General features: G+C 69.4%; 46 protein-coding genes and 3 pseudogenes (1 of these 49 cut by a window edge). 21 read left to right on the top strand and 28 right to left on the bottom strand.

The features are described 5' to 3' along the window. Positions 1–205: 205 nt before the first annotated feature. Both ABZ909_RS20650 and ABZ909_RS20655 read left to right on the top strand, forming a co-directional pair. Complete coding sequence (locus tag ABZ909_RS20650) at positions 206–688, top strand: TetR family transcriptional regulator (RefSeq protein ID WP_357001937.1); 483 nt, start codon at positions 206–208, stop codon at positions 686–688. Between the two features lie 64 nt (positions 689–752). Continuing rightward, positions 753–1,931 (top strand): amino acid deaminase/aldolase, encoded by a 1,179-nt coding sequence (locus tag ABZ909_RS20655; protein WP_357001940.1) that lies wholly within the window; start codon positions 753–755, stop codon positions 1,929–1,931. Between the two features lie 21 nt (positions 1,932–1,952). Here ABZ909_RS20655 and ABZ909_RS20660 read toward each other — a convergent pair whose 3' ends face one another. Further along, entirely contained in the window at positions 1,953–5,531 is a 3,579-nt protein-coding gene (locus ABZ909_RS20660; protein ID WP_357001942.1) for an AAA domain-containing protein, read from the bottom strand. A 390-nt stretch (positions 5,532–5,921) separates the two neighbouring features. Between ABZ909_RS20660 and ABZ909_RS20665 the strand changes: the two genes are divergently transcribed. Together ABZ909_RS20665 and ABZ909_RS20670 are read left to right on the top strand one after the other, a co-directional pair. After that, positions 5,922–6,644, top strand: coding sequence for an alpha/beta fold hydrolase (locus tag ABZ909_RS20665; protein ID WP_357001945.1), 723 nt, complete (start codon positions 5,922–5,924; stop codon positions 6,642–6,644). A gap of 36 nt (positions 6,645–6,680) precedes the next feature. Beyond that, on the top strand, positions 6,681–7,208 hold the full coding sequence (locus tag ABZ909_RS20670) for a gamma carbonic anhydrase family protein (protein ID WP_357001947.1): 528 nt from the start codon (positions 6,681–6,683) through the stop codon (positions 7,206–7,208). On the opposite strand, the gene ABZ909_RS20675 is transcribed toward ABZ909_RS20670, so the two are convergent. Both ABZ909_RS20675 and ABZ909_RS20680 read right to left on the bottom strand, forming a co-directional pair. Continuing rightward, entirely contained in the window at positions 7,202–7,849 is a 648-nt protein-coding gene (locus ABZ909_RS20675) for a phosphoribosyltransferase family protein (RefSeq protein ID WP_357001949.1), read from the bottom strand. The two genes, ABZ909_RS20670 and ABZ909_RS20675, sit on opposite strands and share 7 nt — an antisense overlap. A 158-nt stretch (positions 7,850–8,007) precedes the next feature. After that, entirely contained in the window at positions 8,008–8,880 is an 873-nt protein-coding gene (locus ABZ909_RS20680; protein WP_357002287.1) for a carbon-nitrogen hydrolase family protein, read from the bottom strand. A gap of 203 nt (positions 8,881–9,083) precedes the next feature. Between ABZ909_RS20680 and ABZ909_RS20685 the strand changes: the two genes are divergently transcribed. Next, the gene (locus ABZ909_RS20685) at positions 9,084–10,877 is read left to right on the top strand and encodes a DEAD/DEAH box helicase (RefSeq protein ID WP_357001951.1); all 1,794 of its coding nucleotides are present in this window, start codon (positions 9,084–9,086) and stop codon (positions 10,875–10,877) included. Between the two features lie 73 nt (positions 10,878–10,950). Here ABZ909_RS20685 and ABZ909_RS20690 read toward each other — a convergent pair whose 3' ends face one another. Further along, a complete protein-coding gene (locus ABZ909_RS20690) occupies positions 10,951–11,685 on the bottom strand; it encodes a hypothetical protein (RefSeq protein ID WP_357001954.1) in 735 nt (244 codons plus the stop codon). 228 nt (positions 11,686–11,913) lie between these two features. Between ABZ909_RS20690 and ABZ909_RS20695 the strand changes: the two genes are divergently transcribed. The 3 genes from ABZ909_RS20695 (at position 11,914) to ABZ909_RS20705 (ending at position 15,804) form a co-directional block, all read left to right on the top strand. Further along, positions 11,914–13,083 (top strand): acyl-CoA dehydrogenase family protein, encoded by a 1,170-nt coding sequence (locus tag ABZ909_RS20695; protein WP_357001956.1) that lies wholly within the window; start codon positions 11,914–11,916, stop codon positions 13,081–13,083. Between the two features lie 9 nt (positions 13,084–13,092). Then, positions 13,093–14,217 carry an acyl-CoA dehydrogenase family protein gene (locus ABZ909_RS20700; RefSeq protein ID WP_357001960.1) on the top strand — a complete coding sequence of 375 codons (1,125 nt, stop codon included), beginning with the start codon at positions 13,093–13,095 and terminating at the stop codon, positions 14,215–14,217. Between the two features lie 486 nt (positions 14,218–14,703). Then, the gene (locus ABZ909_RS20705) at positions 14,704–15,804 is read left to right on the top strand and encodes a hypothetical protein (RefSeq protein ID WP_357001963.1); all 1,101 of its coding nucleotides are present in this window, start codon (positions 14,704–14,706) and stop codon (positions 15,802–15,804) included. Between the two features lie 22 nt (positions 15,805–15,826). On the opposite strand, the gene ABZ909_RS20710 is transcribed toward ABZ909_RS20705, so the two are convergent. Then, positions 15,827–16,324, bottom strand: coding sequence for a hypothetical protein (locus tag ABZ909_RS20710; RefSeq protein WP_357001965.1), 498 nt, complete (start codon positions 16,322–16,324; stop codon positions 15,827–15,829). 228 nt (positions 16,325–16,552) lie between these two features. On the opposite strand from ABZ909_RS20710, the gene ABZ909_RS20715 reads away from it, so the two are divergent. Next, positions 16,553–16,873 carry a hypothetical protein gene (locus tag ABZ909_RS20715; protein ID WP_357001967.1) on the top strand — a complete coding sequence of 107 codons (321 nt, stop codon included), beginning with the start codon at positions 16,553–16,555 and terminating at the stop codon, positions 16,871–16,873. 11 nt (positions 16,874–16,884) lie between these two features. Here the strand turns inward: ABZ909_RS20715 and ABZ909_RS20720 are convergent, their stop codons facing one another. The 4 genes from ABZ909_RS20720 to ABZ909_RS20735 form a co-directional block, all read right to left on the bottom strand. Further along, positions 16,885–17,811: a hydroxymethylglutaryl-CoA lyase gene (locus ABZ909_RS20720; protein WP_357001969.1), complete on the bottom strand. Its 927-nt coding sequence runs from the start codon at positions 17,809–17,811 to the stop codon at positions 16,885–16,887. After that, positions 17,808–19,019 (bottom strand): CaiB/BaiF CoA-transferase family protein, encoded by a 1,212-nt coding sequence (locus ABZ909_RS20725; RefSeq protein WP_357001972.1) that lies wholly within the window; start codon positions 19,017–19,019, stop codon positions 17,808–17,810. The genes ABZ909_RS20720 and ABZ909_RS20725 overlap by 4 nt, the downstream gene beginning before the upstream one ends. A 264-nt stretch (positions 19,020–19,283) precedes the next feature. Then, on the bottom strand, positions 19,284–20,234 hold the full coding sequence (locus ABZ909_RS20730; protein WP_357001974.1) for a TauD/TfdA family dioxygenase: 951 nt from the start codon (positions 20,232–20,234) through the stop codon (positions 19,284–19,286). 147 nt (positions 20,235–20,381) lie between these two features. Continuing rightward, positions 20,382–21,152 (bottom strand): deoxyribonuclease IV, encoded by a 771-nt coding sequence (locus tag ABZ909_RS20735; protein ID WP_357001977.1) that lies wholly within the window; start codon positions 21,150–21,152, stop codon positions 20,382–20,384. Between the two features lie 224 nt (positions 21,153–21,376). Here ABZ909_RS20735 and ABZ909_RS20740 point away from each other — a divergent pair, with 224 nt between their 5' ends. From ABZ909_RS20740 to ABZ909_RS20755, 4 genes are all read left to right on the top strand, one after another. Further along, a complete protein-coding gene (locus ABZ909_RS20740) occupies positions 21,377–23,272 on the top strand; it encodes a protein kinase (RefSeq protein ID WP_357001980.1) in 1,896 nt (631 codons plus the stop codon). 227 nt (positions 23,273–23,499) lie between these two features. After that, positions 23,500–25,209 (top strand): serine/threonine-protein kinase, encoded by a 1,710-nt coding sequence (locus ABZ909_RS20745; protein WP_357001982.1) that lies wholly within the window; start codon positions 23,500–23,502, stop codon positions 25,207–25,209. Positions 25,210–25,309: 100 nt separating this feature from the next. Continuing rightward, positions 25,310–26,101 carry an ABC transporter ATP-binding protein gene (locus ABZ909_RS20750; RefSeq protein ID WP_357001984.1) on the top strand — a complete coding sequence of 264 codons (792 nt, stop codon included), beginning with the start codon at positions 25,310–25,312 and terminating at the stop codon, positions 26,099–26,101. Next, entirely contained in the window at positions 26,101–28,629 is a 2,529-nt protein-coding gene (locus ABZ909_RS20755) for an FtsX-like permease family protein (RefSeq protein WP_357001986.1), read from the top strand. The genes ABZ909_RS20750 and ABZ909_RS20755 overlap by 1 nt, the downstream gene beginning before the upstream one ends. Positions 28,630–28,768: 139 nt before the next feature. Here the strand turns inward: ABZ909_RS20755 and ABZ909_RS20760 are convergent, their stop codons facing one another. The 8 genes and pseudogenes from ABZ909_RS20760 to ABZ909_RS20795 all read right to left on the bottom strand — a co-directional run bounded on the left by ABZ909_RS20760 (position 28,769) and on the right by ABZ909_RS20795 (position 40,016). Next, positions 28,769–29,641 carry an NAD(P)H-binding protein gene (locus ABZ909_RS20760; RefSeq protein WP_357001988.1) on the bottom strand — a complete coding sequence of 291 codons (873 nt, stop codon included), beginning with the start codon at positions 29,639–29,641 and terminating at the stop codon, positions 28,769–28,771. Between the two features lie 61 nt (positions 29,642–29,702). After that, the gene (locus tag ABZ909_RS20765) at positions 29,703–30,002 is read right to left on the bottom strand and encodes a DMT family transporter (RefSeq protein WP_357001991.1); all 300 of its coding nucleotides are present in this window, start codon (positions 30,000–30,002) and stop codon (positions 29,703–29,705) included. 239 nt (positions 30,003–30,241) lie between these two features. Continuing rightward, positions 30,242–30,688: pseudogene (locus ABZ909_RS20770) on the bottom strand (DMT family transporter); the annotation flags it as partial. Positions 30,689–30,808: 120 nt separating this feature from the next. Next, a complete protein-coding gene (locus ABZ909_RS20775) occupies positions 30,809–32,251 on the bottom strand; it encodes a protein kinase (protein WP_357001994.1) in 1,443 nt (480 codons plus the stop codon). Between the two features lie 77 nt (positions 32,252–32,328). Beyond that, positions 32,329–33,501, bottom strand: a complete 1,173-nt coding sequence (locus ABZ909_RS20780) for a VWA domain-containing protein (protein WP_357001996.1) — start codon at positions 33,499–33,501, stop codon at positions 32,329–32,331. 154 nt (positions 33,502–33,655) lie between these two features. Next, positions 33,656–35,998, bottom strand: a complete 2,343-nt coding sequence (locus tag ABZ909_RS20785; RefSeq protein WP_357001999.1) for a DUF5682 family protein — start codon at positions 35,996–35,998, stop codon at positions 33,656–33,658. Continuing rightward, the gene (locus ABZ909_RS20790; protein ID WP_357002289.1) at positions 35,995–37,089 is read right to left on the bottom strand and encodes an AAA family ATPase; all 1,095 of its coding nucleotides are present in this window, start codon (positions 37,087–37,089) and stop codon (positions 35,995–35,997) included. Before ABZ909_RS20790 ends, ABZ909_RS20785 begins: the two co-directional genes overlap by 4 nt. A gap of 2 nt (positions 37,090–37,091) precedes the next feature. Beyond that, positions 37,092–40,016 (bottom strand): SWIM zinc finger family protein, encoded by a 2,925-nt coding sequence (locus ABZ909_RS20795; RefSeq protein ID WP_357002002.1) that lies wholly within the window; start codon positions 40,014–40,016, stop codon positions 37,092–37,094. Between the two features lie 112 nt (positions 40,017–40,128). Between ABZ909_RS20795 and ABZ909_RS20800 the strand changes: the two genes are divergently transcribed. Then, on the top strand, positions 40,129–40,416 hold the full coding sequence (locus ABZ909_RS20800; RefSeq protein WP_357002004.1) for a SelT/SelW/SelH family protein: 288 nt from the start codon (positions 40,129–40,131) through the stop codon (positions 40,414–40,416). A gap of 157 nt (positions 40,417–40,573) precedes the next feature. Here the strand turns inward: ABZ909_RS20800 and ABZ909_RS20805 are convergent. The 3 genes and pseudogenes from ABZ909_RS20805 to ABZ909_RS20815 all read right to left on the bottom strand — a co-directional run. Continuing rightward, positions 40,574–41,518 (bottom strand): annotated as a pseudogene (locus ABZ909_RS20805) (FAD-dependent monooxygenase); the annotation flags it as partial. A 105-nt stretch (positions 41,519–41,623) separates the two neighbouring features. Next, positions 41,624–42,007, bottom strand: coding sequence for a hypothetical protein (locus ABZ909_RS20810; protein ID WP_357002007.1), 384 nt, complete (start codon positions 42,005–42,007; stop codon positions 41,624–41,626). A 154-nt stretch (positions 42,008–42,161) separates the two neighbouring features. After that, positions 42,162–42,446 carry a zinc ribbon domain-containing protein gene (locus ABZ909_RS20815; RefSeq protein WP_357002010.1) on the bottom strand — a complete coding sequence of 95 codons (285 nt, stop codon included), beginning with the start codon at positions 42,444–42,446 and terminating at the stop codon, positions 42,162–42,164. A gap of 72 nt (positions 42,447–42,518) precedes the next feature. On the opposite strand from ABZ909_RS20815, the gene ABZ909_RS20820 reads away from it, so the two are divergent. After that, entirely contained in the window at positions 42,519–44,054 is a 1,536-nt protein-coding gene (locus tag ABZ909_RS20820; RefSeq protein WP_357002291.1) for a carboxylesterase/lipase family protein, read from the top strand. A gap of 33 nt (positions 44,055–44,087) precedes the next feature. On the opposite strand, the gene ABZ909_RS20825 is transcribed toward ABZ909_RS20820, so the two are convergent. From ABZ909_RS20825 to ABZ909_RS20835, 3 genes are all read right to left on the bottom strand, one after another. Beyond that, positions 44,088–45,383 carry a cytochrome P450 gene (locus tag ABZ909_RS20825; RefSeq protein WP_357002293.1) on the bottom strand — a complete coding sequence of 432 codons (1,296 nt, stop codon included), beginning with the start codon at positions 45,381–45,383 and terminating at the stop codon, positions 44,088–44,090. 125 nt (positions 45,384–45,508) lie between these two features. After that, positions 45,509–46,225, bottom strand: coding sequence for a TIGR03089 family protein (locus tag ABZ909_RS20830; RefSeq protein ID WP_357002012.1), 717 nt, complete (start codon positions 46,223–46,225; stop codon positions 45,509–45,511). After that, entirely contained in the window at positions 46,213–47,676 is a 1,464-nt protein-coding gene (locus ABZ909_RS20835; RefSeq protein WP_357002014.1) for an LCP family protein, read from the bottom strand. The genes ABZ909_RS20830 and ABZ909_RS20835 overlap by 13 nt, the downstream gene beginning before the upstream one ends. A gap of 204 nt (positions 47,677–47,880) precedes the next feature. On the opposite strand from ABZ909_RS20835, the gene rfbD reads away from it, so the two are divergent. Genes rfbD through ABZ909_RS20850 form a run of 3 tightly spaced genes read left to right on the top strand, consistent with a single transcriptional unit; the run spans position 47,881 to position 50,842 of the window. After that, complete coding sequence (gene rfbD / locus ABZ909_RS20840; protein ID WP_357002017.1) at positions 47,881–48,789, top strand: dTDP-4-dehydrorhamnose reductase; 909 nt, start codon at positions 47,881–47,883, stop codon at positions 48,787–48,789. Continuing rightward, positions 48,786–49,706, top strand: coding sequence for a glycosyltransferase family 2 protein (locus ABZ909_RS20845; RefSeq protein ID WP_357002020.1), 921 nt, complete (start codon positions 48,786–48,788; stop codon positions 49,704–49,706). The genes rfbD and ABZ909_RS20845 overlap by 4 nt, the downstream gene beginning before the upstream one ends. A gap of 44 nt (positions 49,707–49,750) precedes the next feature. Continuing rightward, positions 49,751–50,842, top strand: a complete 1,092-nt coding sequence (locus ABZ909_RS20850; protein WP_357002022.1) for an NDP-sugar synthase — start codon at positions 49,751–49,753, stop codon at positions 50,840–50,842. A gap of 305 nt (positions 50,843–51,147) precedes the next feature. Here the strand turns inward: ABZ909_RS20850 and ABZ909_RS20855 are convergent. After that, a pseudogene (locus tag ABZ909_RS20855) lies at positions 51,148–51,342 on the bottom strand (DUF4287 domain-containing protein); the annotation flags it as partial. Positions 51,343–51,442: 100 nt separating this feature from the next. Beyond that, positions 51,443–51,865, bottom strand: a complete 423-nt coding sequence (locus tag ABZ909_RS20860) for a DUF4267 domain-containing protein (protein ID WP_357002024.1) — start codon at positions 51,863–51,865, stop codon at positions 51,443–51,445. A gap of 90 nt (positions 51,866–51,955) precedes the next feature. Between ABZ909_RS20860 and ABZ909_RS20865 the strand changes: the two genes are divergently transcribed. From ABZ909_RS20865 to ABZ909_RS20875, 3 genes are read left to right on the top strand one after another with little or no spacing between them, the layout of a single operon-like run. Further along, positions 51,956–52,534, top strand: coding sequence for a TetR/AcrR family transcriptional regulator (locus tag ABZ909_RS20865; RefSeq protein WP_357002026.1), 579 nt, complete (start codon positions 51,956–51,958; stop codon positions 52,532–52,534). Positions 52,535–52,581: 47 nt separating this feature from the next. Beyond that, positions 52,582–54,063 carry an NAD(P)/FAD-dependent oxidoreductase gene (locus ABZ909_RS20870; RefSeq protein WP_357002028.1) on the top strand — a complete coding sequence of 494 codons (1,482 nt, stop codon included), beginning with the start codon at positions 52,582–52,584 and terminating at the stop codon, positions 54,061–54,063. Between the two features lie 17 nt (positions 54,064–54,080). Beyond that, entirely contained in the window at positions 54,081–54,482 is a 402-nt protein-coding gene (locus tag ABZ909_RS20875; protein WP_357002030.1) for a DUF3052 domain-containing protein, read from the top strand. Between the two features lie 112 nt (positions 54,483–54,594). Here the strand turns inward: ABZ909_RS20875 and ABZ909_RS20880 are convergent, their stop codons facing one another. The 3 genes from ABZ909_RS20880 to ABZ909_RS20890 all read right to left on the bottom strand — a co-directional run. Further along, positions 54,595–55,530, bottom strand: coding sequence for a cation diffusion facilitator family transporter (locus ABZ909_RS20880; RefSeq protein ID WP_357002032.1), 936 nt, complete (start codon positions 55,528–55,530; stop codon positions 54,595–54,597). A 77-nt stretch (positions 55,531–55,607) separates the two neighbouring features. Further along, positions 55,608–56,873, bottom strand: coding sequence for a mannose-6-phosphate isomerase, class I (gene manA, locus ABZ909_RS20885; RefSeq protein WP_357002034.1), 1,266 nt, complete (start codon positions 56,871–56,873; stop codon positions 55,608–55,610). Next, on the bottom strand, positions 56,873–57,671 hold the 3' portion of the coding sequence (locus ABZ909_RS20890) for a tobH protein (protein WP_357002037.1). 380 nt of this gene lie beyond the right edge of the window; 799 of the gene's 1,179 nt are visible here — the last part of the coding sequence; its start codon lies beyond the right edge, outside the window — the gene reads right to left on this strand; the stop codon is at positions 56,873–56,875. The genes manA and ABZ909_RS20890 overlap by 1 nt, the downstream gene beginning before the upstream one ends.

Genomic DNA, 57,671 nt, shown 5'->3' on the forward strand with positions numbered 1-57,671 from the left:
GCCTGTTCCGATTAGGTAACAAAACATTCCTGAGGTATGGAATGGGCTATCAAAGCTGGTTGCCGGGCCAGAAAAAGACGTAACATCGATACCCGTTGAACGGGTACGTCGGCGTACAAGCCGGAGATCACTGTCGATCTACAACACCCGTTGAGCGAGCCGCGCAGGCGAGGTGCGCGAGTTCTTTCGCCAAAGGGAGTCGTCGTTGAGCGCAAGTGGAGAAATCACCCAGGTCGGAGTTCGTCCGGCCATGACCGAGGCCATCGAGACCACGGCCGGGTCGCTCGATTTCAGGGGTAATCGTGCCCTGCGCATCCTGCTGCACGCGGGACTCAGCACGCTGTGGCCGATCTTGAAATCTTCCCCGGACCGGCAGATCCGTGCCTACGAGTCCACCCTGGCGGTGCTGCGGCGGCGTTGGGAGAACCAGGCCACCTGTGTCCCGGACCCGGTCGCCTCGGCCATGTTCCGAGAGTTGGACGCCGACGTGACGTCCTTCCTGGACCATTGCGCCCGCCGTTCGGGCACTCAGTGGCTGGAGCCGGTGGATGCCATCGCCGCCTATCTGCTGGCCGTCATCCAGGGCATGGTGCTGCGCTGGCTGGCCGACTGTGACGACGAGATCTCGCTGGTGGTGTTGGACGACCTGGTCTCGTACCTGTCGACCAAGGCCGTCGACCTGCCCTGACGCACAGGACCTGCCCCGAAACTTAATGCTGGACGCATGACCAGGTTCGTGGTCGAATGATCTGGTGACCGATTCGTCGCCGATCAGCGGGCTGCACGCGGCCACCGCAGACCTCGAACCTCCGCTCGCCGCGGTCGATATGGCCGCCCTACGCGCCAATGCCGCCGATCTGGTGCGCCGCGCCCGCGGCGTCCCGATCCGGGTGGCCAGTAAATCCGTCCGCTGCCGCGCGGTTCTCGAAGAAGTGCTGGGACCCAAGCTCACCGCCTCCGGCGGCTTCGCGGGCATCATGGGTTACTCACTGCGCGAAGCCATCTGGCTGGTCCGGGAGGGCGCGCGCGATGTACTGCTCGGCTATCCCACCGCCGACCGGCACGCCCTGGCGGAACTCGCCTCCGACCAGCTGCTGCTCGACTCCATCACCCTCATGGTCGACGACACCGCCCAGCTGGACCTGATTCGCGACGCCGTCGGCAGCGAAAAGGTCGCTCCCCGTGTGTGTCTGGACGTGGACGCCTCGCTGCGCCTGGGCCCGCTGCACCTCGGTGTGCGCCGTTCGCCCATCCGCACCCCCGAGCAGGCCGCCCGGCTGGCCGCCGAAACCCGTTCCCGCGGTTTCCGGGTCGTCGGCGCGATGACCTACGAGGCTCAGATCGCGGGACTGCCGGACACCAATCTCGCTGTGCGCCTGGTGAAGTGGGCGTCCGCGGCGGAGATCGGGAAGCGCCGCCGCGAGGTGCTGGAGGCGGTGCGGTCGACGGTCGGCCGGCTCGAGCTGGTCAACTCCGGCGGCACCGGGTCCATCGAGGTCAGCATTACCGACCCGGGCGTCACCGAGGTTACCGCGGGTTCGGGCCTGTACCTGCCGACCCTGTTCGACGGCTACCGCAATCTGGCGCCGCGGCCGTCCATGTACTTCGCCACGCCGGTGCTGCGCCGGCCGGCGCCGGGCATCGCCACCGTCTTCTCCGGTGGCTACATCGCTTCCGGGCCCACCGGGGCCTCGCGAGTGCCGAAACCGGTGTGGCCCTTGGGATTGAAGCTTATCGGGACAGAAGGCGCGGGCGAGGTGCAGACCCCGCTCACGGGCGCCGACGGCCTGGAGATCGGCGACCGGGTCTGGTTCCGGCACGCCAAGGCGGGCGAACTGTGCGAGCGCTTCAACGAGGTGCATCTGATCGACGGGGACGGCAGCCGCACCACGGTGCCCACCTACCGCGGTGAGGGGCACTGCTTCGGCTGAGCCGAGGAAGCGGGGCCCGGGCTAGACCCGGTCGAGCTGCAGCACCGCGGCCAGGTCGGACAGCTCGGCGGTGGTGGCCGGGAGGTATTCGGTCAGCAGCGGCGAGCGCAGGATGATCGCCGACCACATGGCTCGCGAGATCGCGCTGGTCAGCCAGTGCCGCGACAGCAGCGCGCCGATCCCGTGCGGGGCGTCCGCGGGCGCGGAGGTGGTCATGGAGACCAGCACCACCGCGGCCTCGCGGCCCTGGAAGTGGTCGGGCGTGCCGACCAGGACGTCCTCGATGCGGGCCCGCGACAGCAGGGTCCGGATGCGCGCCACCTGGGCGTGGTAGGGGGCCACCACCAGGATGTCGTGCGGGTGCAGGCGGCGGGTGAGTGCGCCGGTGTGCCAGGGCAATCCGAGCAGTGTGCGTACCTGACGCACGACTTCCCGTGCCTCCTCGGCGGATTCGGTGCTGTTGCCGTGGTGTTCCACCGTCACGGTGCGGACGCCGGGCGGGATGCCATCGAGCTCCCGTGCGAGGGTGACCGTTTCATTGGAGCGCAGCCGATTGTCGTAGCGCAGCCGCGATACCGGGCCGCACATACGCGGGTGCATGCGCCAAGTGCGGTCCAGGAAGTAGCCGTAGGCGGCGGGCAGGGTGCGGTGCGCGCCGAGCAGCCGGCCCAGCACGGATTCGGCGATGGGCTCGGGATGCGCGCCGCGTCCCGTCGGCGGCGCGGGGTCGCCGACCAGCAGCAGATTGCGGGCGGACACGGCCACGGCCACCGCCTCGGCCAGCGGGAACTTCCCGGCGTCCACGATGACGAGCAGGTCCAGGCTGTCGCGCGCGATGCGCTCGGGATCGGTGAAGTCGTTCGAGAGTCCGCCCACCACACAGCCGTTCACGGCATTGTCGAGGAAGCGCGGATAGCGCGAGGCCTCGATGGGCAGCCATTCCGGCGCCACCGCCCGGCTGTCGGCCTTGGCGACCAGCTCCGGCAGCACGCCCACCTGCACCACGGCGTCGAGCACGTGCTCGACCACCTGGTGCGAGCGCGCCACCACGCCGACCCGCCACCGGTAGCGGGTGACGAGCCGTTCCACGGCGCGCGCGATGGTATCGGTCTTGCCGGTGCCGGGCGGGCCCTGCACGGCCACATACGAATTGTCGAGATCCAGGACGGCGGCTGTGACGGCGGCGGCGTGATCGCCGAAGACCTCCGGCAGCGCCGTGCCCGCGCGCAGCCGCGGCGGGCGGCGGCACAGGATGTCGAAGACGGCGGTCTCGGGCACCTGGGGAAGGGTCACCAGCAGCTGATGTGCGGTGTCCTCCAAGGCTTCCGCGAGGTGGATGTCGTGGCCGGGCGGGCAGGGCGCGATGGCCGAGGGCAGTTCGTCGTAGGGTTCGCAGCCCTCGGGCAGCATCTCCACCACCCGCACCACGTCCTCGAAACTGGTGTCCAGCGCACAGCCGAGGACGGTGGCGTGCGCCGTCGCGCGCCGGCCCGGGGTGACCGTCATGCCGGGAACGGGGCGATCGTAGAGGGTGAGCACCGCCGTGCCCGGTGGCGGCGCATTGCCGGTGCCCAGCCGTCCGGTGAGGGTCAGGTAGCGCCGCATGGGCTGCTGCCCGGTGCCGTGCCAGTCGGTGTCCACCGAACCGGAGTCGGCGACGAGAACCCCTGCGGTGTCGGCCCATTCGGCCACCGGATGGTCGAGCCGGTCGTCGTGCGCCCAGCGCAGCGGCCGCCGCTCGCGCCGGTGGTAGCCCAGCGCCGCCGCCGCGAGCCCGGCCGCCTCCTGCGCCGGGCCGCGCTGCTCGCCGTCGCTCTCCGCGAATTCCCGCAGGGCCGCCTCGATTTCGTCGGGCCCGGTCTCCGCGTAGTCGTAGGACCACCGTCGGCTGGGCCGCACCTCGTGCCCGGCGGCCAGGTCGAGCAGCCAATCTCGCAGTCGCAGTACGGCTTCAGCGCCGCCGCCGCTCTCCTCCTGATTGGGCGGCAGCTGGTGCAGGTCGTAGGCGCGCTCGCCGACCACCAGCGCCGCCCGCACCACCGGGTACAGGTCGACCAGGGCGGGTAGCAGCTCCGCCACCACATCCTCACCCTCGGAATCGCGTTCGCCAATGGTGTGCAGCAGACAGCGCAGACCGCCGCGATAGTGGTGGATCCGCAGATCCGGGTATTCGCGCTGGCGCTCGATCAGGAACTCCAGCAGCGCGTCCGCGTCGTCGCGCCGGCGGCTCCTGTGACCGAGGGCGTCCGGGCCGTCGGCTCGAATGACGAAGGTGCGCTCCGGTTTCGGCACCGCGGGCGCGGGCACGAATCCCAGCGCGACCGTGCTCACCCCGGGCCCCTGCTCGAAGGTCGCGATCGCGGCGCTACCGCGCTGTTCGGCGAATTGCTCACCGTCGGCCGATTCCGCCGGTTCCTGGACGAATATCGCCGGCGCGGAGGAAGTTTCGGCCGAGCGCAGGGCCTGCGCTGCCGGGTGGTACGCCGGCGCCTGGTCGGCCGGCTCGAGGGTGCTGATCTGCACGATCACATCGCCTGCGGTGCGGGTGATTCCGGACCCCGCGCGCGGGAGGCCGACGGCATCGGGGGGATCGACCGGGGTGACGCTGACGAACAGGTCGCCACGGGTCGGCGCGGGCAGGGCGGCCAGCGCGGACGGATCGATGAGGGCGTGCACCGGACGGCCGGTGCGCTCGCGCAGGATCTGGACCTCGGCCTGGCGGCGCAGGGTAGTCAGGGTGGCGGACGGGATGCCGGTGACGGCGGCGTCGGCGACGGCCAGCCGGTCCACGGTGGTGATCCCCGCGTCGCGCAGGTGGGCGCGGGTGGCCGGGCGCATTCCCGCCACCAGCAGCAGGTCCCGGCGGGTCTCGAGTTCGGTCGTGCAGGTGGGGCAGTGGCCGCAGGCCAGGAAGCGCCGGTCACCCCACTGCACGGGGAGCAGCTCGCCGAGCTTGGTGTCGACGATGATGTTCAGCCGCGCCCGCCGCGCCTGGTAGACGACCGCGATGTCTGCGAGCGTGTACGTGACCGGGATGCCGTCCTCCCATATCCGCGCCTGCGGCGCGGATCGGAAACCGTTGCGCCGCAGGGCCTCCGCCGCGGCGGCCAGTCCCATCAGCGTCGCGATCCCGCCGCGCCGGTCCGCCACCCCCGCCACCATGTAGTCGTGTCCCTCGGGGGCGTGATCGCGCACCAGGAATTCGCAGCGCGCCACGAAGTCCCCGTCGAACACCACGCCGCCCGCGACCGCCTCGGCGTCCGCGCGCAGTGCGGTCAGCGTCCGGTCGTGCGCGTCCCGCAGTCCGGCCAGCGCCCGCTCGCGCAGGTCCTCGGAGACGAGTGCGGTCGTGGCGAGGGCGTCTGCCGCGGGCCCGGATGGGCGGATGCGGGTGACGCCGGGCCCGTACCGGTCGCGTAGGTCGGCGAGGCGGTGTTCGACGGCCGGGTCGGGGGTGCACGTGAGCGTGCCGGGCGATGGGAACTCGACCGGCGTCACCAGTCCCAGTTCGGCGTCGAGCGCGCGCAACAGCGCGAACTCACAACGCGCCGCCGCCACCAGGTCTCCGGTGCTGCACACGACACGATCACCGAACAGCATCAATCGCGGCCCTCCTGTGCCTGTCCTCCGCCGACACCCGCACTCGGCCGGGGTCGTCGTCACATGGCCGAGTCGGGCATAGCGTAATGACTGCGGGCGGTGTGATGTGCTGCCAGGTGCGGCCCGCGCACCGGTCCGGACCCGCCATGACCCCGCCCATGTCAGCACGCGTTTGCGGGCGATGTTGGGAGACAACGCGACTCGCGCGGGCCGCAGCCGCCGACCGCGGCTCGATGCCCGGTCGGACGCCAGAAATCGCATTGCCATTCCGGCGTGTCGCCCCGGCGAACCGCCGGGCGGCGTGTCGCTGTCCGGCAAGTTCGCTCGTTACTCGCCAGTCGCTTGTTTCGAGCGGCCCCGCAACCCGTCCGCGTCTGTCAGAATCTGCCGATGCTCTACCTCGCGGGCGCTCGCGGCCGCCTCCACTACCGCCGTTGGCAGCTCGATGATGCACCGGCGGTCCTGGCGTTTTTACCCGGAATCGGGCAGCACAGCGCGCACTACCACCGATTCGCCCGGGCGCTGGCCGCCCGCGGCATCGAACTCTGGGCGCTGGACACCTCCGGGCACGGTCTCAGCGAAGGAGATCCCGAAAGGCCGGGCACGATCCACGAGCTGGCGGCCGACGCCCGGCTGTTCCTGGATCAGGTGCACGCGCACGCGAATTCCACCCCGTTCCTGATGGGTCACTCCTTGGGCGCGGCCACCACGCTGGCCGTGCTGCGCGACGCGCAGCCGGGCGACTTCGCCGGACTGGTGCTGTGCGGGACGCCCAAGGCGGTGCTGGAGGGCAGGTCCCCGAAGTCCGCCCGCGGCGCCGAATCTGCGAATCATGCTCGTGCCCAGGGCGGTTCCCGCTCGCGTGCCGCACTGGCGACCGAGCAGGACTCGGACTGGCCGGGACCGCGGCTGCCCGAGGGCCTGCCGGTGCTGATCGTGCACGGCGCGGACGATCGCCGGGCGCCGGTGGAACCGGTGCGGGAGTGGTCGGCCCAGGTCGGCGCGCATTTCCACACCTACCCCAATGCCGGCCACGACCTGCTGCACGAGCCCGCGCACGCCGAGGTCACCGCGGAGATCGTCGAATTCGTGCACGCTCGCTCGCTGGTCTGAAGGATTCGCGCTGGTCCGAAGGATTACGGTGAGGGCGTGCCCCTCTACGAATTCGAAGGCAAGCGCCCGACGGTCGATCCGACCGCGTTCGTCGCGCCCACCGCGACCCTGATCGGCGATGTGCGCGTCGAGGCCGGCGCCTCGGTCTGGTACGGCGCGGTGCTGCGTGCGGACCTGGCGCCCATCATCATTCGGGAACGCGCGAATGTGCAGGACAACGCCGTGATCCACGTGCCGCAGGATGTCACCGTGGAGATCGGCGCGGGTTCGACGATCGCGCACTCGGTGGTGTTCCACGGCGCGACGCTGGGCGCGGAATCGATTGTGGGCAACGGCAGTACGGTCCTGGACATGGCCAAGATCGGCAGTGGCGTCATGATCGCCGCGCACTCGCTGGTCGGCCCGGGGCAGGAGATTCCCGACGGCGTGCTGGCCGCCGGCTCACCCGCCCAGGTCAAGAAGCCGCTCGCCGGCACCCCGGCCGAATTGTGGGTCAAGACCAATCCGAGCTTCTACGCCGACCTCGCGCAGCGACACCGCACGGGCATCACCGAGATTCACTGATCCGCATCCCGGGAAGCGGTGGGGCGCAACAGCTTCACCACTTCCGCATCGGTGAGCTGATGGAAGTCCCGGTAGGCCCCGCCCACCCCGCCGAGGGCCCGCGGCACCAGCGGGCACACCACCTCGTCGGCGATCTCCCGGATCCGGTGCAGCGCTTCGACCGACGACACCGGCACCGCCACCACCACCCGGCGTGGCTCGTGCAGCCCTGCGATCTCGCAGGCGGCGGCGACGGTCGCGCCGGTCGCCATGCCGTCGTCCACGATCACCACGGTCCGGTCCTTCAGGTCGATCGGCGGCCCGGCCCGCAGTATCCGGCGGCGGCGCTCCAGCTCGGCCCGCTCGACGACCTCGATGTCCGCCAGTTGATCGGGCGTCACCCCGGTATGCCGCACCACGTCGTAATTCAGCACCCGGACGTCGTCCTCCCCGATGGCCCCCATGGCCAGTTCCGGCTGCCACGGCACCCCGAGCTTGCGCACCAGCAGCACATCGAGGTCGCCGCCGATGACGTCGCGCACCGCCACGGCCACCGGCACCCCGCCCCGGGGCAGCCCCAGCACCAGCGGATCCGCCACGCGCAGGTGCCCCAGCACCCCACCCAGCGCGCGCCCTGCGGCCACCCGATCCGGATAGATCATCGCTCTGTTTATTTTGCCCCTCCGCTCCACTCCGGGGCAGGGTTCGCGGCCGTCTCGATTCTTCCCGCCCTACGCTCCTCCGCTTCGCTCCGTGCTTCGGTCGGTCCAGAATCGAGCGCTCCGCCTCCCCGCGCTCGGCCGCGAACCTCTGGATGTCTCTACTCTCCGCGGATCGTGTAGCGGCGGAGAGCCAGGCTCGGATTCGTGGTGCGGACCTCGGCGAGGTGGTGCAGGTCGATGTGGGCGGTGGCGATGCCCGGCTGGTCGCCGAGCTCGGCCAGCACCGCGCCGGTGGGGGAGACGATCATGGAGGCGCCGGACCCGCGCGGCGCTGCCTGGTCGGCGGCGGCGACGTACATGGTGTTCTCGATGGCCCGGGCGCGCAGCAGCGTGGTCCACTGATCGACCTTGCCGGGACCAGGGATCCACTGGGCGGGCAGCAGCAGCACGTGCGCGCCCGCGGCGGCCAGCCGGCGAACGCCTTCGGGGAAGCGCAGATCGAAGCAGGTCTGCAGCCCGAACACCACGCCGCCCACGGTGAAGGTCTGGGACTGGTCCAGGGGGCCGGGGATGAGCAGATCGGATTCGCGCGACCCGAAAGCGTCGTACAGATGGACCTTGCGGTAGACGGCCGCGAACTCGGCGTCGGGGGAGGCCGCGACGAGGGTGTTGTAGATGTGCCCGGCGGGCTGGTCCGGGCCGCCGGACTCGACCACGCCCGCAACCACGTGCACGCCGAATTCGGCTGCGATACCACGCAATCCGGTGACGAACGGTCCGGTGAGAGGTTCCGCGGCGGCCAGCACCTGATCGTCGAGGCGCTTGGTGGCGAACATCGAATACTCCGGCGCTACCACCACCTTCGCTCCGAGTTCGCTGGCCGCCGCGACCTCCGCGCGCAGGGCGGTGAGATTGGCCACGGTGTCGGTGTACGGATCGAACTGCACCACCGCCACATCCACCGACCCGGCCGGTTCGGTCCCGGCGGGCCGCTCCGCCGCGGCGGCCGCTTCGTGCACGGCCGTCCCCATTGCTCCCGAGCTGCCCGCATCGGCGGTGGCCAGGGTTCCGGTGACGTAGTTGCGGACGGGAGCGGGTTCGGTATTTCCGAGTTCGGAAACGGAACGAGAGGGCGTCGGGACGGCGGGCGCGGGCGGGTTGTCCGGTTGCACGGCTCCCAGGGTATTCACCCGATGGTCAAGCCCGCAGCTAGCAGGCAGTAAAATCCCTGGCAATGAGTACCTCACCGGCCGGCAGCGTTCCCACTGACGACGAGAGGGACGTTTCCGGCCCGTCCTTCGCTGATTTGGGTATCGATGACCGCATTCTGCGGGCCATCGCCGATGTCGGCTACGAATCGCCGTCGCCCATCCAGGCGGCGACGATTCCGCCATTGCTCGACGGCGCGGACGTGGTGGGCCTGGCCCAGACCGGTACCGGCAAGACCGCGGCCTTCGCCATCCCGATCCTCATGGGCATCGAGATGACCGGCAAGGCGCCGAAGGCGCTGGTGCTGGCCCCGACCCGGGAACTGGCCATCCAGGTCGCCGAGGCGTTCGGCCGCTACGCGGTGCACATGCCCGGCCTGCATGTGCTGCCCATCTACGGCGGTCAGAACTACGCGGTGCAGCTGTCGGGTCTCAAGCGCGGTGCGCAGGTGGTCGTCGGTACGCCGGGCCGCGTCATCGACCACCTCGAGCGCGGCACCCTGGACCTGTCGCAGCTGCAGTACCTGGTGCTCGACGAGGCCGACGAGATGCTCAAGATGGGCTTCCAGGACGATGTCGAGCGCATCCTTGCCGACACGCCCGACGAGAAGCAGGTCGCGCTGTTCTCCGCGACCATGCCGTCGGCCATCCGCAAGATCTCCAAGCAGTACCTGAAGCACCCGGTCGAGATCACCGTCAAGGCGAAGACCTCGACGAACACCAACATCACCCAGCGCTGGGTGCTGGTGTCGTATCAGCGCAAGCTGGACGCGCTGACCCGCATCCTCGAGGTCGAATCCTTCGAGGCCATGATCATTTTCGTGCGCACCAAGCAGGCCACCGAGGAGCTGGCCGAAAAGCTGCGCGCGCGTGGGTATTCCGCGGCCGCCATCAACGGCGACATCGCGCAGGCGCAGCGTGAGCGCACCATCGGCCAGCTCAAGTCCGGTGTGCTCGACATCCTGGTCGCCACCGACGTGGCCGCGCGCGGCCTGGACGTGGAACGCATCTCGCACGTCGTCAACTACGACATCCCGCACGACACCGAGTCCTACGTGCACCGCATCGGCCGCACCGGCCGCGCGGGCCGCTCCGGTGAGGCGCTGCTGTTCGTGGCCCCGCGCGAGCGCCGGCTGCTCGACGCCATCGAGCGCGCCACCCGCCAGCAGGTCACCGAGATGCAGCTGCCGAGCGTCGAGGACGTGAACGCCCAGCGCGTGCAGAAGTTCGGCGACACCATCACCGAGAATCTGACCTCGGCCAATCTGCCGTTGTTCCGCAAGCTGATCGAGGACTACGAGCGCGAGCACAATATCCCGCTGGTGGACATCGCCGCTGCGCTGGCGGTGGGCGGTCACGACGGTGACAACTTCTTCATGGAGCCCGACCCGGAGCCGGTCGAGCGCCCGCGCCGGGACCGGGATCGGGAACGGGCGCCACGCTCCGTCGACGAGCGTGGTCCGCGCGAGCGCCGCGAGCCGTCTCGGCACCGCCAGACCGGTGCGGAGCTGGTGACCTACCGGATCTCGGTGGGCAAGCGGCACAAGGTCGCGCCGGGCGCGATCGTGGGCGCCATCGCCAATGAGGGCGGCCTGCGGCGCAGTGACTTCGGGCACATCAGCATCCGGCCCGACCACTCCCTCGTGGAGCTGCCCGCCGACCTGTCCACGGAGACCTTGAATGCGCTGAGCCGCACCCGGATCAGCGGTCAGCTCATCGATCTGCAGCTGGACCAGGGCCCGCCCGGAAGCCGCTCCATGAGCCGCGCCCCGCGCCGCGAGGGCAAGCGTCCGGACATCCGGCGCAAGCCGCGGTTCTGAGCCCGCCGCTCGAAACGACCAACGCCCGCATCCGAAACGGATGCGGGCGTTGCGTTTTCGAGGGCGCGGCGGGTCAGTTGGTGCCGGGCGTGCCCGTGCCGGGGGTGGCGTCGGGGGCCTGCGCTGGGGTGGTCGGCGCGGCCGGGGTGGCCGGGGCCGAGGAGTCCGGGGTGGCAGGCTGGGCGGGCGGGGTGTCGGACACGGTGAACAGGCCGACGGTCGGCAGCACCACGCAGCGTGCGCCCGGGTAGTCGATGGTGCCCCACAGCGAGGCGACGACGGTGCCCGCGCCGGCGTCCACGGTCTTCGACAGCGAGGGCAGGTTGTACTCGGTCTGGTCGTCGAGGGCGGTGATGCCGCTGCGGCCGTTGTTCACATTGAGCCAGGCCACGCTCAGGCCGGAGGCGGTCGGAAAACCGTTCTGCTGCACCATGACCTGGAAGCTGACATTGCCCGGCGGCAGCGACACCGAGGCGTTGGCGCCGGTGACGCCGGTGACGGCCATCGCCGAGGTCAGGCTGAACGGCATGTTGAAGCCGCAGCCGAGGGTGGGCGCCAGATACGAGAACGGCGTGAACTGAACGTTTTCCAGCTTCGCGGCGGCGATCAGCTGGGCCGATTCGGCGATGTCGGCGACCGCGTCCCGGCCGGCGGCATTGTCGCCGACGGCCTGGGTGAGCTGGTCGATGCCGGTCTCGGCGGGCGTCTTCGGCTGGTCGGCGGTGGCCGCGCTGGTTGCGCCGACCGTCGCCGCGGCCGTGAGGGCGGCGACCGCCAGGGCGCGCCGGGACAGAGTCCAACCGTTCACTCGTGCTGCTCCTGCGTCGATATTCTCGCCGAGCCACAACAGCCCGACGTCCCGGAATTCGGGTATCGGATTTCTGGGCAACGTACCAGCTCAGCTCGAGAGCCGGGATGTCGAGTCGCCGTGAGCCGAGCACCCCGGGCGGTCGGGTCGGTGTGATCCGGGTGACAATCCGACCATTACCGGGGGGTAAGTTTGATGGCGACATCACAGCGACTCTCGGGAGAAGCAATGAAGCTGGCCCTATCATCCGATGAGGTGAAATTCCGGGACGACCTGCGCGAGGTCTACCGGACCAAGATCCCGGCGGAGATCCGTGACCGCGTGAAATACGGCCTCGAGCTCTCTCGCGATGACATCGTCACCAGCCACCGCATCCTCAACGAGAACGGCCTGGCCGTGCCCAAGTGGCCGGTGCAGTGGGGCGGCCGCGACTGGTCGCCCATGCAGCTGCACATCTGGGAGGACGAGATGCAGCTGGCCTCCGTACCGGAGCCGCTCACCTTCAACGCCCAGATGATCGGCCCGGTCATCGCCCAGTTCGGCTCCGAGGAGCTCAAGCAGCGCTTCCTGCCGGCCACCGCCAATCTCGACATCTGGTGGTGCCAGGGCTTTTCCGAGCCCGACGCGGGCTCGGACCTGGCCGCGGTGCGCACCACCGCGGTGCGCGACGGCGACTCCTACATCGTCAACGGCCAGAAGATCTGGACCACCCTGGCCCAGTGCGCCGACTGGATCTTCTGCCTGGTGCGCACCGACCCGACCGTCAAGAAGCAGGCCGGTATCTCGATGCTGCTCTTCGACGTCAAGACCCCCGGCGTGACCATCCGGCCGATCAAGCTCATCGACGGCCACCACGAGGTCAACGAGGTCTTCTTCGAGAACGTCCGGGTGCCCGCCGACCAATTGGTCGGCGAGGAGAACATGGGCTGGACCTACGCCAAGTTCCTGCTCGGCAACGAGCGCACCGGCATCACCGGTGTGGGCCGTACCAAGGTGAAGCTGGGAGTCGCGAAAGAGTATGCGGCGCAGATCCGTTCGGGCAGTGGCACGCTGCTCGAGGACCCCGTGTTCGCCGCACGCGTGGCCGAGATCGAGAACGAGCTGCTGGCGCTGGAGCTCACGCTCATGCGCGTGGTCTCCAATTCCAGTGAGGGCAAGCCGAATCCGGCCTCCTCGGTGCTGAAGCTGCGCGGTTCGGAGCTGCAGCAGGCCGCCACCGAGCTGCTGCTGGACGTCGCCGGGCCGGACGCGCTGCCGGTGAACGCCGGGGACATCGCCTCACCCGGCTGGGCGCAGCGCAGCGGTCCCGGCTATCTCAACTTCCGCAAGACCACCATCTACGGAGGCTCCAGCGAGGTGCAGCGCACCATCATCGCCTCCACCATTCTCGGATTGTGAGCCGCCGCCATGGATTTCGAACTCACCGATGAACAGGTCATGCTGCGTGACACGGTCCGGGATCTGCTGGGCCGCGCCTACGACCCGGAGACCCGCCTGAAGGTCACCGACACAGACCTCGGCTGGAACCGCGACGTCTGGCGGCAGCTCGCCGAATTGGGCGTCCTCGGACTGGCTTTCGACGAGGAGGACGGCGGTGTGGGCGCCGGGCCGGTCGAGACCATGGTGGTCATGGAGGAGATCGGCCGCCGCAATGCGCCCGAACCCTTCCTCGACGCCGTGCTCGTCCCCGGCGGGCTGGTGGCCCGCGCAGGCACCGCCGATCAGCGGCAGCGCGTGCTGCCCGCGCTCGTCGGCGGCGAGACCCTGCTGGCCTTCGCGCACGAGGAGCCCGGCACCCGGTGGCCCACAACCGAACCGGCCACCACCGCGGTCCGCGACGGTGACAGCTATCGGATCACCGGTGTCAAGAACCCCGTCCCGCACGGGGACTGCGCCGATCAGCTGGTGGTCAGCGCCGCCCTTCCCGGCGGCATCGGCCTGTTCCTGATTGCGGCCGACGCCGAGGGCGTCACCCGGACCCCCTACCGCACCTTCGACGAGCGCCGCGGTGCGCAAGTCGAATTCGCCTCCGCCGCAGCAGAACTCCTCGGCGACGGCGGTGACGCGCAGCCCGTGGTGGATGCGGTGGAGGTGGCGGCGCAGGCGAGCCTGTGTGCCGAATCCCTCGGCGCGATGGAGGAGGCCCTGCGGCTGACCGCCGAATACCTGAAGACGCGCAAGCAGTTCGGCGTCACGCTGTCCAAGTTCCAGACCCTGACCCAGCGTGCCGCCAATATGTACGTGTCCCTGGAACTCGCGCGCAGCATGAGCCTGTACGCCACCGCCGCCGTCGCCGACGGCTCCGCCGACCGGGTGGCGGCGTCGCGCGCCCGTCTGCAGGTCGGCCGCTCCGCCCGCCACATCGGCCAGGAGTCCGTCCAGATGCACGGCGGTATCGGCATCACGACCGAATACCCGGTCAGTCACTACGTGGCCCGCCTCACCGCCATTGCCCGCACCCTGGGCGGCGACCTGGAACACCTGCGCGTTCTCACCGACCGCGTGGGCGACTACACCCTCGTGGAGTTCTGACCCGCACCATCGAGCCCGCGCCCCGCTCCACCCGGAGCGGGGACGCGGGCTTGTTTCCGGGGGCTCGGACCGGCCCGTCCCGTTCGGCAGCGCTGCGCTCGCGGTAGCGGTGTTGTGGCAGGCCGCAATCGCACGTGGATTGCGCAGCCGCACAGCGCAGATGGGAATTGCGCAGCAGCACAGCGGAGATGGGGGTTGCGCAGCAGCACAGCGGAGATGGGGGTTGCGGGGCCGCACACCGGAGATGGGGGTTGCGGGGCCGTGCACCGGTGTTCGGGATTGCGGGGCTGTGGCACCGGAGGTCGGGACTGCGGGGCCGGGCCGAGCTTCGGGGGCGGCTCCGGCGGCGTTGACCGACGCGGAATTCCGTGGTGCACAGTGGTTCTCGGCGTGCGCCTGCTCGTTCTCCTGCTCGCGGTGGTGGGGAGGGTGCGAAGCTGGAATTTCGGTGTCGGGGGCGGGTGGGGCGGGCGTAGGGTTCGGGGTATGGGAGGAGAAGCGGTACGGCTGGACGGGAACACCGTGGTGTTGCCCGGTGGGGTGGGGGTGCGGTTCATTCGCACGCTGAGACTGCCCGAGCAGGGGACGCATCCGTTGCCGCCGGGGCTGGGGGAGTTTCCGGTGCGGCGGGTGGCGGACTATGCGGATTCGGTGCCCGCGGAGTGGAGTAGGCGGGGCGGTGTCATGCTGCCCATGTATCTGCGGGAGGCGATGTGGCTGTCGTTCTCCGCGAAAGAGCCCGCCGCACTGCAGATCGGCGTGGGCAAGGTGTGCGCGGTCTCCGGCAAGCCCTGGAGCGAGCGGCTGGCCCGGGATCCGCAGAACTATGTGGTGCTGCCCAAACAGCCTTGGCTGGACGGCATCAACTCCGGCACCGGCACCATCCGTCAATTCGTCGCGGTGCCACTGGGATTGGGCGCGACCGTCGAGGGCCAGGTCACCGGCGAGGAGACCCACGGCGGCATCCAGCTCCAGAACTTCGCGTTGAACGAGGTCGAGCTCGCACGCTGGCGCAAGACGATGGAAGCCGATCGTGAACGGGTGCGGGCGATCTCGTACGGGGACGGCCCACCCCTGCCCCTGTCCATGCCGTCGGGCATGCCCGCTCCGGCCGGTGGCCCGCCGCCTGGGTTCGGAGCTCCGCCGCCCGCACCGGGCAGCGGCGAACGCAGGCTGTTCGCGCGCGCCGCACCGCGCAGGCAGGCCACCGCCCTGGGTCTCGGGGTCGGCGGCACCATGCGGCAGGAGATCTACAAAGACGAACGCGCCCTGACGGATTGGGCCACGGATCCCTCCGGCCGCATCTTCGTCCACCTGGTGACCCCGCCCGACTGGCAGCGGATCACCGGCGAGGCCGCACCGCCGTCCCCGGTCGACCGCAGGGCATACACCGCCGCGGGTCTACCCTGGTTCCACTACTTCGATTCGGACGCAACCGATCTGGCCCCCGCAGACCCGCTCTCCACCGTGGCCCCGGTCGGTGACTGGCTGGGCGACGACCACGAACAGTGGCAGCCGCCGGCCCCGGGCCAGATACACCAGCTCGGCGATCAGAAGGGCTCTCCGGTCGAAGACGGCGACTGGTGAACTCGGTGGTGGACCGGCCGCGCTACCCGTCGGAGTTGTCCGAGGCCGGGTGATCCGTGGTCGGCAGGGCGGTCGGCGGGACCGTGGTGACCGGGAGTTCGGTTGTGGCGCGAGGGCTCTCGGTGGTGGCCGGGCGCGTGGTGCTGGGGTACGACGGGGTGGAGCGGGTGCTCGCATTCGGGTCCGCGGCGGGGTCGTCCGGGGCGCCGGTGATGGTGGAGATCGGTGCATGACGGGAGGGCTGGTCGGCGGCCACCCGCCAGGTGGGAGACGGCGGGATGACGATGGCGGGCGTGGTACTCGCGCTGCTGTTCGTCGAAGTCACCGGCGCCGCTTGCAGATCGGCGTTCAGCGGCGGCGGCGCGACGTAGATGTCGTTGTGCCCAATGCCGCAGGCGCCCAGGAGAATGAGCCCGGCTGACACCACGCCGACCGCCGCGGCGGCGCCCGCCACAGGCTTGGGCAGGTGACGCAGCGGGGTGAGGCCGCGCTCGTCCGCGCCGGCGTTGCTGCCGTCCATTGGTGGCACTCCTGATTCGTGTCGAGTGGGCTCACCCTAACGGAGGCCGCGAGGCGGGGCCAGGCGGGTGGTCGGTTCGATCACCGGGCGGCGCAGGCGATTCCGTAGGCCTCGGAAATATCTCAAACAGCCATGATTCAGATATCGAATTAGTAAAGTCGGCGCGTTTTGCGTTCGTGTCGTATGGACTTTCCGTTGCAGAGCCGTAATGTGTGTCCAAAGTTACACGTGAGACGCTCGAAATTTGCCGAGGGGCGCGCCGAAGAATCGCGAGACCCGGCGGGCGTCATCGAGGAGTGGATGATGGGTGCATTTTCGGCATCTCCACTGCGCGCGTCGGTGCGTGCAGGAGAACCCGCGGTCCCTGGGCTGCGGATGTCGGCAATCCTGGCCCGCGTCGTCGCCTGGCTGATCTTCCTGGGCGGGCTCACCGGCGCGGTACTCGGCATTGCCGGGCTACGCGTCGAAATCACCGTCGCCGGACTGATTCTCGCCTGCACCGCGGGTTTGGTGTTGCTCAAACTTCGAGCTGACGCACACGCTGGCTAATTCGTCGCGAATTAGCCATTTGCGGCAATTACCCACTCGAATGCTTCGGCTTTGGATTGCGCGCCCTCGATCGTCCGAGATCGATTGGGCTCGCCGAGTTCTGTCAGCAACTCTTCGGAAATCCCTGCCAGATCCGACAATACGGACGGGGTAAACCATTCCGGACGGGTAGCGAACAGCAGATCCTCGCTCGAGGTGTTGCCGGAGGCGCCCGGCGCGAACGGGCAGCCGCCCAGCCCACCCAGCGAACCGTCCACCACGGCCGCGCCCGCGGCCAGGGCCGCCAAGGAATTCGCGACGCCCATGCCCCAGGTGTCGTGACCGTGGAAGACGATGCGGCGCTGCGGCGTTCCCCAGTGCCCGGTCGCGGCCACCGCCCCGATGAGCGCGCCGACCTGACCCGGATGCGCCTGGCCGAGGGTATCGGCCACCACGATGTCCGCCGACCCCTCGGTGCGCGGATCGGTGGCGATGGCCAGGACCCGCGCGGGATCCACGGGCCCGTCGAACGGGCAGGTGAAAGCCGTTGCCAGGCAGAGCTGAATGCGCCCGCCCGCCTCCGCCGCGAGGCGCACCGCCTCCGGCATGGCGGCCAGGCTGTCCTCGGTGGCGCGCCCGATATTGGCCTTGTTGTGGGTGTCCGACACCGAGAAGCAGTACTGGAAGTTGCGCACGCCGGCCTCCGCGGCCCGTGCGACGTGCCGGGGTGTGGCGACCCAGACCCAGCAGCGTTCGAGTTCCGCGGGCGTGAGCCGGGCGACCAGGTCGAGGGTATTGGCCATGGGCGGCACCAGATCCGGCCGCGCCATGGATCCGATCTCCAGCTCGGGCACGCCCAGCGCCAGCAGCTGCCGCGCGATCTGGACCTTGCGCTCGGTGGGCAGCACCTTCCCGGTGAGCTGCAGGCCGTCGCGCAGCGTGACATCACGTAGGGTCATGAGTTCGCCTCCAGGGCATCGATATCGGCGTCGGTCAGACCGAGCAGGCCGGTGAGTACCTCGCGGGTGTGCTCGCCGAGGTCCGGGCCGACATTGCGGATGGGCAGCGATCGGCCGCCGATCACCGGGACGATGCCCGGGAAGCCGACCTCCTTGGGCTCGGGCTCGCCCACGTCCACCCGGAAGGGCTGGATCATATTGCGCGCCCGGTACTGCTCGTCGGAGACGATGTCGGCGGCAGTGTAGATGGGCCCGCACGGAATAGCGGCCGCCTCCAGCACCCGCAGCGCCTCCTCGCGGGTGCGCACCCGCGTCCACTCGGCGATCGAGGCGTCCAGCCGCTCGCGGTTCCGCCAGCGTCCGGCATTGTCCTGCAGCTCCGGATCGGCGGCGAGGTCCGGACGATCGATGACCTGCATGTACCGCTGGAAGATGGCGTCGCCATTGCCGCCGATGATGATGCTGGTGCCGTCGCTGCACGGATAGGCGTTGCTGGGCGCGATGCCCTCCATGCGCCCGCCGACCCGTTCGCGATTGATGCCGTAGGCCAGATAGTCGGGCACCAGGGATTCCATGACAGACAGGATGGATTCGTTGAGCGCCACGTCGATGACGCGCTGCTCCAAGGGAACCCGCTGTACCCGCTCACGCTGGAACAGCGCCATCACGGTGCCGAACGCGGCGTAGATCCCGGCAATGGAATCGCCGATGGACACGCCGACCCGCACCGGCGGCCGGTCCGGATCGCCCACGAGTTCGCGCAACCCGCCGACCGCCTCGGCCACCGCCGCGAAGCCCGGCCGCTGTGCGAGCGGACCGGTCTGGCCGTACGCGGAGATGCGGGTGATGATCAGATTCGGATTGGCCTCGTTGAGCACCTCGGGCCCGAGCCCCCACTTCTCGAGCATCCCGGGCCGGAAGTTCTCCAGCAGCACATCGCACTGTTCGATCAGATCCAGCACGATCTTGCGTCCGGCCTCGGTGCGCAGATCCAGCGTGATGGACTTCTTGTTCCGGTTGACCGTCCGGTACAGCATCGAGGTGTCACCGCCGTAGAGCCGCCAATTTCGCAGCTCATCACCGGTTTTCGGCCGCTCCACCTTGATCACCTCGGCACCGAAGTCCCCGAGGATCCGCCCGGCCGTCGGCGCGGCCACATAGTTGCCCAGTTCCAGAACCCGAACGCCGTCGAGCGGCCGAATCTCCATGCCCACAGTCTGCACGATGGGCGTACACCGAAAACGGCGAAGCCGGTGCGACGGTCGACAGGACAGTTGCACCGGCGTGCCGATCGCGGAACCTATAACGACTCCACGAAAGTTCAGACGCTGTCGGTTCGCGGCCCGTCTCGTTCTGGACTGCGGCTGGAATAGACCTCCGCCTTGGAGCGGGGGAGCGAAGCGGAGGAGCGGAGGAGGGAAGAACGAGACCTTCAGGGCCGCGAACCCGCCCGGAGCGAAGCGGAGGGCAAATCAAACAGCGCGGGGTGCGACCTCCTCGATGATCGAGTAGTGCTCGGCATTACCGGTGATGATGGTGCTGGTTTCTCCGTTCACGGCGACCGGGACGTCGCCGGCCAGGGTGATGCGGGTGAGGCGGCGGGGCTGGCCGTCGTAGTCGTCGATGGCGTAGTGCTGGGTGGCGCGGTTGTCCCAGATCGCTACGTCGCCGAGCTGCCAGTTCCAGCGAGTGGTGTTCTCCAACCGGGTGACGCGGTTCTGCAACAGCTGGAACAGGGCCTGCGATTCGGCGGCGGAGAAGCCGACGAAGTTCTTCACGAAATGCCCGAGCAGCAGCGCTCGTTCGCCGGTGACGGGGTGCACCCGCACCACCGGGTGCTCGGTCTCGTAGTAGGTGGACTCGAATTCCTCGCGGTAGGCCTTGATATTGGCCGTCACCTGCGCGTTCTCGCCGCGCGCGACCTCGGTGCGGTCGGCGGCGTAGTCGTAGGCGTTGGTGTGGCGGGCCCGCAGGTTCTCGACGAGCGCCTCGAGCGGCGCGGGCAGCGAGTCGTAGGCCGCCACCGTCGAGGCCCAGGTGGTGGAGCCGCCGTAGGACGGCAGGTGCACCGCGCGCAGGATGGACGCCTTCGGAATCCGGTCCACGAAGGTGACGTCGGTGTGCCAGCTGTTGGCGCGGCCGTACTCGGAGTCGATGGGCAGCGTCTTGACGCCCTTGGTGGTGACGGTCGGGTGCGGGGTGGTCGGCGCGCCCAACAGCTGCGCGAACTCGTACTGCCCGTCCTCGGTCAGGTGCTCCTGGCCGCGGAAGAAGATGACCTTGTGCTTGTGCAGCGCGTCCTGGATGGCCTGCACGGTCACCGAATCCAGATCGCCGCCCAGCCGCACGCCGTCGATGCGCGCGCCGATCTTGCTGCCCAGCTGCACGACAGTGAGGTTGGATGTTGCGTAATCGACGGACATGCAATGCCTTTCGCCCGATGGAGTCCGGCCCGGATTCGAGCCGTGACCAGCACACCATCGGGGCGTCCGGTGAAACAGGTTCAGGATCAGCCGGATCGAAAGGCTCGTGAGCGAACGCCCGGCGCTACCCGAGGTGTTCGCGGAGAACTATCCGAGGTGTTCGCGGAGGTAGGCCAGGTCGTCGGCGACGCCGTCGGCGGGGGTCTCCAGGATGACCGGCGCTCCGGCGGTGCGGCACACCTCGGCCAGCAACTGCGGGTCGATGGTCCCGTCGGCGAAGTTGGCGTGCCGGTCCGCACCCGAATCGAAGGCGTCCCGCGAGGAGTTCAGGTGGACCAGGTCGATGCGCCCGGTGATCCCCTTGATCCGCTCCACGATCCCGACCAGTTCCTCACCGCCCGCCCAGGCGTGGCAGGTGTCGAGGCAGAACCCGGCCCCGAAGTCGCCGACCGCGTCCCACAGCCGCCCGATATCGTCGAAATACCGTGCCATGGCGTGGTTTCCGCCGGCGGTGTTCTCGATGAGGATGGGCACCGGGAATCCGCCCTTGTCCTGCTGCCGCTCGAACAGCTTGCGCCAGTTGACGAATCCCTCGGCCATCTCCTCGTCGGAGCGCACGTGGCCGCCGTGCACGACCAGCCCGAAGGCGCCCAGCTCGGCGGCGGCCTTGGCCTGCTGCGCCACCGCGTTGCGCGAGGGCATGCGCAGCCGGTTGTTCAGGCTGGCCACATTGATCTGATAGGAGGAGTGCACCACCAGGTCGATGTCGCTGGCCTTGATCTCCTCGGCCCGCGGGTGGGGTTGGGGCTTGTCCCAGCTCTGCGGATCCACCACGAACATCTGGATGACGTCGGCCCCGAGCTTCTCGCCGAAGCCGATCGGGTCGCTGTCCATTCGGACGTGAGCTCCAATGCGCATGCGGCCAGCGTATCTCCGACCCCTGACACCGCAGACGGGGTCACCAGCAGCGACAAGCAAACGTTGAGTGTTGCGTTAGCGGCCTGCGCGTAGATAGTTCGATAGGCCGCGAATCGGCTACAGTTTCGGTGTTTTCGGATCGGCCCGAACGATCACGCCGATCGTCTGTGGTACCTCGCGCGCTGGTGGGTCCCGGCACGTGGAATGGGAAGTGGGAGATCGTCATGCTGTCCAACGGTGACGTTTTTGCTGGGTATGTCATCGAACGGCAACTCGGCCGAGGTGGCATGGGTTCGGTGTACCTGGCCAAGCATCCGCGGCTGCCGCGGATGACGGCGCTCAAGCTGCTGAATCGGGAAATGGTCTTCGACAAGGAGGTCCGGGCCCGCTTCGAGCGCGAGGCCGACCTGGTCGCGCAACTGGACCACCACAATATTGTCACCGTCTACGACCGCGGGCTCGAGGACGGCCAGCTGTGGATCTCCATGCAGTACATCGACGGCATCGACGCCGCCAGCGTGAATCCGCAGACGCTGCCGCCCGAGCGGGCCGTGCAGATCGTCGCCGAGATGGCCGACGCCCTGGATTACGCGCACCGCAACGAGGTGCTGCACCGCGATGTGAAGCCCGCCAATATCCTGCTGGCCCGCTCCACCGGCGGTAAGGGCGAACGGGTGTACCTGACCGACTTCGGCATCGCGCGGCTGCGCGACGACAGCGGTCATCTGACCCAGACCGGGACTTTCACCGCGACCCTGGCCTACGCCTCGCCCGAGCAGCTGACCGGCTCCGCGCTGGACGGCCGCTCCGACCAGTATTCGCTGGCCTGCACGCTGTTCTGGCTGTTCACCGGGTCCGGCCCGTTCTCGGCCACCAATCCGGCGGCCGTCATCCAGGGGCATCTGCAGAATCCGCCGCCGCCGCTGGGCAGCGCGCGCGGCGGGCTGCCGCCGAGCCTGGACATGGTGATCGCCAAAGCCATGGCCAAGCGTCCCGAGGATCGCTTCCCGAGCTGCACCGAATTCGCGGCCGCCGCCCGCCGCGCCCTGGCCAATCCGAGCGCGCCTGCCATGCCGCTGGTGCAGCGCACGTCGCCGCCGATGCCGGTCATGCCGCACACCGGCGGGCCGAACCCGGTGGCGCCACCCCTGACCGGGGGCGGCATGCCGACCGGTATGCCCATGTATACGGGTGGTGCCATGCCGACGGGCAATCCGGTGACCGGAGGCTCGTACCCGGCCGGTGTGCCGATGACCGGTGCGCCCATGCCGGCCGCGGGCCCGCGGCCGCAGACCGCACCGCCGTCCCCGGCGGTGCCGTATCCGGCTCCGACACAGGTCAATCCGTCCCCGCCCAAGCCGGTCACCGGTAACTACACCGGGCGCGGGACCAATCAGTACACCCAGCCGCCGTCCTATACCTATCCGAGCCCGGCCCAGCCACAGCGTCCGCCGGTCGCGCCGGTGGGGGCGCATCGGCCGCCGGCGCCGGCGAAGTCGAATACCGGGCTCATCATCGGCATCGTGCTGGCGGTGGTGGTGCTGCTCATCGTCGTGGTCGCGGTGATCGTGGCGGCGGGCAGCAAGGCCGGCGGCACCAAGGGCGGTGGCGCGCCGGGCAGTGTCGTGAACACCTCGGCGGGCGCGGCGCCCGGGGGCGCCCAGCAGATCGACTGGTCGGTCGCGGCCAAGCAGTTCCCGAAGCTGCTGCCCGCCGTCAAGACCGGCGGCAAGGGTTACAACGGCGCGACCTGCTGGGTCGCCGACTCGCCGGTCTCCTCCGATGCCACCGACGGCACCCCGGACTTCGGCGACTGGAAGGTGCAGTGGCGCTGCTACGGCGGCAGCAACAACAACGACCCCTTCTACCGCATCTTCGCCTACGACTCGGCCGCCACCGTGCAGACCGTCCTGAGCGGCCTGACCCCGGACACCAAGTCGCAGGACGCGAACGGCGGCAAGACCTACACCAACTACCAGCTCACCGATGACAGCCACCCGCGCCTGGTGACCGCCTTCACCGGCGACAACAACCGCACCCAGTACCTCATGTACACCGACGGCCTCACCGGCAGCCTCGATCCGGTCCTGAAGTGGTGGAAGAACGCACCCATCAACTGAGCTGCGGTATTCGAAACCCCGGCTCGATCAGGCTAGGGTCGGCGCAGTATCTGGTTCGCGGCCCAAGCGCTGGTCGATGGAGCGCTCGTTCTGGACTGCGGCTGGAATAGACCTCCGCCTTGGAGCGGGAGCGAAGCGGAGGAGCGGAGGAGGGAAGAACGAGACCTCCAGGGCCGCGAACCCGCCCGGAGCGAAGCGGAGGGCAAATAGATACAGAAAGGGACGTTGTGCTGCGCGCTGGGGAAGTGTTCGCGGGTTACGAGATCGAACGCGAACTCGGCCGCGGCGGTATGGGGTCGGTGTATCTGGCCCGGCACCCCCGTCTACCTCGGCTGATCGCATTGAAGCTGTTGAGCCGGGACGTGTTCGGCGATATCGAGATCCGGCGGCGGTTCGAGCGTGAGGGCGATCTCGTCGCGCGGCTGGATCATCCCAATATCGTGCCGGTCTACGACCGCGGCATCGACGACGCGCAGCCGTGGATCGCCATGCGCTACATCGACGGTCCCGACGCGTCCCAGCTGGAGGCCGCGAATCTGCCGCCGCGCCAGGCAATCCGGATCATCGCCGAGACCGCGCGGGCCCTGGATTTCGCGCATCGCCGCGGCGTGCTGCACCGGGATGTGAAGCCCGCCAACATCCTGCTCGAACGGCTGGACGGCGAGGAGCGAGTCTTCCTGGCGGACTTCGGCATTGCCCGCTTGCGCGATGACGCCACCAAGCTGACCCAGACCGGCTCGTTCACCGCGACGCTGACCTACGCCTCCCCGGAACAGCTCTCGGGTCAGCCGCTGGATCCACGCTCGGATCAGTATTCGCTGGCCTGCACGCTGTTCCGGTTGCTGACCGGGGACGTGCCGTTCGCCGCCGAGCATCCGGTGGGCATCATCCACGGTCACCTCAACCAGGCGCCGCCGCCGGTCAGCACGCTGCGGGCCGGACTGCCGCAGGCGCTGGACGCCGTGCTGGCCCGCGCACTCGCCAAACACCCTGAGGGACGATTCGATTCGTGCGGTGAGTTCGCCGTGGCGGCCCAGCAGGCGCTGGAGAATCCGGCCGGGGCCACCGTGGTGGCGCACTCGCCGTTCCTCCCGCAGGGCGGATCACCGGCGGCGCCAGGGCAATTCGGTCCCGCGCCGACGACCCGGTACGGCGTCGACGCGAATCCCGTTCCCGGACAGCAGCCGCCCGCGACGGCGCGCTACACCGCCCAGGCACCGACGCCTGTCCCGCCGCCGCGCCCGGCGTCGCCGCGGAAGAAGCGCTCGAAGCTGCGGGGCTGTCTGCTGGGCGCGGCGGCTGTCGTGGTGCTGCCGCTGGCGGCGGTCGCGGCCATCGTTTCCGTGCTCGATGAGAAAGCGACCTCGAACAGCTCGGCGACCACGTCCGAGGAGCACGTCCCGACCACCGACGACGCGGCCTCGCCGACCGAAACCACCGGACCCGCCGCCCTTCCGGAGCATTCGGGCACCGACGCCCAGGTGCTCAGCCAGCGCTTCCCACAGATGCTGCCCCAGGCCGATCCCACCGCCGACGCCAACTCCGGCACCGGCTACCAGGGGACCGCCTGCTCGACCTATGAGCCCGCCTCGCCCCCGCCCGACTCCGGGTCCGGCGATCCGGATCTGGGCAAGTGGGAAATCGCGTGGAACTGCACCGGCATCGGCCACCCGACCTACCGGTTCGTCATGTACCGCTCGGCCACCGACGCCGAGGACGCGCTCAACGCGCTGACCGGCTACACCAAGACCGACATCAAGGTGCACGGCAACCTGTACACGAATTACCAGATCAGCGGCAGCGCCCTGCTGCGCCCGCGGCTGGTGACGGAGTTCCACTCGCAGGATGGAAAGTACGCCTACCTCATGTACAGCACCGGTTTCCTCGCCACCGACGACCAGCTGCTGGATTGGTGGCGGTCCGCCCCCATCAATTGAGGGCTGTTCGACGCGCGTGTTTGTGTGGAGTCTGTGAGGACATCGTCATCGGGGACATCCCGGATGGCGTCCATCCCAGAACCTAGACACACTGGACATCATGACTTCGAACGTCTCGGAATCCGCCACGCTCGAGCAGGGCACGGCCGCGGTCGCCGCCCGAGCGACCGATCTTGTGAAGATCTACGGATCGGGCGACACACAGGTTCGTGCGCTGGACGGGGTGACGGCCGAGTTCGCGAAGGGTGAGTTCACCGCCATCATGGGGCCCTCGGGCTCGGGCAAGTCGACCCTCATGCACTGCCTGGCCGGTCTCGATGCCGCCACCGGGGGCGCGGTCCACATCGGTGACACCGATCTGACCAAGCTCTCGGACAAGCAGATGACCACGCTGCGCCGCGACCGCATCGGCTTCGTCTTCCAGGCGTTCAATCTGGTCCCCACGCTGACCGCGCTGGAGAACATCACGCTGCCGCTGGACATCGCGAACCGCAAGATCGACGAGGAGTGGCTGTCGACGGTGGTCAAGCGGCTGGGCCTGGGCGACCGGCTCACCCACCGGCCCGCCGAGCTGTCGGGCGGTCAGCAGCAGCGCGTGGCCTGTGCTCGCGCGCTGGCGGGCAAGCCGGACATCATCTTCGGTGACGAGCCGACCGGCAACCTGGACTCACACTCCTCCGGTGAGGTGCTCAACATCCTGCGCGCGGCGGTCAACGAGTTCGGGCAGACGGTGGTGATCGTGACCCACGATCCGCGCGCGGCCTCCTACGCCGACCGGGTGGTCTTCCTCGCCGACGGCCAGATCGTGGACGAATTGCGGGAGCCCACGGCCGATTCCGTGCTTGACAAGATGAAGTCGCTGGAGACGAAGCGCGGGGAGGCGGAGCGCTGATGGCTGCCTCCCCGATGCGCAAGGTCGCCTTGCGCAATCTCGCCGCGCACAAGGTGCGCCTGGTGCTGACCGTACTGTCGGTGGTACTCGGAACCGCTTTCATCTCAGGGTCTTTCATCTTCACCGACACGCTGCAGAGCACCTTCGACGGCATCTTCGCCTCCCAGGCCAAGGGCGTGGACGTGCGGGTGCAGCCCAAGGAGCAGCAGTCGCTCGGTGTGCCGAACGACGTGGTGGACAAGCTCTCCCACCTGGACGGCGTCAAAACCGTCGCGCCCGGTGTCAACGGCCCGGTGGTGCTGCTGAAGGACGGGCACGCCGTACAGACCGGTGGCGCACCGAGTTTCGGACAGTCGTATCTGCCGCCGGGCAGGTCGGTGGCCGAGCCGGACAAGTTCATCGACGGCGTGCCGCCCGCCGAGCCGGGTCAGGTCGCCATCAACAAGGGTGGTGCGGAGCGGGGCGGGCTGAAGGTCGGCGACCACAGCACGGTGCTGGTGCCGTCCAAGGGCAATATCGATGTCACCATCTCGGGCATCTACGACATCGAGGCCTCCAATACCGGCGGGTTCATCTCGCTGCAGTTCGAGGATGCGCAGGCCCGCCAGCTGTTCACCGACGGCCTGCACGTGGCGTACGTGGACATCGCGGCCCAGCCCGGGGTGAAGGCCGATGATCTGCGCGATCGGATCAAGGCGGCGCTGCCCGACTACAAGGTGCAGAACGCCCAGCAGGTGCGCGACGACTTCAAGGCGCAGCTCGGCAATGCGCTGAAGTTCATCAATTACTTCCTGCTGGCGTTCGGTTCCATCGCATTGCTGGTGGGCACGTTCATCATCTACAACACCTTCTCCATGCTGGTGGCGCAGCGGCTGCGCGAGCTGGCGCTGTTGCGCGCGGTCGGCGCGAGCCGCGGGCAGATCTCGCGATCGGTGGTGGGGGAGTCGCTGATCGTCGGATTGCTCGGCAGCGCACTGGGTCTGGCGGCGGGCGTCGGCCTGGCGTTCGGCCTGTCCGGCCTGCTGAATGCCTTCAAGCTGGGGCTGCCCACCGGCACCATGTCGCTGGAGCCGCGCACGGTGCTGGTGGCCCTCGGTGTCGGCACCGTGGTGACGGTGCTCAGCGCGTACGCGCCGGCGCGGCGGGCGGCCAAGGTGCCGCCGGTGGAGGCGATGCGCTCGGAGTCCAACTCGGCCGGAGAGTCGTTGCGGCTGCGCACCATTATCGGCGCGGTGCTGGCGGTGGCCGGTGCGGTGCTGGTGGTGCTGGGTGCGCGCGGCACCGGCGGCAGTGCGGCCACGGTGGTCGGAATCGGCGCTGCCGCACTGATTCTCGCGGTGCTGTTCGCCTCCCCGGCGCTGTCGCGGCCGGTGGTGACCGGACTGGGTGTGCTGGTGCGGCCGTTCGGTCCGGTCGGAAGGATGGCGCGCAACAACGCGATTCGTAATCCGCGCCGGACCGCCGCAACGGCTTTCGCACTGACCCTGGGCCTGATGCTGGTGTCCGCCATCGGCATGCTCGGCTCCTCGGCCAAGGCCAGTGTGAGCGACCTGGTCGACAAGGGCGTGAAGGCCGACTACATCCTGGCCGGGCCGCCCGGTGGCATCATCGGCGTCCCGCTGGCCGCCACCGCCACCGTCGAACAGGTGCCGCAGGTCAAGGACGTGGTGGCCTTCCATGGTGTCGCCCTGAGGGTCGACGGCAAGCAGGTGCTCGGCACCGCGCCCGAGGGGCCGATGGCCAAGGTGCTCAACTACACCATGGAGCAGGGCACCGACCAGATCGGCGACGACGACATCATGGTGTCGGAAACCTATGCCTCCGACCATGATTGGAAGCTCGGCGAGAGCGTCGAGATCTCCAGCATGGACTACAAGAAGTTCAAGGTCACCGTCGCGGGCATCTACAAGGACACCCAGCTGCTGCAGAACATGGTCACCCCCATGGCCCTGTACCAGAAGACGGTCCCGGTCAGCTACCAGTCCAGCTTCCTGGTCCTGGTCGCCGCCCAGCCCGGCGCCGACCTCCCCGCCATGCGGAAGAACCTGGAGAAGGCCACCGAGCAGTACGTCATCGTCCAGGTCCAGGACCGCAACGACTTCAAGGGCGCCGAGGGCAAACAGATCGACACCCTGCTGGCCATCCTCTACGGCCTGCTGGCCCTGGCGGTGGTCATCGCCATCCTCGGCATCGTCAACACGCTGGCCCTGTCGGTGGTGGAGCGCCGCCGCGAAATCGGCATGCTCCGCGCGGTGGGCATGCAGCGGGCCCAGGTCCGCCGCAGCATCTACCTCGAATCCATGCTCATCGCCGTCTTCGGCGCGGTGGTAGGCGTCATCCTGGGCCTAGCCCTCGGTGTGGGCTTCCTCAAAACCCTTGCCGACCTGGGCATTGCCACCATCGCCGTGCCCTGGACCCAAATCGTGCTCATGCTCCTCGCCTCCGGTGTGGTCGGCGTCCTCGCCGCCCTCTGGCCCGCCGTGCGAGCCGCCCGCACACCCCCGCTGGCCGCCATCGCCGACCTGTAAGCACTCCGGACCGATCTGGGCCCCTCAGGATTTCGATCCTGAGGGGCCCAGATCGTCTCCGCTGCCGGGCAACCGGCCCTATGACCGTACGACGGTGCGGCCTGGTCTGGATGGCCGGGCCGCACCGTCGGTGGGGTGGTCAAGCGCCGAAGTCGGCGCGGTGGTCTTCGGCCCATTCGGCGAGGGTGCGTCCGGGCTTGCCGGTCACGGTGGTGGCGGGACGCGCCCGGTCGGGGGTGGTGAGGGTGTCGCTCCAGTAGTCGAGCAGCATCTTCATGATCGGCTCGGGGATGAATTGCGCTGTCTCGGCGCGGAATTCGTCGGCGGTGATTTCGATCAGCGGGATCTGTCGGCCGAGCGCGGCACTGAGCGTGGCGACCTGCTCGGTGCGGGTGAGCGCCTGGGGGCCGGTGATCGGGATGATCTGGCCGATGTGGTCGTCGGACAGCAGCGTCTCGGCCGCGGCCTCGGCGACGTCGAATTCGTGGACCGGGGCCTGAGCGGACGCCAGGTACGGTGCCCGGATCGGCGCACCCGAGCTGATCTGCCACCGCCATTCGAGCAGGTTGTTGGCAAAGGTGCCGGGGCGCAGGATCGTCCACCCGTCGGTGCGCTCGGTGACGGCGGCTTCGACAGCGCTGTGGTGCAGCTGGCTGGCCGAGCCGTGGTCGCGGGGGAATTCCGTCGCCGCGGCCAGCGAGGACAAGACCGTGAAGCGGTGCACTCCAGCGGCGACGGCCGCGTCCATGAATACATCGATGCCCCGCGCCGGGAACACGAAGGCGCTGTCAACGCCGTGGAATACCTGCGATCCGAGGGTCGAGGCGTCAGCGAGATCACCCGCGACGACCTCGACCCCTTCGGGCAGGTTCGCGTCCTCGGGCTTACGGGTCAGCGCGCGGACCGCGATGCCGCGAGCGAGGAGGGTGGAAACAAGGTGACGACCGACGCTTCCGGTCGCTCCGGTGACGAGAACGGTCGGGCGGGAGTTGCGAATCTCTGTGCTGCTCATGACATGAATACTTCCGCTGAAGCCCACCCCACCACATCACGAGAATTCGTTATTTCACGTCCTACCTCAGCGTGTTCAGCTGCACGAATATTGCGCCGATCAGCATGATCGCCGCCCCGGCTATTTGCGCCGGCCCGAGCGACTGGCCGAGCAGTAGCCAGGCCAGCACGGCGGCGACCAGCGGTTCCGCCACGGCCAGCATGCTCGCCGGGGCCGGGGGCAGGTCGCGGAGGGCTCGAAGTCCGGCCAGGTAGGGCAGCGCGGTGCCGGCCACGGACAGAGCCAGCAATACCAGCCACACCGGGGCTTGCAGACGGCCCAATGCGGCGGGGGCCGTGAGCAGGTGGGCGGCAGCGTCCACGGCGGGGTGAACGCTGCCACCACTACCGCGCCGATGGTCAACCCCAGGGCAGTCAGCCCGGCCGGGTCGTGCTTGCCGGCACCGTGTTCGCCGAGCAGGAAGTATCCGGCCGAGCAGATTGCCGAGCCCAGACCTGCGGCAATACCGAGTATGTCCAGGTGAGAGCTCTGCCAGAGCTGTGCGATCAAGGCCAAGCCGGTCAGCGCCAATCCGATGCCCAGCCAAACCGGCGCGGGCAGCCGAATGTGCCGTGCTGTCTGCACCCACAGCGCGACCAGCACGGGTGCGAGGTTGACCAGCACCATCGCTACCGCAACTGGAACCCGGGCCACCGCAACGAAGAACAACAATTGCACCCCGGCGACACCGAGCACCCCATAGCCGAGCAGCAACCACAGATCGGCGCGGCGGAACCTCAGCGCCCGCGGCCGCAACACGGCAACCACCGGGACGAGCAGTGCTGCGGCCAATGTGATCCGAACCGACGTCACCGCCGCCGGGGACCAGCCCGTCACCATCACCGCCTTGGCCACCGGCCCGGAACTCGCGAACAGTACCCATGAGGTCAGAGCCCACCCGGTCGCCTGGACCCGGATCGGAGCCCGCCCAACCCTTTCCGTCGTCGCCACCGCTGCAGTCTGACCACGCGATCGCGCACCTGACCACAGAATTTCTGACTGCGTCATCGAAGCCGGCCGTTGCGACACCAACCGGTGTCGGCCGCTGCTCGGCCGATGGCAGGTCGACGTCGCGTCGGGCGGGCGGTCCCTGCCTGTGGCGGAACTCGGTCGACCGGCAGGGCCGGTTCAGAGGGTGATGCGGAAGGGCTTGTCGCCCAGGGTGTTGTCGGGGGTCAGGGCGTCTGCGAAGGCGAGGGTGACGATGGTGTCCGGGGGCTGGGGGGCATCGGCCTTGGACTTGCTGCCCTTGATGATCACGGCGATCACGATGATGACGATGACCAGGACCGTGACGATGGCGGCGATCAGCCAGGCCGTCGTATTCGAATTGCGTTGCGGGGGAGCGTAGGTGGGGGGTGGGGTGGTTCGTGGTGTGTAGGACGGCGGATTGTACGTGGGAGCCGATGCGACCGCCGGGTTCGAGAAGCTTTGGGGGGCGGGCTGATTCGGGTAGGCCGGGGTGGATGGCGGCTGATTCGGAACCGGCTGGTTGGGGAAGGACGGGTTCGACGTGGGCGGGGCCGGGTATGCCGGGGACGGGTTGGGGTAGGACGGAGCCGGGCCCTGGTTCGTGTACGCCGGGCCCGGGCCCACGAGTGGGCGCGGAGTCGACGGAGTCGGGGTGGGTCCCTGCTGGATGATCGGCTGCGGCCGGACGGGGGTCGGTGGGCGCGGGGCGACGACGGGCTGCGGATGCGCGGGGGTCGGCGGGCGCGGGGGCGCGGCGGGGCGGGGCGCCTGGAGGGCGCGTTCGGCGGCGGTGGCGAATTCGACGCACGAGCGGTACCGGTCGGCCGGACGCTTGGAGAGCGCCTTGGTGAGGACCGCGTCGATGGTGCGCGGGAGGGCTTGGCGGAGCGGGCTCGCGGGCGGCGGCGGCTGCTGGAGGTGGCCGCGGATGACCGCGGCGGGGCTGGTGCCCTCGAACGGGACTGTGCCGGTGAGGAGTTGGAACAGCGTGCAGGCCAGGGAGTACTGGTCGGAGCGGCCGTCGAGGGACGCGCCGGTCAACTGCTCGGGCGAGGCGTAGGCGAGCGTGGCGGTGACCGTGCCGGTCTGGGTGAGGTGGCCGGTGTCGTCGCGCAGGCGGGCGATGCCGAAGTCGGTCAGGTAGACGCGTTCGCCGGAGCCGGTCTTGGACGACGAGCGGGCCAGCAGGATATTGGCCGGCTTCACATCGCGGTGCAGGACGCCCAGGCCGTGCGCGTAGTCGAGCGCCTTGGCGGTCTCGCCGATGATCTGGGCCGCGCGCAGCGGCGGCAGCGTGCCGGGGGTGATCGAGGAGGCGTTGATCCCGTCGATGTACTGCATGGAGATCCACAGCTGTTCGCCCTCGTCACCGCGGTCGTACACGGTGACGATATTCGGGTGGTCCAGCCGGGCGACCAGATCCGCCTCGCGGATGAAGCGGGCGCGAATCTCGTCGTCGGCGAACATCTCCTGATTCAGCAGCTTCAGCGCCGTCATACGCGGCAGCCGTGGATGCTTGGCCAGATACACCGAGCCCATGCCGCCGCGACCGAGCTCGCGTTCGATGACGTAACCGGCGAACACATCACCAGAGCGCAAATCAGCCCTCCGAATCTTCTTGGGCTTTCCATCATCCAGTGCATCTCATGGCTGGGTCACCACGTGGTGCGTGCCCATTATGTCTGGCAGTGCAGAGCCTTGTGTGCCCACGCCCCAACATCACCGCGATCCAGGGCCACCGCGAGCAGGTCGGGGAAGCGGTCCGGAGTGCAGGCGAAAGCGGGCACACCCAGGGCGGTGAGCGCTGCCGCATTGTCACGGTCGTAGGCCGGAGCGCCCTCGTCGGAGAGCGCCAGCAGCACCACCACCTGCACCCCGGCCTCCTTCATGGCACGAATGCGCCGCAGCATCTCCGCGCGGACACCGCCCTCGTACAGGTCGGAGATCAGCACGAACAGAGTGTCGGCCGGCCGGGTGATGAGCGATTGCGAGTAGGCGATGGCGCGATTGATATCGGTGCCGCCGCCGAGCTGCGTGCCGAACAGCACCTCCACCGGATCCGCCAGCTTCTCGGTGAGATCCACGACGGCGGTATCGAAGACCACCAGCGAGGTGCGTAGCGACCGCATGGACGCCAGCACCGCGCCGAACACCGAGGCGTACACCACGCTCGACGCCATGGATCCCGACTGGTCGATGGCCAGCACCACATCCCGCTTGACCGCCTGCGCCTTGCGCCCGTACCCGACCAGCCGTTCGGGCACCACGGTCCGATGCTCGGGCAGATAGTTCGCCAGGTTCTTGCGAATGGTCCGGTCCCAGTCGATATCCCGCAGCTTCGGCCGCGACACGCGCGCCGCCCGGTTCAGCGCCCCGCCCACGGCGGCCACGGTCGCCGCCGCGATCCGCCGCTCGATCTCCTTCACCACCTTCTCCACCACCATGCGGGCGGTGGCCTTGGTGGTCTCCGGCATCACCCGGTTCAGGCTCAGCAGCGTCCCCACCAGATGCACATCCGGCTCGACCGCCTCCAAAAGCTCGGGCTCGAGCAGCAATTCGGTGAGGTTGAGCCGATCCACCGCGTCCCGCTGCATCACCTCCACCACCGTCGACGGGAAGTACCGGCGGATATCGCCCAGCCACCGCGACACCTGCGGCGCGGAACCTCCGAGCCCGCCCGAGCGCCGCCCGCTCCCGCCTTGCCCGCCGGAATCGTAGAGCGCCCCCAGCGCCCGATCCATCGCCTGATCGTCGGCATTGCCCAGCCCGCCGCCCCCGAGCCCGGCCTCACCGGCGCTGCCGAGCACCAGCCGCCATCGCCGCCCCTGCGCCTCGTCGATCTCGTTCATGACAATCCCCTCGAACTGTTCAACTCGTATCGATGTGCCCGCCGCGAAGACCATCGCGTCCCAGGCGATTCGCCCTCGTGAGCGGCGCCCGTGCCCGGACCGCGCTTCCGGTCGGGGTGGGAACCTTCGGCAACGCCCCGGTTTCGATGTGCAGTCATCCCGCCACTCCGAGGATCTCGGCCGCCCCGCGCATGGCGAGCTCGCCGCGACCGGTGTCGTAGTCGGTGCCGCCGCTGGCCGAAGCCGTTGGCGCGCCGTGTCGTACGGCCTGGCCGATGGCCTGCCGCTCGCCGGATTCGAACGCTCCGAAGGTCCGGCGCAGCAGAGGCAGGGTAGCGACGAATTGCGCCTCGTCGAGCCCGCACAGCCAATCGTCGATGAGCGACAACAGGTTTCGGTCGTGGACCAGGAGCAGCCCGCGTCCGCCCAGGAAGCCGTCGATCCAGGCCGCCTTGTCGGGAGCGGTGCGCCCGACCGACAGCGCTGCGGATAGTCGGCGTCCGGATTCCGCGCCGTCGATGCGCTCGGCATCGCAGAGCAGGCGGACCGCGCGCCCGACGATCCCGCCGTTGACGTCATCGCGGTCGGCGAGGGTCTCCAGCGTGGACAGCCAAGTCCCGGTGGCCCATTCGTTGTCGCGAGCCGACAGCGCCAGATGCACCGCATCGATCTGAGTCCGCAGCGCGGCGGACGCGTCGGCATCCAGCCCGGTCACCGCGCCCGGCAGACCCGCGCAACTGCGAACCAGCAGACTGTCCGCCACCCGGGTCAGCGCCGCGCTGTCCGTGCCGCGCACATCGCCGTAGCGCACGATCCGCAGCAATCCGGGCAGCGCGGACATCAGATGGGTGACGTCGTGATCCAGCGCCGCAACCGATTCCAGCCTCGCGATGAGCCCATCGGTGGCCCCGCCGAGATCGGCCAGCAGCGCCTCCTCCAGCGCGGACGCCACCCGCCCGACCGTCGTGTCCGGATCCTGCGCCGTATCAAGGATTTTCGCCTCGGCCGCCGACTGCAGCGTGGTACCCCAGCGCGACGCCTCGACGATCGAGATCGCCAGCTCGGGCCGCCACCGCAGCGTCCATGTCTCCCGGAAGGTGCCGGTATTGCGCACCTGGCTGTCGGTCAGCTTGCCCCACCCGATGCCCAGCAGCCGAAGCCGGTGCAGCAGGCGCGATCTCGCCAGCCCGCCATCGGTGCGCAGATCCAGATCCACCGTGCGTTCCAGGGCCTGCTGCTTCAGCCGCAGCGTCCTGATCTGGGCCCGCAGATCCGCCTCCAGCGGCACCGTCGGCGTCCCGTCCGGGACCGTCCCCAGCGCCTCGCCCACCACCAGTTCGGTGCTGACCAGCCGCAACAGCGTCTCGTCGCCGTCGCACAGCACCGATCGGGTGGCCTCGGTGACCTCCGACAGCCCGGCCAGCGGTCGCCCCCGCAGGATCGCGAGAGTGTCGGCCAGTCGGACGGATTCGATGATGTGCGCGCTGGACACCGGCAGATCGTGGGCCCGCAGCGTGCCCGCCACCTTGGTCAGCCACCGGGCGATGGGCTGCTCGGTCTCGGTGAACAGGTGGTGGTACCAGCCCGGTGAGGTGATGCCCGCGCCGTAGCCGGACGAGCTCGCCAGCCGCGAATGCGTCCACGGCACCCAGGTCAGCGTGGCCTTGCTCTTCGGCATGCCCTTGAGGACCCGGGCATCGGCCGCCGCCGGGCCCAGTTTGCCCTCCAGGGCCGGCGCGTGCCATGCGCCGCACACCACGGCCAGCCGCTGTGCGCCGTCCTTCAAGGCCTTTCGCATGATCTGCCGCATGTGCGCCTCACGCCGCAACGTGTGCGCGTCCACCGTGATCCGCACCGATTCGATCGATACCGGCTCGTCCTCCGGGAGCGGTTCGCCCTCCTCCGCTGTCCCGGAATCCTCGACCGGGACAGCGGAATCGGATTCCCGGTCGGCGGGCGCACCGTCCAGATGGTCGGCGTGCTCCCGCAGGGCGCCCATGGCCTCGTTGACGGCAGCGAAGATGTCGGCGTCCGAGGCGGATTCGACGATGGCGTCCCACCAGCGTTCGGCGTCGTCGTACCCGGCGGCGGCCGCCAGGACGGCCAGCGGATCGGTCCGGTCGCCGGGCTCGTCCGCCACCGCGAGCGCGACAGTCGCGGGCAGATCGCAGAAGCCCACGGCCACACCGTTGTCCACCGCGTACCGCAGCGCCACCCACTCCGGCGAGAAGGTCGCGAAGGGCCAGAACGCGGCCTCGGCCGGGCTGTCGGGCTGATAGGCGAGCAGCGCCACCGGCGGCGACATCCCCTCGGCCGCAAGGTAACCGATGAGCGGATCGGCGTCGGACGGCCCCTCGATGAGGATGGCGTCCGGTCGGAACCGTGCCAGCGCCAGTGCCAGCGAGCGCGCCGAACCCGGCCCGTGGTGGCGGATGCCGAACACCCGCGTCTCGGTCGATACTCCGGCCTCGGTCGACACCGCGATGGCGGTCGTCATTGGTGCACCTCGCGGCAGGCCCGGTAGAAGTCGGCCCAGTCGGGGCGCTGGCGCACCACGGCCTCCAGATACTCCGTCCACACCACCTGATCGGCGACCGGATCCTTGACCACCGCGCCCAGCACTGCGCCCGCGATATCGGCGGGCCGCAGCACGCCGTCGCCGAAGTGCGCGGCCAGCGCTATGCCATTGGTGATCACCGAGATCGCCTCGGCCGTCGACAGCGTGCCCGTCGGCGACTTGAGTTTGGTGCGCCCGTCCTCGGTCATGCCCGAGCGCAGTTCGCGGAAGACCCGCACCACCCGCCGGATCTCCTCGGCCGCCGCGGGGACGGCGGGCAATTCCAGTGCGGCGCCGAGCTGTTCGACGCGGCGGGTCACGATGGAGACCTCCTCGTCCTCGCCGGCCGGCAGCGGCAGCACCACGGTATTGAACCGGCGGCGCAGCGCGGAGGAGAGTTCGTTGACGCCGCGGTCGCGGTCATTGGCGGTGGCGATCACATTGAAGCCCTTGGCCGCCTGCACCTCCATGCCCAGTTCCGGTACCGGCAGCGTCTTCTCCGACAGCACCGTGATCAGCGCGTCCTGCACGTCCGAGGGGATGCGGGTGAGCTCCTCGAGCCGCGCGATGGAGCCGGCGCGCATGGCGGTCATGATGGGCGAGGGCACCAGCGCGGCTTCGCTCGGACCCTCGGCCAGCAGCCGGGCGTAGTTCCAGCCGTAGCGGATGGCCTCCTCGGCGGTGCCGGAGGTGCCCTGCACCAGCAGCGTGGAATGCCCCGCGACGGCGGCCGAAAGGTGTTCCGACACCCACGTTTTCGCGGTGCCGGGCACGCCGATGAGCAGCAGGGCGCGATCGGTGGCGAGGGTGGCGACCGCGACCTCCATGAGCCGGCGCGGGCCCACGTACTTGGGGGTGATCACGGTGCCGTCGGCCAGCGTGCCGCCCAGCAGGTAGGTGACCACCGCCCACGGCGACAGCTTCCAGGAGGGCGGACGCGGGCGATCGTCGGTGGCGGCCAGGGCCTTCAGTTCGTCGGCGAAGGCCTGTTCGGCGTGCGGGCGCAGCAGGGCGTCCCGTTCCTGAGTCATGGTCACTGCAGCTCCTCGAGCATTGTCTTGCGGTCGATGAGGTCGTGGGCGAGCTGGTCGAAGGCCTGCTCCCAGTACGGATCCGCGCAGCGGCGGGCGATACCGGACACCATGCCCGCCACCGCCACCGGGAAGTGAGTGGACGCCGCGCGGAACAGCGTCCGATAGGAGCCGGGCACCAGGCTGGGCGCACCCGGCCGGTCGGCGCACAGCTGGGCGCGCTCGGTGAGCAGCCGCAGCACGTGCTCGGCCATCGGGCCGGGCCACGGATGCGGCATGGCGCGCAGCATGGATTCGATCTCGGCCAGCCAGCTGGAATCCAGGCCACGCAGGTAGCGCACCTGATCGGCCTCCGGCTGGAGCGCGAACAGCTCGCGCAGCTTGTCGGTGTCGGAGTCGCGGGCATCCGCACCGGAGACGGCCCCGAACAGCGCCCGCGCCCACTCCGGATTCCTTTGTGCCAGTGCGGCATCCGACCATCCCGCGATCATGGGGCCGCGCATGCCCTCGGCCATGGGCACCCGCACCGCCTCCTCGGCCGGGCCGAGCAGCCGCTCCCAGTGCCGCAGCGGCGTGGCGGCCACCACCCGGTGCAGCCATTCGGTGGACAGATCGGGGGCGCCGTCGGCGCGATAGGCGGTGTAGCCGAAGGAATCTCCGACACCGTCGCGCCGGGCCGCCTCGTCGAGGACGCCCGGGCCGGTGGTGACCACCTGCGGGCGCACCGGCCGGGAACCGAAACTCAGCCAGGCCGCGGCCCGGTCGGCCATCCGCCGCGCGAAGGCCGAATCCGGCAGCCGCCCCAGCAGATCCGCGGCCAGCCGGCGCACCTCCGCGCGCCGGTCGTCGAGGGCGGTCTCCAGCAGCGCCTCGTCGTCGAGCGAGAGCCCGTCCGCGAGCACCGCCAGCAGTTCCGCCTTGCCCGGCCCGGACTCGGTGCCCCAGGATCCCGCGAGCGCCGCCCGCGCGGCCGCCGCATCCCGCTGCCGCAGCTGCGACAGCCAGCTGCGCCGCTCCGCCGCCCGGCCGTGCGACCACACGCTCTCGTCCTCGGCGGCGGCCCGCACCAGCGACTTCCAGCCGGGATGCTGCGCGGCCAGCCAGCGACCCCGCGCACCCGCCAGCCGCAGCAGCGGTTCCCGATGCGACGCCAGCGCCTTGGCCCGATCCAGCAGGCCGCTGACCATTCCGTCCGGAGCGCGGAAGTCCCGCGGCCCGGCCAGCGCGAACCACTCGTCGAGGAACGGCGAATTGTCGGCCAGCATGTGGGTCAGCCGCGCACCCGCCGCGACCGGCAGCAACCGCCGGTCGTCATCGGCCGCGACCTCGCTGCGCTCCGCCGAGGTGGCCGATACGCCGCCGCGTGCGAAACAGTCCTGCAGCGCAATCGATTCCAGTAATACCGCGGCCCGATCCCCGGTCAACGCGGTCGTCGCGGCGGCGACCGGCGACGCCAATCCCGACAGGTCGGCCTGACGTCGCGCCGTACCGACGAGCGCCGCCGAAACCAGCTCGGCACTCCCGGCATCCTCGACGCCACCCCGTATCGGCATCGGATTCCCCTGCACCACACCGACATCCACCATGGCCCCGGCGGCGAGCGCCGCCACCGGCACCAACCCGTCCACCGTCCACTCGCCGATCACCGTGACCGGATGCCCACCGGAGAGCCCGAGCAGTCGCCACGGCTCACCCTCGGCGGTCGACACCGGCAGTGCATCGCCACCGGATTCCAGGATGTACCAGCCCTTTTCACCCCGAACAGGCACGACCTCGGCCAGCAACACCGGCCACGACCGCAGAAACGGATCGGCCCCCAACGCCCGCGCCTGCTCGGCGAGAGCAGCGGCAATGGTGCCGTTCTGGTTGTTGCCTTCGCCTCGGACGCCTGCGACGTCGTCGTCCGGGGAACCGGCCGTGTGCAGCGGGATGGTGGTGAAGGGTTCGGGGATGTCTTCGTGGCGGTCGCCCCAGAGGGCGCGCAGGGGTGTGGCGCTCGGGTAGAAGTGGAGGTTCGCGTCCACCTGGAAGCCGGGGGCCGGGGTGTCGTTCGGGAAGGCGGGGCTGCCGTAGTGGTGGTCGACGAGCAGGGCCCAGCGGCCGGATGTGCGGCCGCGCAACCAGACTCGGCGGGTGTAGAGGCCGTCCTCGGTGGTGGTTCGGATGCCCAGGACCAGCCAGCGGTCGCGGACCGCGGGTTCGGTACGGACCGTGTCGGCCGGCGTGGGGTACCCGATGTGGGTGCGCACGCTGGCGCGCAGGCCGGGGGAGAGGGTGTCGAGACGGGCGTGCGCGGTGGTCAGCAGGTGCAGGCGGGCGTATTCGCGCAGCAGTAGCCGAGGCCATTCGGAATGGGTGGTGGCGAGCGGTAACTGGCGCAGGGTCGCGGCGATTCCGGGAGCCTGCGCATCGACCATACGGGCCGCCACCGTCTCGAAGGCCCGGATCGACCGGTCCGACTGCGCGAGGCCGGTGCGCACCTGGTCGATGAGCCAGATGTCCAGATCGGCCAGACCCGCGGTGACCCGGGCGCGGCGCTGATCGGCGGTGGCCCCGGCGCCGCGGGCGGGTTTGGCCTCGGGCGCGGCCTGCCCGGCGGCGCGGGCGGCCCGGCCACCCAGCCAGTCGGCGGCGAAATCGGCCACGGTGTCCGCGGCGGGCACGTCACCCGCACTCCACGACAACAGTAGGGACAGTGCGTGTTTGCATGGAAACTTGCGACTCGGGCAGGTGCATTTGTACGCGGGCCCCGACAGATCCACGATGGTCTGATACGGTCGGCTGCCGCTGCCCTGGCACAGCCCCCACAGCGCGGTGTCGTGAATGCCGGTTCCGCTCCACTTGCCACGCAGCTTGCGCGCGGCGGTCAGCGATGCGGCGTCCGGCGCGAGTGAGCCGACGTGATCGGCGGTCCAAGCGGTGGTCATCCATCCCCCTTCCTCGGTTGAGCAAAGTTGTATCCGAGGGCACCGACAGATCCGGGCCATGAGCGGGCCCGCTCCAACGGCCGCGCGGGGCCCGCCCGGTAGGGTCTCGGACATGCCCCGCGTCGCGATCGAATACTGCACGCAGTGCCGCTGGCTGCTCCGCGCGAGCTGGATGGCTCAGGAGTTGCTCACCACCTTCGCCACCGATCTGTCCGAGGTCGCCCTCATCCCCGGCGAGGGCGGCGTCTTCCGCATTACCGTCGATCGGTCGGGATCGGTTCGGGTGGGCGTCGTGGCGAGGGCAGTCCCATCGCGAGTTCCCCCCGTCGGGCCGCCCGCCGCCACCGCTGTCCGGAGTCGATGGCACGCCGGATCTTGCGCACCGTGGGTACCTGTGTGAGCAGGTGTAGCTGATACCGCCACGGCATTTGCAGCCCGTGCCGAACCGACATCGCATAGGCGAACTGCACGGCACCGCTGTCGAGATACCGGTCGGCGTGTTCGAACCAGACCATGCTGGTACGGGCGGCGGCCTGTATCGGGCGCAGCGCAGCGCGCCGCTGCGCATCGTAGTTCTCCAGCGCGTCGGCGACCTCGGCGTGCTCGTACAGGTTCTGTGCGAGCACGACAGCGTCGACGATTGCCAGCCGGGTGCCCGAGCCGATGGTGAAGTGCGTCGTGTGCGCTGCATCGCCGAGCAACACCACGTTGTCGTGATACCAGGTCGTGTTGGTTACCTCGGGAAAGCGGCTCCACCTCGCGAACTCGCCGCGCGTCTTGCTGATCAACGAGTGACCGTCGAGCGGGCGCGAGAATATGTTCTCCAGAACACGCAGGTTCTCCAGGTTGTCCAGGGAATCGAATCCCAGTTCATGCCAAGTCTGCGGTTGGCACTCGACGATGCAGGTGCTGATTCTGTCGGCAATCGACGGGTAGGCATGGAACCAGATCCAACCGGCCGAGGTGTGTTCGAAGGCGAAGGTGAATCGGGTGAAGACTTTGTCCGTACCGAGCCAGATATATCGATTCTCGCCGAGTCTGACCGACGTGCCGAAACGGTGATCACCCAGCTGCCGTACCCGGCTGTTCGCGCCGTCGGAGGCGACGATGAGATCGATGTCGTCGAAGCCGGACAGATCGTGGACCTCTCGCCCGTGCTGGACATCGACGCCGAGGTCGCTCGCCCGTCGTGAAAGTGCGTCGAGCAATGCCCCGCGCCCCATGCTGAACCCGTAGCCCCCGAAATGTGCGGTCTGGTTGTCGCGCAAGTGGATTGCCTGTTCACGCCATAGGACCGACCCGGCGCGCACCGCCTGGGCGCTGTCGGGGTCATTCCGGTACAGAATGTCGAGCAGGTCGTCCCAATACACGACGCCCCAGCCATAAGTGGACCCGGGAGGATCGCGGTCGATCACCGTGATGTCATGGGCCGGGTCGCGCCGCTTCATCGAAATAGCGAAGTACAACCCGGCCGGCCCGCCACCGACACACACGATCTTCATCTCGTTACCAGCTCCAGCCCAGTTGGTCGAATCTGGCTCCACATGAGTGGTATTCGATGCGGCCGAGCCCGGCACGCTGTGCGTGTCCGGGCTCGATCACGGGCGCTAGAAGCTGCCCCAGCCACCCCAGCCGGGCAGGTTCCACCAGCCGGGATTCCATCCCCAGCCGTTGCCGTTTCCCCAGCCGTTTCCCCAACCCCAGCCGTTTCCCCAACCCCAGCCGTGGCCGCCACCCCAGCCGGGCCCGTTTCCCCAACCGTGGCCGCCACCCCAGCCGCCACCGCCACCCCAACCGCCACCGCCACCCCAACCGTGGCCGCCACCCCAACCAGGGTTGTCGACGAGTTGGGTGGCAGACGTGGGCGTCGTTGCTTGCGCGGGAGGCGTTTTTGCCGCGGCTGCGGCGAACGGAATCGCGGCAATTGCGGCTATGCCGGCGGCGGCCGCCAATCGTGCGAACCTTGTGCGTGAACTCTTTCTCTCGGTCATGATAGGGCTCCAGAAATGCTGTCCCGACCTGCTGGAAGTCTACGCGGTTTCGCTGAACTCTAGAAGACGCCGCCTTGGCCCATATATAATGCCCGCCGCATTCCCGCCGTTGCCCAATCCGAGGATGCCCGCGTACTCCGCGGCAGAGGCCGGATCAGCTACAGCAGCCGCCACCACAGCAGCCGCCACCACTCGACGGTGCCGGCGCGGGCGCGGGCGAGGCGCCGCCACGTGTCACGGTCCCGAAGGTGGTCAGGAGTTTGACGGTGTCGTCATGGCCCACCGGGCAGGTCGCCGGGGCGGACGCCTCGGCCATGGGACGGGTCAGCTCGAAGGTGTCGCCGCAGCTGCGGCATCGATACGCGTAGCTCGGCACCCGCCCAGCGTAGACGACACCCGGGCGCACCGGCGGTGCGCTGACGTCGATCCCGAGTTGCACCCGGGACCACCCAGTACCCTCGATTTACGGAGTACGAGGAGGTGTGGTGTGAGCACTCGATTCTTCGACACGCTGTCGGAACGTGATCGCGCGCCGGTTGCGCGGACCGCGAACGGCGAGGTGTCCGGTGTGCTGGACGGTGCGGTGGCGCTGTGGCGCGGCATTCCCTACGGGGCCAGCACGGCCGGGCCCAATCGCTTCCGATTGCCGCAGCCCACGCAATCCTGGACCGGCGTCCGCGAATGCGTGCGCTTCGGTGACGTGGCGCCGCAGACCCCGGGGTTCGTACCCGTCGACGCCAACCTGCGCATGGGTGAGAACTGCCTCTGGCTCAATGTCTGGGCCCCGGCCGCCGACGCGGACGAACTCCGCCCGGTCATGGTGTGGCTGCACGGAGGCGCCTTCTGCCTGGGCACCGCCGCCCAGGCCATCTACGACGGGCGGCGGCTGGCCGAGACCGGCGACGTGATCGTGGTCGCCGTCAACTACCGGCTCGGCGCGCTGGGCTTCCTCGACCTGTCCTCGCTCGGCGACGAATTCGTCCCGAATCTGGGCTTGCACGACCAGATCGCCGCCCTGCAGTGGGTGCGCGACAATGCCGCTGCCTTCGGCGGCGATCCGGGCAATGTCACCATCTTCGGCGAATCCTCCGGCGCGGGCTGTGTCACCGCGCTGCTCACCTCACCGCTGTCGGCGGGCCTGTTCCACCGTGCCATCGCCCAATCCCCGCCTGCCACCACGGTTTTCGGGCCCGAGCGCGCCGCCGTGGTGACCAAGCGTTATCTGGAACTGCTGGAGCTGACCCCCGACCATTCGGCCGAGCTGCTCACCATGCCCATCGAACGCATCGTGACCGCGGCCGGCGCCCTGCTCGACGAGGTGCCGCTGCGCGAACCCGGCCGGCTGGCCGCCGCGCCCGTGGTCGACGGCAACCTGCTGCCCGCCTACCCGAGCGAGCGCTTCCAGCAGGGCCGTTCCCACCGGGTGCCGCTGATCATCGGCACCAACAAGGACGAGGCCTCGCTGTTCCGGCTGTTCCGCTCGCCCATCATGCCGGTCACCCCGGATGCGGTGAACGCCATGCTGCGCGGGGTGGCCGCCGAACACCCCGGCCTGTCGGCGGAACGGCTGGCGGAGATCGCCTCCGCCTACGAGTCCAGCACCCCGCGCGGCGCGCTCACCATGTCCACCGACGCCGCCTTCCGCATGCCCTCGCACTGGGTGGCCGACGCGCATTCGGCGCACTCGCCGACCTGGATGTACCGCTTCGACCACGCCACCCCGATGCTCAAGGCCGCTCGGGTCGGCGCCGGCCACGCCACCGAATTGCCCTATGTCTTCGGCAATTTCGGCTCCTTCGACTACGACCCCACCTTCTGGCTGGGCGGACGCAAAGCGGCACAGGAGGTCTCGGGCCGCATGATGCGCCGCTGGCTGGCCTTCGCCGAATACGGCGTGCCCGCCGCCATCGACGGCTCCAAGCACTGGCCGCCCTACAGTGCCGCGACCCGCACCACCCTGGTCATCGACAATGTGGACCGCGTCATCGACGATCCCGACCGCGATCGCAATACCGTATGGGGCGACGACGTGGTCGGGTTCTACTGAGCCACAACCGATCCCACGGTGGGCCGTAATCGGTCACACGGTGGCGGTGGCGCGCCGGCCCAGCCGGGCGGGCATGTGCGCGTAGCCGTGCAGGGTGTAGAGCCGGCGGCGTTCGGGCGTGCCCGCCAGGGTGAGATCGGGGAAGTTGTCGAACAGCGCGCGCAGCGCGTACACGCCCTCCATCCGGGCCAGGCTCGCGCCCAGGCAGGTGTGGATGCCGCTGGAGAAGGTCAGGTGCTCGCGGGCGTCGGCGCGGGTGATGTCGAAGCGGTTGGGGTTCTCGAACTTGTTCGGATCCCGGTTCGCGCCCGCCAGCGACATCACGAGCACCGTGCCCGCCGCGAGCCGGAAATCACAGACCTCTGCGTCGCACAGGGCGATTCGGGCGGTCATGGTGACCGGCGGGTCGAAGCGCAGGATCTCGTCCACCGCCTGCGGCCACAGGTCCGGGTCCGCGCGCAGCATGGCCAATTGCTCGGGATGCGACAGCAATTGGACGATGCCGTTGCCGATCAGGTTGACGGTGGTCTCGAACCCCGCGCCCATCAGCAGGCTCGCGGTCGCCTTGAGCTCGCGCTCGTTCAGTTCCCCGGCCGTCACCAGGCTGGAGAGGATGTCCTCGCCGGGTGCGCGCCGCAGCTCGGCCAGGTGGTCGTTCAGATAGCTGTCCATGACACCCATGGCCGTGTAGGCATCGCGCCAGGACCGCCAGGAGATGCCGATGTCCAGCAGCGGGCTGGCCGCGTCACCCCAGCTGAGGAACTCGTCGCGGGAGGCGTGCGGGAAGCCCAGCATCTCGGTGATGATCGCGATCGGCACCTGCTGGGCGAAGGCCGCGATGAGGTCGGCGGAGCCGTTCGGCGGCAGCGCGTCGAGCAGCTCGGCGGTCACCGACTCCACCCGGTCGCGCAGCCGGCCGATGGCGCGCGGGGTGAACGCCGCCGACACCGACTTGCGGATGCGGGTGTGATCCGGCGGATCGATCATCAGCATCGACGGCGGTTCGACCGGATTGGGCGGGGTCTGCGCCCGCTTCAGCCGGTCGCGCAGCCATGCCGGCATATCCACGCCATCGGGCCCGAACGCGCCGAAGCGGTTGTCACGCAGGATGGCCCGGGTCAGCTCGTAGTCGGCGGTGGCCCAGGTGTACGGGTTGTGCACCAGGCGCCCGCGGCGGCGAATCTCCTCGATCTGCGGGTACGGGTCGTGCAGCGCGCCCGAGGTGGTGATCAGTTTCGCGAACGGGTTGTCCCGGCGGGCCTGCAGTCGCAGCGCCAACCGCGGGGCACCGTGTTCGACCAGCCATCGGGTCCAGTATCGCGGACTCATCATCGCGGGACTCCCTCGTCGTCGGATGATTCCACGGTACGGAAACCTCCGCGGGCGAGAAACATCCCGAGGAGGGAAAAGGCCCTCCTACCGCGGTAGGAGGGCCGTGCTCGGGAAAGGCGTGCTCAGCGGCGCTGGGCGGTCACCCGCTCCGAAGTGATGCGGCGTTCCTGGGCGGCCGGGTCGGGATTGGCGACCTGGACCAGCGAGGCGCCTACGGCCAGCACCGCGACGAGTCCGTCGACGAGTTCGGCCGGGGTGTCCCAGGCCGCGGTCGACAGTACCCGGTCCTCGGCGGTGAAGCCTTGGCGGGCAGCGGATTTGCGGGCCTCGTCGAGGACCGCGGAGACCGAGGTGCCGTCGAGCGCGCAGCCGATGCCGCGCGGATGAAACTGGTCGCCGTGCACGCGCACCGACGTGGCGTAGTCGGTGACGCCGATCGGCAGATCGCGCACCGGCATGCCCATCGGATCCAGGGACAGGGCGGCGACCTCCGCGATCCCGTCGGCCTCGTCGATGCGGTCGGCGGTGACCAGCGCCAGCTCGGCGTCGGGATCGGCGTGCAGCACCACCTCCACACCCGCCCACCAGCAGCCCAGCAGTACGGCCGCGGTCTGCCAGTGCGCCGGGAGCAGCACCGCGACCCGGGCGCCGGAGGACAGCCCGAACTCGTCGCGAATCATATTGGCGGTCTTGGCCGCCCAGTTGGCCAGCGTCAGCGTGGACAACTCGATCCGCGCGCCCGTGGCGTCGTCGTAGTAGGTGATGCGCGGGCCCGCAGGATCGCGGGCGAGGATGGGGTCGAGTACCGCTTCGGTGAGGGTCTCGTTCAGTTCACGCATTTCGGTCCGTTCGTACCGGCGTCGATGGGTGGGGCGGGCGGCACCGGCGTCGCGGTCGTACTGCTTCCGGAGAAGTCGAAGGTGGCGCTGCCGGTCGCCGAACCCGGACCAGCGTAGTCAGTCGCCAGCACCACGCGAACCGCCCCCTCGGGCAGTCCCGATTCCGCCATCACCGGCAGCCCGCCCAGCGCCTGCGCCACTGCCCTCGCTTTGGCGTCGCCGCCCGAGGACGCCAGCACCCGGCTGCTCTGGATCGGGCCGCCGATCCAGTTGTCCACCGTGCCGGTGCGGAAACCCTTGGCCGCCAGCGCCTGCGCCGCCTGCGCGGCCAGACCACCGGTGCCCGAGGCGTTGTAGACGTCGACGGTCACCGTGAACGGGTCCACCCCGCCCTCGGTCCGGGCGTCATCGTTGCCGACCGCCCTGGCCACATACTGGTGCACCGCCGCCGGATCCACCCGGACCACGGATTCGCCATCCTCGGTCCAGCCGTTGAGGTCCTTGACCGGGATGGTCTCGAACTTCACTTGGCCGCCGGACAGATCCTGCAGCTCGTGCAGAAAGCTGATCACATCCCAGCCGGCGTCGAGCACGATGGTGCGGCCGACGGCATCGCTGAGCTCCTTCAACCGGCCGGGGCTGGTGAGCGTCCTGGCGCTGAGCACCTGGTGCACCAGCTGCGCCATGTACACCTGCTGGCGCACGATGCGGTCCAGGTCGCCGCGCGGCAGCTCGTGGCGCTGGCGCACGAAGCTCAAAGCCTGTGCGCCATCGAGCTTCTGCTGCCCGGCGGGGAAATCCGCGCCAGAAAGCGGTTCGTCCACCGGATTCTTCAGGCACACCTCGACGCCGCCGACGGCATCGGTGAGCAGTACGAACCCCAGCAGCCCGACCTCGGCGTAGTGGTCGACGGTGATGCCGGTGAGGTTTGCCACCGTCTTGACCAGCGCCTGCCGCCCGGCCAGTGTCGACTGACGGTCGGCCTCGCCGGGATCGGTGCCCTTGTTGATCAGCTTCTGCTGCGTGGTCGCCTTGGTGACGCCATAGGCGGAGTTGATCTTGCCCATGCCCAGGCCGGGGATATCGACGTAGGAGTCGCGGGGGATCGAGATGGCGGTCGCCGAGCTGCCGTCGTTGGGCACCCGGATGAGCACGATGGTGTCGGTGTTGAGCCCGCCCTCGGCGTCGTCGCCGGCGTGCAGCATGGCCAATTCGCCTGAGGTGAGCGGGTTTCCGTGGGCGTCGGTGCGGGAGTCGATGCCGACCACCAGGATGTCGGTCGCGCCGTCGGCCCGGTCGCCCCCGAGTCCCAGATTGCCGATCCGCTCGATGCCCGACACCAGCTGATCCACGCTGCGCCAGCCCAATCCGGTCACCGTCAGCACCAGCACCGAGATCACGGCGGCCAGCACGCGGCCCGGACCGCCGAGCCATCGCCCACGCGTTCCCATGCCGGAGCGCGGTGGTAGCGGCGCGGATGCCCACGTACGGTCCGGCAACCCGACCTCCCTTTCGCGTCTTCGGCCGAGCGGACCCCGATGAGCGAGGTCACGTCGATGGGAATGCCCCCGCCAGTCAGGCTAGTGGTGGTAGCCGTGATGTTGCCGTATCACCGGCTCCGTGAGTCGTGCAGGGTCCGTGCCAGACTGACAGCCGTGACCGCCCATGACGTGAGCCCGACCGCCGGCCGACCGCGCCCGGATTCCGCGCGACTGCTGGTGACGGGCGCGCGCGGTCAGCTCGGGCGCGCGGTGATGACGCTCGCGCCCGGTGCGCGTGGCGTGGCCCACACCGATCTCGACATCACCGCCGCCGATGCCGTGCGCAAGCTGGTGAATCCCGGTGACGTGCTGATCAACTGCGCCGCCTACACCGCCGTCGATCGGGCCGAGACCGACGTGGACGCGGCCTTCGCGGTGAACGCCACCGGGCCGGGCGTGCTGGCCCGGGTGTGCGCCGAGAACGGCGCGCGCCTGATTCACGTCTCCACCGACTACGTCTTCCCCGGCACCGGCGCGCACCCGTACGAACCTGACGATCCGACCGGACCGGCCACGGTTTACGGGCGGTCGAAACTGGCTGGGGAGCAAGCGGTTCTGGAGTTCGCGCCCGACGCGGACATCGTGCGCACCGCGTGGGTCTACACCGGTGCGGGCGTCGACTTCGTGGCCACCATGCGGCGGCTGGAACGCGAGCGCGACACCATCACCGTGGTGCGCGACCAGATCGGCTCGCCCACCTACGCGCCCGATCTCGCGGCGGGCCTGCTGGAATTGGCGGGCCGGCCCGGCAATCCCGCTACACCTCGAATCCTGCACGCCACCAATGCAGGCCAGGCCAGTTGGTTCGATCTGGCCCGGGCCGTCTTCACCGGCCTCGGCGCGGACCCGGAACGCGTACTGCCCTGCGGCACCGAAAATTTCCCGAGACCCGCTCCGCGCCCGGCGTATTCGGTACTTTCGGGCAATTCGTGGGCCGCTGCGGGCCTGTCGCCACTGCGTCACTGGAAGCAGGCACTGAACGACGCACTGGCCGCCATCTCCGACTATCCTGGGCCCCCGTGAGCCCCTCGGATTCTGTCGGACAACCCCCCGCCGCGGAGAAAAAACCGCAGCTGGCCGTCGTCACGGTGACCTACTCGCCCGGCGAGCACCTGGAACACTTCATCAGCACGCTGACCACCGCCACCGGTGAAAAGCCGCAGGTCATCCTGGCCGACAACGGTTCGGTGGACGGCACCCCGGAAATGGCCGCCGAGGCCAACGCCCATGTGCGCCTGCTGCGCACCGGCGGCAATATCGGCTACGGCGGCGCCATCAACCGCGCGGTCGCCGAGATCGACCCGGACATCGAATTCATCGTCATCGCCAACCCGGACGTGCGCTGGGGCACCGACTCCATCGACGAGCTGCTGGCGGCGGCCCGCCGCTGGCCGCGCGCCGGCGCCCTGGGCCCGATGGTGCTCGAGCCGGACGGCAGCACCTATCCGTCCGCGCGCTCGGTGCCCGGCATCGCCGACGGCGCCGGCCACGCCATCCTGGGCAGCATCTGGCCCAAGAACCCGTGGACCCTGCGCTACCGCCAGGACAACGAGGAGATCTCCGAGCGCTCGGTCGGCTGGCTGTCGGGCTCGTGCCTGCTGGTGCGCCGCGCCGCGTTCGACTCCATCGACGGTTTCGACTCCCGCTACTTCATGTACATGGAGGACGTCGACTTCGGTGATCGCATGGGCAAAGCAGGCTGGCACAATGTCTTCGTGCCGTCCGCGGAGGTCACGCACGCCAAGGGGCATGCCGCGGGTCGTCATCCGGAGACCATGCTGCCCGCGCACCACGCCAGCGCCTATCGTTTCCAGGCCGATCGGCATCCGCACTGGTGGCAGGCTCCGCTGCGAGTCGCGCTGAAGGCTGGACTTGCGATCCGATGCCGGCTTGCGGTTCGATCCGCACTGCGTGAACGTGATCGAAACGAGGTTGTTTAACATCGCGGGCGCGCATTCCTGACAACCTGACAACAGGGGAGAAGATGGCGAACAGCGGTAGTACCGCCGGGTCCACGGACGCGGTGATCCTGGTCGGAGGCCAGGGCACCCGCCTGCGTCCGCTGACCTTGTCCGCCCCCAAGCCGATGCTGCCCACGGCCGGACTGCCGTTCCTGCAGCATCTGCTGGCCCGCATCGCCGATGCCGGCATCACTCACGTGGTGCTCGGCACCTCCTACAAGGCGGAGGTGTTCGAGGAGCACTTCGGTGACGGCTCCGACCTCGGCCTCGAGCTCGAATACGTCACCGAGACCGAACCGCTGGGCACCGGCGGCGGCATCCGCAATGTGCTGCCCAAGCTGCGCGCCGACACCGTCCTGGTGTTCAACGGCGACGTACTCGGCGGCACCGACCTCGGCAGCGTCCTCGAGACGCACTACACCTCCGGCGCGGACGTCACCCTGCACCTGGTGCGGGTGAGCGACCCCCGCGCCTTCGGCTGCGTCCCCACCGACGAGAACGGCCGGGTCACCGCGTTCCTGGAGAAGACCCAGGATCCGCCGACCGATCAGATCAACGCGGGCTGCTACGTCTTCCGCCGCGAGTACATCGAGAAGATCCCCGCCGGCCGTCCGGTCTCGGTCGAGCGGGAGACCTTCCCGTCCCTGCTCGCCGAGGGCGCGCACATCCAGGGCCACGTGGACATCTCCTACTGGCGTGACATGGGCACCCCCGAGGACTTCGTCCGCGGCTCGGCCGACCTGGTCCGCGGCATCGCCCCGTCCCCGGCCCTGCCGGGCCAGCGCGGCGAATCCCTGGTCCATCCGGGTGCGGGTGTCGCCCCCGGCGCCCTGCTCATCGGCGGCACGGTCGTCGGCCGCGGCGCCGAGGTCGGCGCGGGCGCCCGCCTCGACGGCGCGATCCTCTTCGACGGCGCACGCGTGGAAGCCGGTGCCACCGTGGAGCGTTCGATCATCGGCTTCGGCGCCCGCATCGGCCCGCGCGCCCTGGTCCGCGACGCCGTCATCGGCGACGGCGCGAACGTCGGCGCCCGCTGCGAACTCCTCCGCGGCGCCCGCATCTGGCCCGGCGTCGACATCCCCGACGGCGGCATTCGCTTCTCCACCGACGTCTGACCCCCGAAACCCCCGACCGGCCGTCCACCTCCCCGAGGTGAACGGCCGATCGTGTTCGGGCATCACGATATTCGCGGGGAGGTGGCGGTGATTCTCCCGAATCGATTGCGGCCAAAGGTGATTCGCATGCACAGCATGAGCTGGTGTCCGGCATTGCCGCCCCGGTGGGAGTCGGCGAGGGTCCTCTCACCACCCAGCACTGTCGAGCGCGGCGAATGACCCGAGCAAGTCATCGAGTAGGCGGTGAGTGGGTCATCGCCAGTGAGAGCCTCGAGTTCGCGAGTGATGCGGTGCCGAATCGTGACTCAGCGCTCCCACTTGCCGGGGTTGAGGTGGAACTGGACCAGTGCGGTGGCGTGACCGTGGCCCAGCTCGTGTTCGGTCTTCAGCCAGTCCACCAGGTCCTTGTGCCCGGTGAGTTCGGAGGTGGTCAGTGCGGCGAACCATTCGTCCACGGGGCGACCGTATTTGGCCTCGATGGAGGGGAAGTACGAGGCCGGGGCCGTGGGGCTTGGTGGTCGCCAGGATCATCTCCTTGCGCTGTGGTGTCGAAGGGATCGACGGTGCGGCGCGGGCGAATTCATCGCGGTATGACGCGGGTCATGCGGTGATGGCGCGGTCGGCGGTGGCCGTGCGCTCGTTCACCAGGAGCAGGCCGGTGGCTGCGACCAGCGCGGCGGTCACGCCGTGGACGCCGAAGGCCGTGGCTGTCGAGCCGTCGTGGCGCAGGATGGTGAGCATGTCGCCGGTGGGGATGGTGGCCATGACCAGCATGGCGATGCCCAGCGAGTAGCGCTGGCGAGCGGCGAGCAGGGCCACGATGAGCAGTCCGCAGGCGGCATCGCGGACGCCCTTCACGTTCAGGAAGTCGGCGGCTTCACCGGTGGGCGAGACCCGCATGCCGAAGGTGGGCGCCGCGGCCTGCGGGTCGATCAGGTAGCGGAAGCCGATGTAGGTGATGAAGCCGGCTCCGGCGACGGCGAGGGTGGTGGCGATGCGCGAGGTGAGGCGTGAGGTGATCATGTGGGGTGCTCCAAATTCTAGCTGCGCTAACTGATGAAGCAACGCTAACCGGTTCGTCGGTAGTTTGTCTAGCGATGCTAGAGTTTCTTCATGAGCGCCATACAGACCCGTAAGGAACGTGAGCGCGCCGAGCGCCGGCAGCGCATTGTCGACACCGCCCGCGAGATCGCCGAGACCGACGGCTGGGACGCGGTCACCGTGCGCAAGCTCGCCGAACGCATCGAATACAGCCAGCCCGTGCTGTACAGCCATTTCGCGGGGAAGGACGCCATCGTGTCGGCCGTCGCAGAGGCGGGCTGTACCGAATTCGGCGCGGTCGTCAAGCAACTTCGCGCGTCCGCATCCACCCCGGAACAGGCGCTGCGCGCGGTTGCCCAGGGCTTCCTCGACTTCGCCCGCGACAGCGCCGCCCTCTACGACGCCATGTTCCTGCTGCACACCGACCTGAAGTTCGGCCCCGAAGCGCCGCAGGCGTTGAAGGACGCCTTCGGCGAGCTGCTGCAGACCTTCGCCCCCTTCGCCCCGCCGCACGATCCCGAGACCTTCACCGAGGTCGGCTGGAGCAGCCTGCACGGGCTGGCCACCCTGGATCGCAGTGGCCGCCTGCGGCCCGGCCTCCGGGACCAGCGGCTGGAAATTCTGGTCGCGCAATGGGTTCGCGGCGACTGACCCCACGGTTGCGCCGCCACCGGCCGAGCCCGGCCTAGGCTGGATCCATGGCTGACGCGGTGGTGGTGGGATCCGGGCCCAACGGGTTGGCGGCGGCGGTGATCCTGGCTCGGGCCGGGCTCGAGGTGGAGGTGTACGAGGCCTCCGACCACATCGGCGGCGGCTGCCGCACCGGCGAGGTGACCCTGCCGGGCTTCCATCACGACCTGTGCGCGGGCGCGCATCCCATGGCGGTGGCGTCCCCGTTCTTCCGGGCCTTCGATCTGAAGGAGCACGGCGTCGAACTGCTCACCCCGCAGGTGTCCTACGCGCATCCGCTCGACGGCGGGCACGCCGGTCTGGCCTGGCGCGATCTCGACCGCACCGCCGACGGCCTGGGGCGCGACGGCGGTTCCTGGCGGCGGCTGTTCGGCCCGCTGGTGCGCAAGTGGGAGGACCTGGTCGGGCTGGCCATGTCGGATCTGCGGCATCCGCCGATCGACCCGGCCGGCCTGCTGCACCTGGATCCGGGCATCGAACTGCGCTTCGTCCGCCGAGTGCTGGAACAGTCGACGCCGTTGTGGAACATGCGTTTTCGCGAGGACATCGCGCCCGCCCTGCTGACCGGCGTGGCCTCGCATGCCATCCGCCCCCCGCGCGGTGTGCCGGGCGCGGGAGTCGCGATGCTGCTCGGCACCCTCGCCCATGTGAGCGGCTGGCCGGTCCCGCGCGGCGGCAGCCAGGTCATCGTGGACGCGCTCGCCGATGATCTGAAAACCCATGGCGGCCGCATCTTTACCGGCCACCGCGTCGACTCCCTCGACGAATTCGACGAGGTCCGGGCCGTTCTGCTGGATGTCGCGCCCGCCGAACTCCAGCGCATCGCGACCCTGCCCGCCCGATACAACTTCGCGCTCAACAGATTCCGCTACGGCGGTGCGGCCTGCAAGGTCGACTTCGCGCTCGCCGGACCCGTCCCGTGGCGGGCCACCGGTTGTGATCGAGCCGGCACCCTGCACCTGGTCGGCACCCGCGCCGAGGCCGTCGCCGCCGAAAAGGCCGTCGCCGCAGGGCGTCACGCCGACCGCCCCTACGTGCTGGCCATCCAACCCGGGGTCGTCGATCCGACCCGGGCCCCGGAGGGCCAGCACACTCTCTACACCTACGCCCACGTCCCCAACGGTTCCGCCGAGGATCTCACCGAGGCCGTCACCGCCCAGGTCGAACGCTTCGCCCCCGGCTTTCGCGACCTCGTCCTCGCCACCCACGTCCGCACGGCCGCCACCATGCCCGCCCACAACCCCAACTACATCGGCGGCGACATCTCCGCGGGCGCGATGACGTTGCGCCAGACCGTGTTCCGCCCCGCGCCCCGCTGGAATCCGTACTCGACCCCGCTGTCCGGCGTCTACCTGTGCTCCTCTGCGACCCCGCCCGGCCCGGGCGTGCATGGCATGAACGGCTACTACGCCGCCCGCCATGCCCTGCGCACCGAATTCGACGTCCGCACCGACCCCCTTGAACTACTGACCGACCACTGGCGTATTTGATTGCTACGCTCCGGGGCATGGCCGGATATTCGGGCACGCCCCTGCCGCGCAAGCTCGGCATCAAGGCCGAGAGCCGGGTGCTGCTGGCCGGTGCGCCGGCGGGTTTCGAGCTGGGCGAACTGCCCGGCGGGGCCGAGGTGCATCGCCGGGCGGGCGCCGGGCCGTACGACGTGATCCTCGGGTTCTGTCCGGACCGTGCCACCCTGACGCGCCGGTTCCCCGGGTGGCGGCAGCGGCTGGCGATCGACGGCGGCCTGTGGCTGGCCTGGCCCAAGAAGGCGAGCGGCGTGCCCACCGATCTCGGTGAGAACGCCGCTCGGGAATACGGTTTGGCTCAGGGGCTGGTCGACAACAAGGTCGCCGCCATCGACGAGACCTGGTCGGGATTGCGGTTCGTCATCCGCCTCGCCGATCGATAAGTGACAACTGATTTCGTGCCGGTCAGGGTAACTCGTCGGGTAGCTCTGAAATCGGTTGGGCCGTCGACCGCCGGCACGGGTTCCCAACTGTCGACCGCACCTGAGCCGTCCGCTAAAGGCTCGGGGAGGCGGGGGAGTGCGTCCGATACAGATCCGGCTCCAGGTAGATGACCCGGGCGGCCGGGACCTCGGCGCGTACCCGCGCCTCGGCGTCGTCGATCGCGACGGCGATATCGGCGATCGTCAGGCCGGGCACGATGGAAATCTTTGCGGCCACCAGCATTTCCTCCGGGCCCAGATACTGGGTGCGGAGGTGGATGACCCGGTCGATGCGCCGGTCGTCGACCAGTGCGGTGCGGATCTTGGCGTCGTCCTCGGGCGTCGCGCCTTCGCCGATGAGCAGGCTCTGCATCTCGATGATGAGGATGACGGCGATGCCGCCGAGCAGCAGGCCGATGGCCAGGGTGCCCACGCCGTCCCACACCGGATCGCCGGTGATCATGGTCAGACTGATGGCAGCGAAGGCGAAGATCAGGCCGATGAGCGCGCCCGAGTCCTCCAGCAGCACCACCGGCAGCTCCGGATTACGCGAGTTGCGGATGAACCGCCACCAGCTCGAATTGCCCTTGAGCGGCTTGGATTCCCGCATGGCCGTGATGAAGCTGAAGCCCTCCAGGCAGATGGCGAGGCCGAGGATGACGATCGCGACGATCGGATTGGACAGTTCCTCGGGATGCTGGATCTTGTGGATGCCCTCCCAGATCGCGTACAGCGATCCGAGCGCGAAGATGACCAGCGCGACCACGAACGAATAGAAGTACCGGTTGCGCCCGTAGCCGAACGGATGCAGCTGGTCGGCTTCCTGTTCCGCGCGGCGCTGGCCGAGCAGCAGCAGCCCCTGGTTGGAGGTGTCGGCCACCGAGTGCACGGCTTCGGCCAGCATGGACGCCGATCCGGTGATAGCCGCGCCCACGAATTTGGCCGCCGCGATACCGGCGTTCGCGCTCAGCGCCGCCAGGATGGCCTTCTTACCGCCGCCCGCAGACAATGAACCGCCCCTTCCCGAATCTATGTCCGTTTTGTCCTAAAACGCGATGACCGGGAGAGCCTACTGGAGCCCGGGCGTCACTCCTCGCCGACGGCGGCGCAGAACAGCTGCGCCGAGCCGTCCGCGTCCTCGGCTCCGGCACCGCACGTGTCCCCGGCAATCGCCTGCGCGCGAATCCCGCCGTCGGCGGCCGAGATCCACGCCGCGTGCCCGCATTCCACGATCAGCTCGTGATTGCCCTGCGACAGCTTCACCCGCCCGTGCGTGACCAGCGCGATCACCGGTCCTGACCGCACCACCGGCACCGGCTCGGCCCCCGCGGCCAGTTCGAAACGGCTGAGCGCGAATTCGGGCGCAGGCGTGTGATAGCGGAACACGCTGTCCGACACCCGCTCCGCCGTCTGGACGGGCAGATCCAGCGGCTCGAAGTCCAGCACCCTCAGCAGCTCCGGCACATCCACGTGCTTGGGCGTGAGCCCGCCGCGCAGCACATTGTCGGAATTGGCCATGATCTCCACGCCGACCCCGCGCAGGTACGCGTGCAGGTTCCCGGCATCCAGGAACAGGCCCTCGCCGGGCTCCAGGGTGATGCGGTTGAGCAGCAGTGCCGCCAGCACTCCGGCGTCGCCGGGATACGCCTCGGCGAGCTCGAGCGCCGTGCGCAGCTCGGCCACGAATTCCTTGCCGGCGCCCCCGCTTCGGGCCTCCGACAGATACCGCACGCAGCCGTCGAGCACCTTGGGCAGCAGCATGCTCAGACTGCCCTGCGGCAGCGCGATCCAGGTGGTGAACAGCGTGCGCAGCCCCGCCGAGTCGGGCTGGGCGGCAAGCAGTTCGGCGTACTGGCTCAGTTCCGGCACATCCAGGGCATTGAGCAGCCGTACGGTCTGGCGCGGATCGCGGAATCCGGCCAGTGCCTCGAAACGGTGCAGCGCCACCACGAGTTCGGGCTTGTGGTTCTCGTCGCGGTAGTTGCGCATGGGGGAGTCGATGGCGACCCCGCTGTGGTTCTCCCGCGCGAACCCGGCCCGAGCCTGTTCAGTGCTGGGATGCGCCTGCAGCGAGAGCGGTTCCTCGGCGGCCAGGATCTTCAGCAGGAACGGCAGCCGTCCGCCGAATTCGCCAGCCACCGGCCCGAGTTCGTGCTCCGGGTCGGCGCTGACCAGCTCCAGCAGCGATTCGCTGTGCCCGTTGATCTGCACCCGCGCCGGATCTGCGGGATGCGCGCCGAACCAGAGTTCGGCCTCCGGGTGCGCGGAGGGGACCGGTCGTCCGCACAGCTGAGCGAGCGCGGTGCGCGAACCCCAAGCGTAGGAACGCAGCGCACCAACGAGTTCGTGCACTAGTAATTGCCCCCGTCGTAGCGTCCCGGTCCGGTGGCCGGGCGGGAACCGAGTAGTCGGAGATAGGCGGCCGCCATCTCCAGCCGAAGTGCGAGTACCGCAAGCTTTTCCAGCTCACCACCCTGGACGGCGGGCGCGGTCTGCCCCTCCGCCTCGGCCGCAACGGTGGCCACCTCGGTGTCCACGGTGATCAGGTTGGTGTCGACCAGCCCCGCGTCGGAACCGAACACGGCCAGTCGCCTGCGCACCGTCACCTCGTCCGGATCGGCGCTCACCACGAACACCCGCACCTGCTCCACCGGCGCGGGCCCGTCCAGCTGCTCGTCGTGGAACAGCGGATCGAATCCGGGGGCAGCGACCCCGGCGGCGGCGACCAACCGGCCGTGTGCCGCAACGGCTTCCGAGAGCGTGACCGCGGTGGCGGTCTGCCCGGCCGTGGCCAGCAGCACCTCGGCGCCGTGCTCGGCGAGCACGGTAGCGGCGCCGGAATCACCGGCCAGTACCAGGTGCTTGCGCTGCTGCATGCGGGTGGCCAGGGTCTTGGCGGGATTGTGGAAGGCCTCGTGCTGCGGTCCGTCGCGCAGCGCCTCTTCGTCGAGCAGGTCTGCGAGAGCGTTCAATTCGGGCACCAGCGGCCCGATGCGGTGCGGGTCGATGGTGGTCAGCACGGCGAGACCCGCGGCCAGATAGCGCAGCATGCGGTTGTGGTCGAGGACCCGCACCCGCGGCGCGAGAATGGTGGCGCGCCCAGCGGCGGCCGCCCGCATGGGTCCCTCGTCCGGCGCGGCCACGACCACT

Origin of the sequence: Nocardia sp. NPDC046763 (assembly GCF_040645495.1) — a bacterium.
In the GTDB taxonomy this organism is placed as follows: Bacteria; Actinomycetota; Actinomycetes; order Mycobacteriales; family Mycobacteriaceae; genus Nocardia.

Bases quoted from the DNA above. Each gene is read 5' to 3' on its own strand.
- ABZ909_RS20810 (WP_357002007.1), bottom strand. From the start codon at position 42,007: ATGACCGAGAGAAAGAGTTCACGCACAAGGTTCGCACGATTGGCGGCC.
- ABZ909_RS20660 (WP_357001942.1), bottom strand. From the start codon at position 5,531: ATGCTGTTCGGTGATCGTGTCGTGTGCAGCACCGGAGACCTGGTGGCG.
- ABZ909_RS20705 (WP_357001963.1), top strand. From the start codon at position 14,704: ATGGGAGGAGAAGCGGTACGGCTGGACGGGAACACCGTGGTGTTGCCC.
- ABZ909_RS20695 (WP_357001956.1), top strand. From the start codon at position 11,914: ATGAAGCTGGCCCTATCATCCGATGAGGTGAAATTCCGGGACGACCTG.
- ABZ909_RS20850 (WP_357002022.1), top strand. From the start codon at position 49,751: ATGGCGAACAGCGGTAGTACCGCCGGGTCCACGGACGCGGTGATCCTG.
- ABZ909_RS20830 (WP_357002012.1), bottom strand. From the start codon at position 46,225: ATGCGTGAACTGAACGAGACCCTCACCGAAGCGGTACTCGACCCCATC.
- ABZ909_RS20740 (WP_357001980.1), top strand. From the start codon at position 21,377: ATGCTGTCCAACGGTGACGTTTTTGCTGGGTATGTCATCGAACGGCAA.
- ABZ909_RS20710 (WP_357001965.1), bottom strand. From the start codon at position 16,324: ATGGACGGCAGCAACGCCGGCGCGGACGAGCGCGGCCTCACCCCGCTG.
- ABZ909_RS20730 (WP_357001974.1), bottom strand. From the start codon at position 20,234: ATGTCCGTCGATTACGCAACATCCAACCTCACTGTCGTGCAGCTGGGC.
- ABZ909_RS20735 (WP_357001977.1), bottom strand. From the start codon at position 21,152: ATGCGCATTGGAGCTCACGTCCGAATGGACAGCGACCCGATCGGCTTC.
- ABZ909_RS20750 (WP_357001984.1), top strand. From the start codon at position 25,310: ATGACTTCGAACGTCTCGGAATCCGCCACGCTCGAGCAGGGCACGGCC.
- ABZ909_RS20835 (WP_357002014.1), bottom strand. From the start codon at position 47,676: ATGGGAACGCGTGGGCGATGGCTCGGCGGTCCGGGCCGCGTGCTGGCC.
- ABZ909_RS20800 (WP_357002004.1), top strand. From the start codon at position 40,129: ATGCCCCGCGTCGCGATCGAATACTGCACGCAGTGCCGCTGGCTGCTC.
- ABZ909_RS20665 (WP_357001945.1), top strand. From the start codon at position 5,922: ATGCTCTACCTCGCGGGCGCTCGCGGCCGCCTCCACTACCGCCGTTGG.
- ABZ909_RS20790 (WP_357002289.1), bottom strand. From the start codon at position 37,089: ATGACTCAGGAACGGGACGCCCTGCTGCGCCCGCACGCCGAACAGGCC.
- ABZ909_RS20725 (WP_357001972.1), bottom strand. From the start codon at position 19,019: ATGGAGATTCGGCCGCTCGACGGCGTTCGGGTTCTGGAACTGGGCAAC.
- ABZ909_RS20860 (WP_357002024.1), bottom strand. From the start codon at position 51,865: ATGATCACCTCACGCCTCACCTCGCGCATCGCCACCACCCTCGCCGTC.
- ABZ909_RS20825 (WP_357002293.1), bottom strand. From the start codon at position 45,383: ATGAGTCCGCGATACTGGACCCGATGGCTGGTCGAACACGGTGCCCCG.
- ABZ909_RS20870 (WP_357002028.1), top strand. From the start codon at position 52,582: ATGGCTGACGCGGTGGTGGTGGGATCCGGGCCCAACGGGTTGGCGGCG.
- ABZ909_RS20780 (WP_357001996.1), bottom strand. From the start codon at position 33,501: ATGAACGAGATCGACGAGGCGCAGGGGCGGCGATGGCGGCTGGTGCTC.
- ABZ909_RS20755 (WP_357001986.1), top strand. From the start codon at position 26,101: ATGGCTGCCTCCCCGATGCGCAAGGTCGCCTTGCGCAATCTCGCCGCG.
- ABZ909_RS20795 (WP_357002002.1), bottom strand. From the start codon at position 40,016: ATGACCACCGCTTGGACCGCCGATCACGTCGGCTCACTCGCGCCGGAC.
- ABZ909_RS20785 (WP_357001999.1), bottom strand. From the start codon at position 35,998: ATGACGACCGCCATCGCGGTGTCGACCGAGGCCGGAGTATCGACCGAG.
- ABZ909_RS20675 (WP_357001949.1), bottom strand. From the start codon at position 7,849: ATGATCTATCCGGATCGGGTGGCCGCAGGGCGCGCGCTGGGTGGGGTG.
- ABZ909_RS20720 (WP_357001969.1), bottom strand. From the start codon at position 17,811: ATGACCCTACGTGATGTCACGCTGCGCGACGGCCTGCAGCTCACCGGG.
- ABZ909_RS20685 (WP_357001951.1), top strand. From the start codon at position 9,084: ATGAGTACCTCACCGGCCGGCAGCGTTCCCACTGACGACGAGAGGGAC.
- ABZ909_RS20700 (WP_357001960.1), top strand. From the start codon at position 13,093: ATGGATTTCGAACTCACCGATGAACAGGTCATGCTGCGTGACACGGTC.
- ABZ909_RS20875 (WP_357002030.1), top strand. From the start codon at position 54,081: ATGGCCGGATATTCGGGCACGCCCCTGCCGCGCAAGCTCGGCATCAAG.
- ABZ909_RS20680 (WP_357002287.1), bottom strand. From the start codon at position 8,880: ATGGGGACGGCCGTGCACGAAGCGGCCGCCGCGGCGGAGCGGCCCGCC.
- ABZ909_RS20865 (WP_357002026.1), top strand. From the start codon at position 51,956: ATGAGCGCCATACAGACCCGTAAGGAACGTGAGCGCGCCGAGCGCCGG.
- ABZ909_RS20760 (WP_357001988.1), bottom strand. From the start codon at position 29,641: ATGAGCAGCACAGAGATTCGCAACTCCCGCCCGACCGTTCTCGTCACC.